Origin of the sequence: Prevotella heparinolytica (assembly GCF_004342845.1) — a bacterium.
In the GTDB taxonomy this organism is placed as follows: Bacteria; Bacteroidota; Bacteroidia; order Bacteroidales; family Bacteroidaceae; genus Bacteroides; species Bacteroides heparinolyticus.
The window spans coordinates 1-57,671 of sequence record NZ_SLXB01000021.1; the positions used below are offsets into that span (position 1 = coordinate 1).

At 47.2% G+C, this 57,671-nt stretch carries 43 protein-coding genes, 1 rRNA gene and 2 pseudogenes (1 of these 46 running past the window's edge); 15 read left to right on the forward strand and 31 right to left on the reverse strand.

Features of this window, described 5'->3' with window-relative positions; translation table 11 throughout:
* A 5S ribosomal RNA gene (gene rrf, locus EV202_RS10645) occupies positions 1-90 on the forward strand; the annotation flags it as partial.
* Positions 91-225: 135 nt separating this feature from the next.
* A complete protein-coding gene (locus tag EV202_RS10650; RefSeq protein WP_106070493.1) occupies positions 226-471 on the forward strand; it encodes a hypothetical protein in 246 nt (81 codons plus the stop codon).
* 947 nt (positions 472-1,418) lie between these two features.
* On the opposite strand, the pseudogene EV202_RS10655 reads toward EV202_RS10650, so the two are convergent.
* Positions 1,419-2,385: pseudogene (locus tag EV202_RS10655) on the reverse strand (IS110 family RNA-guided transposase).
* A gap of 216 nt (positions 2,386-2,601) precedes the next feature.
* Here EV202_RS10655 and EV202_RS10660 point away from each other — a divergent pair.
* The 5 genes from EV202_RS10660 (at position 2,602) to leuB (ending at position 9,329) form a co-directional block, all read left to right on the forward strand.
* Positions 2,602-4,098 (forward strand): 2-isopropylmalate synthase, encoded by a 1,497-nt coding sequence (locus EV202_RS10660; RefSeq protein WP_131927089.1) that lies wholly within the window; start codon positions 2,602-2,604, stop codon positions 4,096-4,098.
* 156 nt (positions 4,099-4,254) lie between these two features.
* Positions 4,255-5,649 carry a 3-isopropylmalate dehydratase large subunit gene (gene leuC / locus EV202_RS10665; protein WP_131927050.1) on the forward strand — a complete coding sequence of 465 codons (1,395 nt, stop codon included), beginning with the start codon at positions 4,255-4,257 and terminating at the stop codon, positions 5,647-5,649.
* Positions 5,650-6,058: 409 nt separating this feature from the next.
* On the forward strand, positions 6,059-6,658 hold the full coding sequence (gene leuD / locus EV202_RS10670) for a 3-isopropylmalate dehydratase small subunit (protein WP_131751503.1): 600 nt from the start codon (positions 6,059-6,061) through the stop codon (positions 6,656-6,658).
* Positions 6,648-8,195 carry an alpha-isopropylmalate synthase regulatory domain-containing protein gene (locus EV202_RS10675; RefSeq protein WP_125239506.1) on the forward strand — a complete coding sequence of 516 codons (1,548 nt, stop codon included), beginning with the start codon at positions 6,648-6,650 and terminating at the stop codon, positions 8,193-8,195. Before leuD ends, EV202_RS10675 begins: the two co-directional genes overlap by 11 nt.
* Before the next feature lie 72 nt (positions 8,196-8,267).
* Positions 8,268-9,329, forward strand: coding sequence for a 3-isopropylmalate dehydrogenase (gene leuB / locus EV202_RS10680; protein ID WP_131927051.1), 1,062 nt, complete (start codon positions 8,268-8,270; stop codon positions 9,327-9,329).
* Positions 9,330-9,471: 142 nt separating this feature from the next.
* On the opposite strand, the gene EV202_RS10685 is transcribed toward leuB, so the two are convergent.
* A complete protein-coding gene (locus EV202_RS10685; protein ID WP_125239507.1) occupies positions 9,472-9,891 on the reverse strand; it encodes a SlyB protein in 420 nt (139 codons plus the stop codon).
* A gap of 557 nt (positions 9,892-10,448) precedes the next feature.
* Here EV202_RS10685 and EV202_RS10690 point away from each other — a divergent pair.
* A complete protein-coding gene (locus EV202_RS10690; protein ID WP_131927052.1) occupies positions 10,449-11,156 on the forward strand; it encodes a TIGR02757 family protein in 708 nt (235 codons plus the stop codon).
* Positions 11,157-11,208: 52 nt separating this feature from the next.
* Here the strand turns inward: EV202_RS10690 and EV202_RS10695 are convergent, their stop codons facing one another.
* Together EV202_RS10695 and EV202_RS10700 are read right to left on the reverse strand one after the other, a co-directional pair.
* Positions 11,209-11,826, reverse strand: coding sequence for a glutathione peroxidase (locus EV202_RS10695; protein WP_106069157.1), 618 nt, complete (start codon positions 11,824-11,826; stop codon positions 11,209-11,211).
* 226 nt (positions 11,827-12,052) lie between these two features.
* Positions 12,053-12,364 carry a hypothetical protein gene (locus EV202_RS10700; RefSeq protein WP_106069156.1) on the reverse strand — a complete coding sequence of 104 codons (312 nt, stop codon included), beginning with the start codon at positions 12,362-12,364 and terminating at the stop codon, positions 12,053-12,055.
* Between the two features lie 281 nt (positions 12,365-12,645).
* On the opposite strand from EV202_RS10700, the gene EV202_RS10705 reads away from it, so the two are divergent.
* The gene (locus EV202_RS10705; RefSeq protein WP_131927053.1) at positions 12,646-14,505 is read left to right on the forward strand and encodes an SLC13 family permease; all 1,860 of its coding nucleotides are present in this window, start codon (positions 12,646-12,648) and stop codon (positions 14,503-14,505) included.
* A 28-nt stretch (positions 14,506-14,533) separates the two neighbouring features.
* Here the strand turns inward: EV202_RS10705 and EV202_RS10710 are convergent, their stop codons facing one another.
* From EV202_RS10710 to EV202_RS10760, 11 genes are all read right to left on the reverse strand, one after another.
* Positions 14,534-15,748: an ABC transporter permease gene (locus EV202_RS10710; protein WP_131927054.1), complete on the reverse strand. Its 1,215-nt coding sequence runs from the start codon at positions 15,746-15,748 to the stop codon at positions 14,534-14,536.
* Positions 15,749-15,780: 32 nt separating this feature from the next.
* Positions 15,781-16,425 carry an ATP-binding cassette domain-containing protein gene (locus tag EV202_RS10715; RefSeq protein WP_131927055.1) on the reverse strand — a complete coding sequence of 215 codons (645 nt, stop codon included), beginning with the start codon at positions 16,423-16,425 and terminating at the stop codon, positions 15,781-15,783.
* 30 nt (positions 16,426-16,455) lie between these two features.
* Complete coding sequence (locus EV202_RS10720; protein WP_131927056.1) at positions 16,456-17,556, reverse strand: DUF4836 family protein; 1,101 nt, start codon at positions 17,554-17,556, stop codon at positions 16,456-16,458.
* A gap of 8 nt (positions 17,557-17,564) precedes the next feature.
* A complete protein-coding gene (locus EV202_RS10725) occupies positions 17,565-18,263 on the reverse strand; it encodes a 16S rRNA (uracil(1498)-N(3))-methyltransferase (protein ID WP_131927057.1) in 699 nt (232 codons plus the stop codon).
* Positions 18,264-18,274: 11 nt separating this feature from the next.
* The gene (locus EV202_RS10730) at positions 18,275-18,856 is read right to left on the reverse strand and encodes a bifunctional nuclease family protein (protein WP_131927058.1); all 582 of its coding nucleotides are present in this window, start codon (positions 18,854-18,856) and stop codon (positions 18,275-18,277) included.
* Positions 18,857-18,877: 21 nt separating this feature from the next.
* Positions 18,878-20,143, reverse strand: coding sequence for an MFS transporter (locus EV202_RS10735; protein WP_131927059.1), 1,266 nt, complete (start codon positions 20,141-20,143; stop codon positions 18,878-18,880).
* Positions 20,144-20,766: 623 nt separating this feature from the next.
* Entirely contained in the window at positions 20,767-21,948 is a 1,182-nt protein-coding gene (locus tag EV202_RS10740) for a class I SAM-dependent rRNA methyltransferase (RefSeq protein ID WP_131927060.1), read from the reverse strand.
* A gap of 140 nt (positions 21,949-22,088) precedes the next feature.
* A complete protein-coding gene (locus tag EV202_RS10745) occupies positions 22,089-22,709 on the reverse strand; it encodes a 3'-5' exonuclease (RefSeq protein WP_131927061.1) in 621 nt (206 codons plus the stop codon).
* A gap of 7 nt (positions 22,710-22,716) precedes the next feature.
* Positions 22,717-23,280: a DUF5063 domain-containing protein gene (locus EV202_RS10750; protein ID WP_106069147.1), complete on the reverse strand. Its 564-nt coding sequence runs from the start codon at positions 23,278-23,280 to the stop codon at positions 22,717-22,719.
* 237 nt (positions 23,281-23,517) lie between these two features.
* Positions 23,518-24,132, reverse strand: a complete 615-nt coding sequence (locus EV202_RS10755; RefSeq protein ID WP_106069146.1) for a response regulator transcription factor — start codon at positions 24,130-24,132, stop codon at positions 23,518-23,520.
* Entirely contained in the window at positions 24,122-24,826 is a 705-nt protein-coding gene (locus tag EV202_RS10760; protein WP_106069145.1) for a hemerythrin domain-containing protein, read from the reverse strand. The genes EV202_RS10755 and EV202_RS10760 overlap by 11 nt, the downstream gene beginning before the upstream one ends.
* Positions 24,827-25,042: 216 nt before the next feature.
* Between EV202_RS10760 and EV202_RS10765 the strand changes: the two genes are divergently transcribed.
* The 4 genes from EV202_RS10765 to EV202_RS15420 all read left to right on the forward strand — a co-directional run bounded on the left by EV202_RS10765 (position 25,043) and on the right by EV202_RS15420 (position 28,958).
* On the forward strand, positions 25,043-25,405 hold the full coding sequence (locus EV202_RS10765; RefSeq protein WP_131927090.1) for a BlaI/MecI/CopY family transcriptional regulator: 363 nt from the start codon (positions 25,043-25,045) through the stop codon (positions 25,403-25,405).
* A gap of 110 nt (positions 25,406-25,515) precedes the next feature.
* Entirely contained in the window at positions 25,516-26,436 is a 921-nt protein-coding gene (locus EV202_RS10770; RefSeq protein ID WP_165899421.1) for a TlpA family protein disulfide reductase, read from the forward strand.
* 39 nt (positions 26,437-26,475) lie between these two features.
* Positions 26,476-28,548: a M56 family metallopeptidase gene (locus EV202_RS10775; RefSeq protein ID WP_131927063.1), complete on the forward strand. Its 2,073-nt coding sequence runs from the start codon at positions 26,476-26,478 to the stop codon at positions 28,546-28,548.
* Positions 28,549-28,826: 278 nt separating this feature from the next.
* Positions 28,827-28,958 carry a hypothetical protein gene (locus EV202_RS15420; protein ID WP_262709396.1) on the forward strand — a complete coding sequence of 44 codons (132 nt, stop codon included), beginning with the start codon at positions 28,827-28,829 and terminating at the stop codon, positions 28,956-28,958.
* A gap of 313 nt (positions 28,959-29,271) precedes the next feature.
* On the opposite strand, the gene EV202_RS10780 is transcribed toward EV202_RS15420, so the two are convergent.
* The 11 genes from EV202_RS10780 to EV202_RS10830 form a co-directional block, all read right to left on the reverse strand.
* Positions 29,272-30,855 carry a sulfatase family protein gene (locus EV202_RS10780; protein ID WP_131927064.1) on the reverse strand — a complete coding sequence of 528 codons (1,584 nt, stop codon included), beginning with the start codon at positions 30,853-30,855 and terminating at the stop codon, positions 29,272-29,274.
* A gap of 39 nt (positions 30,856-30,894) precedes the next feature.
* A complete protein-coding gene (locus EV202_RS10785) occupies positions 30,895-32,739 on the reverse strand; it encodes a RagB/SusD family nutrient uptake outer membrane protein (RefSeq protein WP_131927065.1) in 1,845 nt (614 codons plus the stop codon).
* 12 nt (positions 32,740-32,751) lie between these two features.
* A complete protein-coding gene (locus tag EV202_RS10790) occupies positions 32,752-35,904 on the reverse strand; it encodes a SusC/RagA family TonB-linked outer membrane protein (RefSeq protein WP_394364522.1) in 3,153 nt (1,050 codons plus the stop codon).
* A 257-nt stretch (positions 35,905-36,161) separates the two neighbouring features.
* Entirely contained in the window at positions 36,162-37,757 is a 1,596-nt protein-coding gene (locus EV202_RS10795; RefSeq protein WP_131927067.1) for a DUF4957 domain-containing protein, read from the reverse strand.
* A gap of 31 nt (positions 37,758-37,788) precedes the next feature.
* A complete protein-coding gene (locus EV202_RS10800; RefSeq protein WP_131927068.1) occupies positions 37,789-39,555 on the reverse strand; it encodes a RagB/SusD family nutrient uptake outer membrane protein in 1,767 nt (588 codons plus the stop codon).
* A 21-nt stretch (positions 39,556-39,576) separates the two neighbouring features.
* Complete coding sequence (locus EV202_RS10805) at positions 39,577-42,801, reverse strand: SusC/RagA family TonB-linked outer membrane protein (RefSeq protein WP_165899422.1); 3,225 nt, start codon at positions 42,799-42,801, stop codon at positions 39,577-39,579.
* Between the two features lie 192 nt (positions 42,802-42,993).
* Positions 42,994-43,221, reverse strand: coding sequence for a hypothetical protein (locus tag EV202_RS10810; RefSeq protein ID WP_131927070.1), 228 nt, complete (start codon positions 43,219-43,221; stop codon positions 42,994-42,996).
* A gap of 84 nt (positions 43,222-43,305) precedes the next feature.
* Positions 43,306-43,962 (reverse strand): HAD family hydrolase, encoded by a 657-nt coding sequence (locus tag EV202_RS10815; protein ID WP_106069134.1) that lies wholly within the window; start codon positions 43,960-43,962, stop codon positions 43,306-43,308.
* A gap of 133 nt (positions 43,963-44,095) precedes the next feature.
* A complete protein-coding gene (locus EV202_RS10820; RefSeq protein ID WP_131927071.1) occupies positions 44,096-45,772 on the reverse strand; it encodes a glycoside hydrolase family 43 protein in 1,677 nt (558 codons plus the stop codon).
* Positions 45,773-45,840: 68 nt separating this feature from the next.
* Positions 45,841-47,097, reverse strand: a complete 1,257-nt coding sequence (locus tag EV202_RS10825) for a DUF4861 domain-containing protein (RefSeq protein WP_131927072.1) — start codon at positions 47,095-47,097, stop codon at positions 45,841-45,843.
* The gene (locus tag EV202_RS10830) at positions 47,098-48,696 is read right to left on the reverse strand and encodes a glycoside hydrolase family 28 protein (RefSeq protein ID WP_131927073.1); all 1,599 of its coding nucleotides are present in this window, start codon (positions 48,694-48,696) and stop codon (positions 47,098-47,100) included.
* Positions 48,697-49,042: 346 nt separating this feature from the next.
* On the opposite strand from EV202_RS10830, the gene EV202_RS10835 reads away from it, so the two are divergent.
* Positions 49,043-49,900: an enoyl-ACP reductase FabI gene (locus EV202_RS10835; protein WP_106043424.1), complete on the forward strand. Its 858-nt coding sequence runs from the start codon at positions 49,043-49,045 to the stop codon at positions 49,898-49,900.
* Between the two features lie 94 nt (positions 49,901-49,994).
* On the forward strand, positions 49,995-50,699 hold the full coding sequence (locus EV202_RS10840) for an SAM-dependent methyltransferase (RefSeq protein WP_131927074.1): 705 nt from the start codon (positions 49,995-49,997) through the stop codon (positions 50,697-50,699).
* Here EV202_RS10840 and EV202_RS10845 read toward each other — a convergent pair.
* From EV202_RS10845 to EV202_RS10865, 5 genes and pseudogenes are all read right to left on the reverse strand, one after another.
* Entirely contained in the window at positions 50,665-51,783 is a 1,119-nt protein-coding gene (locus tag EV202_RS10845; RefSeq protein ID WP_131927075.1) for a hypothetical protein, read from the reverse strand. The genes EV202_RS10840 and EV202_RS10845 overlap by 35 nt on opposite strands.
* A 48-nt stretch (positions 51,784-51,831) precedes the next feature.
* Positions 51,832-52,716: pseudogene (gene lipA, locus EV202_RS10850) on the reverse strand (lipoyl synthase); the annotation flags it as partial.
* A 16-nt stretch (positions 52,717-52,732) separates the two neighbouring features.
* Positions 52,733-54,943, reverse strand: coding sequence for a S9 family peptidase (locus EV202_RS10855; RefSeq protein ID WP_131927091.1), 2,211 nt, complete (start codon positions 54,941-54,943; stop codon positions 52,733-52,735).
* Between the two features lie 197 nt (positions 54,944-55,140).
* Positions 55,141-56,541 (reverse strand): ATP-binding protein, encoded by a 1,401-nt coding sequence (locus EV202_RS10860; protein WP_131927076.1) that lies wholly within the window; start codon positions 56,539-56,541, stop codon positions 55,141-55,143.
* An 839-nt stretch (positions 56,542-57,380) separates the two neighbouring features.
* Positions 57,381-57,671 carry the end of a hypothetical protein gene (locus EV202_RS10865; RefSeq protein WP_165899423.1) on the reverse strand. Its footprint extends 729 nt past the window's final position, so the window shows 291 of its 1,020 coding nt (coding positions 730-1,020); its start codon lies beyond the right edge, outside the window — the gene reads right to left on this strand; it ends in the stop codon at positions 57,381-57,383.

Consider the following 57,671-nt stretch of genomic DNA (forward strand, 5'->3'; position numbering starts at 1 on the left):
GTTCCACCTCTTTCCATTCCGAACAGAGAAGTTAAGCCCGGTCACGCCGATGGTACTGCGTAACAGTGGGAGAGTAGGTAGCCGCCGTCTTTTTTTGAAGTGGCCCCTCCATCCGGGAACGGATGGAGGGGCTTTCTGCTTTTGTGCCTTTTGGATAGTTCGGGAAATTTATTTATATTTGCCGCCGAACTTTTTATTATTAATATTTTAAAGCAAATTGAGAGTATGAAAACTAAAATTTTATTGGCTGCTGCGGCAGTGGCATTTTCTTTTGTTGTGACATCTTGTGGGAATAAAAAGGCTGAATCTAATGCCTCTGATACTGACTCTTGTTGCGCGGCAAAAACAGAACAAGTATGTGATTCTACCAAGGCTTGTTGTAAAACAGAAGGTGACAGTGCAAAATGTGAAAAGGCTTGTGATAAGCCATGCGACAAGAAAGAATGCGATAAAGCATGTGATAAGAAGTAAATGTGAATTTGCATCGAATAGATAAATCACGGGAGAGATGCGGTAAAGTATTTCTCTTGTGATTTCTTTCTGAAGGTACGGATTTTATGGAACTTACCGTTTTAATGATAAACAGGTTAGTCCGTGAAATCCGTGCTTGATGTTAATACTTGTGCTATTCCCATTGTGATTAATTTTTATTGCTAATAAAAACGATATCAAAAAAGGAATCTCATCCACTTTTTAAAGCACTATTTTTGCCCTCTTTAATAGATAATTCAAAGTACCTCTATGGGGAGTTTACAAGTGTCCCACTATGCTATAGCAGGTATTCTTTTTCACTTATATTTTTAATCTTACTTTGTACAAGAACACTGAAGAGAAGTTCATGCTGCATTTGAAGGGAGATGACTTTGCATTTAAGGAAGTATGAGTCACACTTTTGAGATGCATTATGTCTCATTCTTGGATACAAAGTTTTGAAAGAGTCGTTTGATTAGGTTGGAGGAATTGTAAATAGCCGGTTGGAACGTTTTAGATTCTTTTATTGTGATATATTTGATTAATTATCATTTTATGAGTTATAAAATGATACTTTTAAAAGAAAAAGAAAGAGAATTGTTTGCATGCTTCGAAATAATATATACCTTTGTGGCATTAAAATAAAAAAGAACGGAATGAATCAGAACTTTATATATATTCTACTGTGTGGTATTATTATTCTGCTAGCTATGTTTAGTGGAAGTGGGTACTGTGCATGAATATATAGAAGATTTAATGAAATACGAAAGCCTTTCTCACTTCCATGTGTGAAAGGCTTTTTTATATATAGAATATGAACTATAATAAGAAAATTGAATACGGTTAACGATAATTAGCATGTTTATACAGGTTATCGTGCATGGAAAGCTCGTCGGGGCTGCCTGCTCAGCCCCTTGCCGCATGGCGTTTCCTCCGCAGATGAGTATTTATGGTCTTTCGGACTTGAACCCATCGACATACGGTTTCCCTTGCGTGACCACTGCAAAGGCTTGCCTTAGAAGTTTGTTGGCGACCGCAACGACCGCCACCTTACCGGGCTTGCCGTTAGACCGCAAACGGTCGAAACACGCCTTGCACTCGGAATTGCACCTGAGTGATGAGAATGCCGCCACATAGAGTTGGCTTCTGAGGTTTGAATCCCCGTTTCGGTTGATGTGACCTTTGACATTGACTGACGTACCGGATTGTTGGTAAGTAGGCGATAAGCCCAGATAACGGGAAAGTTGCTTGGCGTTATCAAAGTAGGTAAAACCCACCGGTGGCTACAATGAGTGCCGCTGCCAATGTGGCACCGATACCCTTGATGGAGGTGAGCAGGTCCATCTGCTTCTTGTACTCACCTTGTGCCAAGGAAGCAATCGTCTCTTCCATTGCCTTGATCTGCTTCTCCAGGAAAGTAATCGTCTTTTCGATGGTTTTCTTGCATTCAGGGTCGAAAGAAGGAAGGATTTCAAGTGAGCCTCTTAGGTTACGTGTTGCCACGAGTTGCTTCTTGAGTTGCCGCAGTACCGTGCGCTTCTGCTTCAGGATGAGTATTGAATCGCTGCTCAGCTTGTAAGGAGTCGGTTGCATCCGCTCCCCGTACAGGGCTGTCAGACGAGCATCAATCTCGTCCGTCTTGGTGACGGAGAGCATGGCTCGGGCGAAATTCTTTATCTTCAGCGGATTCTCAAGGCTGACGGTTATCCCGGCTTCGGAAAGCAGATAGACGAGCAACGCACTATAATTGCCTGTTGCTTCCAAAACGCAATGGTGTTCTGCCGCTGAAACGGCCTGTATAAACTCATGTACACCTTTTACTGTGTTTTTAAATGTTTTTGTCCTGCCTGTCTTGGCGGACGAATAAGCGACAACGAAAGTCGCCTTGCTGACATCGATTCCAACGTAGGTCATAGTCTAAAACTTTAAATAAAACAACATCATTACATCGTGAGCCATCATTACAGCCCATTGAACTATCCGGTTTCTGATGTAAGAGTGTGGAGGTGAAACATATTCTACAGTCTTTATGACTAATGAAACATCGGCCTTATTCCACACTCTGATGTTGAAACTTTATGCAAAAGTATAACGAAAAATAATATATAATGAATCAAATACAATTAAATGATGAGTGACAGATTGTTTATTTTCGACACAACGCTTCGCGATGGTGAGCAGGTTCCCGGTTGTCAATTGAACACTGTAGAAAAGATACAAGTGGCAAAGCAATTGGAACTGCTGGGAGTGGATGTGATTGAAGCGGGATTTCCTGTTTCGAGCCCGGGGGATTTCAATTCGGTGATTGAAATATCAAAGGCTGTGACATGGCCCGCTATTTGTGCCTTGACACGTGCCGTTCAAAGAGATATTGACGTAGCGGCAGAGGCTTTGCAGTTTGCTAAGCGTAAGCGTATTCATACGGGGATTGGTACATCCGATTCGCATATCAAGTATAAATTCAATTCTAATCGTGAGGAAATTATAGAACGTGCGGTAGCTGCCGTGAAGTATGCTCGCAAATATGTGGATGATGTGGAGTTTTATGCCGAAGATGCCGGGCGCACGGATAACGAATATTTGGCACGTGTGGTAGAAGCTGTAATCAAGGCGGGTGCTACGGTAGTGAATATCCCTGATACAACGGGCTATTGTTTGCCTTCTGAGTATGGTGCAAAAATAAAATATCTGATGGAACATGTTGACGGTATACATAATGCCATCCTCTCTACCCATTGTCATAACGATTTGGGTATGGCTACGGCAAATACGATGGCCGGTGTGCAGAATGGTGCTCGTCAGGTGGAAGTGACCGTTAACGGTATAGGAGAGCGTGCAGGGAACACTTCTCTTGAAGAGGTTGCGATGATAATCAAGTGTCATAACGATATTGATATTGAAACCAATATCAATACCCAGAAAATTTATCCGACCAGCCGGATGGTATCCAGCTTGATGAATATGCCTGTACAACCTAATAAAGCGATTGTAGGTCGTAACGCTTTTGCCCATTCTTCGGGCATTCATCAGGATGGTGTGTTGAAAAATGTACAGACCTATGAAATTATCAACCCGCGTGATGTGGGGATTGATGATAATTCCATCGTACTGACTGCACGTAGTGGCCGCGCCGCATTGAAAAATCGTTTGTCTGCATTGGGAGTGAATCCTACGCAGGATAAACTGAACGAAATATATGATGAGTTCTTGAAGCTTGCAGATAAAAAGAAAGATATCAATGACGATGATATTTTGGTATTGGCAGGAGCAGACCGTTCGCAACACCACCGCATTAAGTTGGAGTATTTGCAAGTGACCAGTGGGGTAGGGGTACGTTCGGTTGCCAGCTTGGGATTGAGTATATCCGGTGAAAAGTTCGAAGCTGCAGCCAGTGGGAATGGTCCGGTAGATGCTGCCATCAAGGCTCTGAAGAAAATAATCAACCGCCACATGACATTGAAAGAATTTACGATTCAGGCCATCAGTAAGGGTAGCGATGATATGGGTAAGGTGCACATGCAGGTGGAATATGATAATCATGTTTATTATGGATTCGGTGCCAATACCGATATTATAGCCGCTTCTGTTGAAGCTTATATTGATTGTATCAATAAGTTTAAGATGTAAAACGACCTTATGGTTGAAAGATTTATTGAGTAAGAATGGAGGGATGATTTCACGAAGATTCAGAAAATATCCGGCAAAGGTTAAACGTTCTTTTAGAAGCAGAGATAAATTCAAAATCGATTTTGAGAAGAAAATAGCTAAATAGTAAATGAACAGATGAATACATTATTTGATAAGATTTGGGATGCACACATTGTGCAGGAAGTGAAAGACGGTCCCACACAACTTTATATAGATAGGCTTTACTGTCACGAAGTCACCAGCCCGCAGGCCTTTTCAGGCTTGCGCGAACGCGGCATTAAATGTTTTCGTCCGGAGAAGATATTCTGCATGCCTGATCACAATACTCCGACGCACGATCAGGACAAACCTATTGAGGATGCCATCTCAAGGACTCAGGTGGACACATTGGCCAAGAATGCGAAAGACTTCGGCCTCACTTATTTTGGCATGATGGACGAGAAAAACGGTATCATCCATGTGGTAGGTCCGGAACGAGGACTGACTTTGCCGGGTATGACCATTGTCTGCGGTGACTCGCATACATCGACTCACGGCGCAATGGGCGCAGTGGCATTTGGCATCGGAACGAGTGAGGTGGAAATGGTGATGGCTTCGCAGTGCATTCTCCAAACACGCCCAAAGACGATGCGTATCACGATTGATGGTAAGCTTGGAAAAGGAGTGATGGCAAAAGATATGGCTTTGTACATGATGTCGAAAATGACAACCAGCGGTGCCACAGGATATTTTGTAGAGTATGCCGGAGAAGCCGTGCGCAGTCTGACAATGGAAGGCCGGTTGACTTTGTGTAACCTGAGCATAGAGATGGGGGCACGCGGTGGTATGATTGCTCCGGATGAAACCACTTTTGAGTATATCAAAGGAAGAGAGTATGCGCCGATAGGTGAAGCATGGAATACGTCGCTGGCTTATTGGAAAACATTGAAGAGTGACGAAAATGCAGTGTTCGATAAGGAAGTACGCTTTGCTGCCGAGGACATTGAACCGATGATTACCTACGGCACTAATCCGGGTATGGGCATGGGTATTACAAATTCCATCCCTACCACCGAGGGCATGGATGAAGCCTCCCGGACTTCGTTTGAGAAGTCATTGGATTATATGGGATTTCAACCGGGAGAGCCTTTGCTGGGTAAGAAGATTGACTATGTGTTTTTGGGCGCTTGTACCAACGGCCGCATTGAAGATTTCCGTGCATTCGCTTCCATTGTGAGGGGGCGTAAGAAAGCCGACGGTGTGGTGGCATGGTTGGTGCCCGGTTCATGGATGGTAGACGCGCAGATTCGTGAAGAAGGGTTGGACAAGATTCTGAAAGAAGCCGGGTTTGCCATCCGACAACCGGGGTGTTCCGCTTGTCTGGCTATGAATGACGACAAAGTTCCTGCCGGCAAATATGCGGTATCTACCAGCAATCGTAATTTTGAAGGACGTCAAGGCCCGGGTTCCAGAACGTTGCTTGCCAGCCCGATGGTGGCTGCCGCTGCTGCGGTGACAGGGGTTATTACCGACCCGAGAGAACTCTTTTGATTGCTGAGTAGTAATCTGAATTCGATATAACGTGTTGGATATGGACTGCATCCGTACAAGAAAAAGCCTTTCATCGGCGTATAAAAACCTGTCTTTGCCTTATCTAAGACGGAAAGAGATTAGGGAGAAAACTTCATATAAGGGCTTTATATTTACATATAAAGGCGCGATAATTATATATAAGTGCTTTATAAGTAGATTTCTTCCGTTAGGGGAGAATGTTTTCAAGCAGGTCTCATCATCTTTCGGACGATGTCCCGTCTGCTTCTTTTCTTATATCGAACTCCTGTTAAGCAGACGATTCGCACGTATGGCTGAAGCCGGATCGCGGATGCGGAGTTGTCATGAAAACAAAATGATTGAAACATAAAAATTGATTTGTACATTTACTTAAATTGCAGATAGAGAGATGAAACAGAAATTCAATATCATCACCAGTACTTGCGTGCCCCTTCCATTAGAGAATGTCGATACGGATCAGATAATCCCGGCGCGTTTTCTGAAAGCCACTACCCGCGAGGAGAAATTCTTCGGAGACAATCTGTTCCGTGATTGGCGTTATAATCCGGACGGTTCTCTGAATAAAGATTTTGTGTTGAACAATCCTGCTTATGGCGGGCAGATTCTGGTGGCAGGAAAAAACTTCGGTTCAGGCTCCAGTCGTGAGCATGCGGCTTGGGCCATTGCCGGTTACGGTTTCCGTGTGGTGGTGTCCAGCTTCTTTGCGGATATCCATAAAAACAACGAGTTGAACAATTTCGTGCTTCCGGTGGTAGTGAGCGAGCCGTTCTTGAAAGAACTGTTCGACTCCATATTCGCCAATCCTAAAGTGCAGGTCGAAGTGAACTTGCCCGAACAAACCATCACCAATAAGGCAACAGGCAAGAGCGAACGTTTTGAGATTAACGCTTACAAGAAGCATTGTCTGATGCATGGATTGGACGACATAGATTTTTTAGTGGGAAATAAAGATAAGATAGAAGCTTGGGAGAATAAAAATGAAGCATGATTATCCGAAGATAGAAATCATGGACACCACACTTCGTGACGGCGAACAGACCAGCGGAGTATCTTTTGTGCCCCATGAGAAGTTGATGATTGCCCGTCTGCTGCTGGAAGAGTTGAAGGTGGACAGGGTAGAGGTAGCTTCTGCAAGAGTGTCCGATGGAGAGTTCCAGGCGGTGAAGATGATTTGCGACTGGGCAGCTCGTCGCAATCTGTTGCCGAAGGTAGAAGTACTTGGCTTTGTGGATGGGCACACCTCGGTAGACTGGATACATGCTACCGGTTGCCGTGTCATTAATCTGTTATGCAAGGGTTCGTTGAAGCATTGCATGTGTCAGTTGAAGAAAAGTCCGGAGGAACATATTGAAGACATTCTGGCCGTGGTGAGCTATGCGAACAAGCGGGACATGGAAGTGAATGTATATCTGGAAGATTGGAGCAATGGCATGAAAGACTCTCCCGAATATGTTTTCCAATTGATGGAAGCTTTGATTCAGACCAATATAAAACGCTATATGTTGCCCGATACACTCGGTATACTGAATCCGTTGCAGGTCATTGAGTTTATGCGCAAGATGGTGAAGCGTTATCCGTATGCTCATTTCGATTTCCATGCGCACAATGATTACGATCTTGCCGTGAGTAATGTACTTGCCGCCGTGTTGAGCGGCTGCAAGGGGCTGCATACCACCATCAACGGTCTGGGCGAACGGGCCGGGAATGCTCCGCTTGCCAGTGTGCAGGCCATCCTGAAGGACCATTTCAGTGCGGTGACCAACATTGACGAGAACCGTCTGAACGATGTGAGCCGTGTGGTGGAATCCTATTCGGGCATCGTTATTCCGGCCAATAAGCCGATTGTGGGTGAGAACGTGTTTACGCAGGTGGCGGGAGTTCATGCCGACGGTGACAACAAAAGCAACCTTTATTGCAACGACCTGTTGCCCGAACGTTTCGGCCGTAAGCGTGAATATGCTCTGGGCAAGAACAGCGGTAAAGCCAATATACGGAAGAATCTGGAAGACTTGGGCTTGCAACTGGACGAGGAGGCCATGCGCAAAGTCACTGAACGCATCATTGAACTGGGCGACAAGAAAGAATTAGTGACACAGGAAGACTTGCCTTACATCGTCTCGGATGTTTTGAAGCATGGAGTGGTGGAAGAACGTGTCAGCCTGAAGAGCTATATCGTGAATCTGGCCTATGGATTGAAGCCGATGGCCACGCTGAAAATAGAAATCAACGGCAAGGAATACGAAGAAAGCTCCAGTGGAGACGGACAATACGACGCTTTTGTGCGTGCGTTGCGCAAGATATATAAGGTGACGTTGGGACGTAAATTTCCGATGCTGACGAACTATGCCGTAACCATTCCTCCCGGCGGGCGCACCGATGCCTTTGTGCAGACGGTCATCACATGGAGTTTTGAAGACAAGATGTTTCGCACGCGCGGTCTTGATGCCGACCAGACGGAAGCTGCCATCAAAGCAACGGTGAAGATGCTGAACATTATAGAGGGCGAGTATGAAAAGAAGGGGTAGGGGGCTGTAATGTATCTGTCTCCAAAACACGAGTTATTATAAGGAATAAAAACGATTTAGATAGAAGAAACAATGGAGTTTAAAATTGCCGTATTGGCCGGTGATGGTATCGGCCCTGAGATTTCCGCCGTAGGTGTGGATGTAATGACTGCCGTGTGCGAGAAATTCGGACACAAAGTGAGTTATGAATATGCCATCTGTGGTGCAGATGCCATAGACAAAGTAGGTGACCCTTTTCCCGAAGCTACTTATGAGGCTTGTAAGAATGCGGATGCCGTACTTTTTTCGGCTGTGGGCGACCCGAAGTTCGACAATGACCCTACGGCAAAAGTACGTCCCGAACAGGGGCTGCTGGCTATGCGCAAGAAACTGGGCTTGTTTGCCAACATCCGTCCGGTGCAGACCTTCAAGTGCCTGCTTCATAAATCCCCGCTTCGTGCGGAACTGGTGGACAGGGCAGATTTCCTGTGCATCCGTGAGCTGACGGGCGGTATGTATTTCGGCGAAAAGTATCAGGACAACGACAAGGCGTATGACACGAACATGTACACCCGTTCTGAAATTGAGCGTATTTTGAAGGTAGGGTTTGAGTATGCCATGAAGCGCCGCAAGCACCTCACGGTGGTGGATAAGGCCAACGTGCTGGCTTCTTCCCGGTTGTGGCGACAGATTGCCCAGGAAATGGCCCCCCTTTATCCCGAAGTGACTACCGATTATATGTATGTGGACAATGCTGCCATGCGTATGATTCAGGAACCTAAGTTTTTTGACGTGATGGTAACGGAGAATACTTTTGGCGATATCCTGACGGACGAAGGTTCTTGTATCAGCGGTTCCATGGGGTTGCTCCCTTCCGCCTCTACCGGCGAAAGCACACCGGTGTTCGAACCGATTCATGGCTCTTGGCCGCAAGCCAAGGGGCTGAACATCGCCAATCCGTTGGCGCAGATTCTTTCGGTAGCCATGTTGTTCGAGTACTTCGACTTGAAAGAAGAAGGAGCATTGATTCGTAAGGTTGTCGATGCTTCTCTTGAGGCTGATGTCCGCACTCCGGAGATTCAGGTGGAGGGTGGTGCGAAATACGGCACGAAGGAAGTAGGGGCATGGATTGTTGATGCCATCAATGCTTGCTGATAAAAATCACATCAGGCACGAACTTCGCAATTCTTCACGGTTTCTTTGAACTGAAATCCGTAAAAGTCTGCGATGTTCGTGCCTGAAAAATACAACGGTGCTCAGGGCTTCTTCCTCTCTTCTAAAAAAGGAGACTTGCCGTTTATTGGTTCACAAATTCTATTTTCTTGCTCAGCTTGTCCAGACGGCTTTGTACTTTCTGCATTTTTTTTTCCAGATTGGCAATCTCTTTTTGGTTTTTCGCCAGCTTATCGTTGGCGGCTTTCACTTTTTTCAAGGCTTTGGCCCGTGCTTTTGCATCTTTTGCGGTTGCGGCAGCATCGGCTGTCGAGAGTTTAGGGGTAGATGTGTCGACATTCGAGTTGGCTTTCATTGCCTTTTTCTTCAGTTCACTTGTTTCTGAGGTGGCTTTCTCGTAGGCTATTTTCAGCTTAGTTAGTTGCTCATTCAGCTTCAATACCTCTTGTTGTGCCTTTAAACGCTCCACTTCGGGGTCGTTGCCTGCAATGCACACTGTGCTCAATGAAAAGAGCAGCATTACTGCCAATAATAAATTCTTCATACGTGTATTGTTCTTTATTTACGCTATCTTTCTGATATTTAGTTATTTCTCCGCAAAGATATTGTTTTGCCGGCTCCCATACAAGATTGTTATCCGATAAAATGCAAACAAGGAGTATTTATTGATTTGAATCAAGCGGATCGCCGATATGCATGGTGCGGATATAGGGGGGCAGTGGCTTGCCGGATTCATCCGATATATGTGTAGTTGTGTTCTTTTTATTTTACAATTTTTCCAGAATTCCAATCGCTCCTCGGCGCAGATTGTTTCAGTCGCCGATTGAACGACAATCAGTCGCCGACTGAAACGGTTTCACTCAGTGACTGAAATGGTTTCAGTCACTGACTGATTATACCCCCTCTCAGAAGTACTTCTGGCAGGGGTAGACAGTGAAGTCGAAACGAAGGAAAAGACTAATGGTTAATGGTAAAAAATGGTTATTAATAGGCTTTTGGGGAGATGTGGAAAACAAAAAGTTTCTTATCCTTGATTTATCCGATGTTGCTATAATTACAATATCTTTGCAATCCGAATGAAGAAGATAATTGTTTTGAAAGATGGTTGAAGATACTAAAAGACAACTTTTGGAGTGGGCGGAAACTTATCATTGTGCCGGTTTTATCCCGCACGACCCGGTACAGTTTCCGCACCGCTACTTGCAGAAGCAGGATATTGAAATCAGCGGTCTGCTGACGGCCGTCATGAGTTTCGGAAACCGCAGGCAGATATTGAAGAAAGCCGACGAGCTTCATGGGCTGATCGGAGCATCTCCTTACGGGTACGTGTTGGCCCGTCAATGGGAAGTCGATTTTCCCGCTTCAGACAGGAGGAGTTTTTATCGCATGCTTTCTTACTCGGATTTTCATGCTTATTTCAGTCGGCTGCACAAGGCATATTCTGCTTTTGAGAGTTTGGAAGATGCGTTGCACGCGTATTCGGGCACTCCGATGGAGCGGTTGTGCGCTTTTCTGAATGTCTCCGCCAAAAGTCCGCAGAAGAAGCTGAACATGTTTTTACGCTGGATGATACGGAAAAATTCCGAGGTGGATTTCGGTCTTTGGAAGAGTTTTGATTGCAAGGATTTAATCGTTCCTTTGGATACGCATGTTTGCCGGGTGGCTTGTGCCTTGGGGCTGACCGAGACCGATACTTTCTCTTTGAGAAACGCCCGTCGCATTACGGCGGCTTTGGCGGAGGTTTTTCCCGATGATCCTTGCCTCGGTGATTTTGCGCTGTTCGGTTACGGGGTAAACAATCAGTCGTAGCCCCTCGCCGGACGTTCTGCCGTCCTCCGGCAAGGGGTATGATGGGGAGGCGTCAACGCTTATTCGGAAGGAGCGCCGCAATCGCTTTCTCTACCTCTTCCATGCTTGCTGTGGGTTCAAAACGTGCCACGACTTTCCCTTCGGCATCGACCAAGAATTTGGTGAAGTTCCATTTGATGTCCGATTTTTCGGCATATCGGGCATCTTTTTTCTTCAGCATCTCGTCCATGAACTTTCCTCTCTTGTCATTTAAGTCGAAACCTTTGAACGGTTGCATTTTCTTTAAATAAGTATATAAGGGGATTTCCGCGTCTCCGTTGACTTCTATCTTGTCGAACTGCTCAAATTGAATGTTGAAGTTCAACGTGCAAAACTCGTGTATCTCTTCGTTGCTGCCCGGTGCCTGCTCTCCGAATTGGTTACAGGGAAAATCGAGAATGTCGAATCCCTGCTCCCGATATTTGGCATAGATGGCTTGAAGTTCGTTGTACTGCGGGGTGAATCCGCAACGGGTGGCCGTATTGACAATCAGCAAGACCTTGCCTTTGTAAGCATCTAAAGAGATTTCCTTCTCCTCGGCGTTTTTCACTTTAAATCCATAAATGTTTTCTTGTGCAGATGCGGTTAGAGACAAAAGTGCCGCAAACATAAATAACCATTTCTTTTTCATATTCGTTGCTTTTTAAAATTAGTAAAAACAGAGAATGCTCAAAGCGCTTTCTCTCTCTGTCATGATATGCAGAAGATTGCATGAACGGGGACAAAGATAAGTCCGGAGCGGTAATATCACAATAGCATTATTCTTTTTTGGCAAACAGGGAAACAAAAAAGAGACTGCCTACGCATTGTGAACAGCCCCTCTTGCGTACTATTGATGTACTTTACCACTAAGCCTGTTATTCTTTTACGGCTTCACCTTTTTCATCCAGCATGATAGTTGTTTCCGTCTCATCCTTGGCAACAACAACTATTTTGTAGATTTTCACTCCATCTTTTTCTTTCACGTATGCTTCTTTTATCGAAGCTCCTTCATAGTCTTTGGCCAACGTCTGCATCACGGCTTGCGGCAAGTCGGCAGGGTCCATCTTTACAAATTCGTCTTGTGCAACTTGGCTTTCTGCTACAACAGAGTTGTCAACTTCCTGTGCAAATGCCACAGAACTACTTATTCCCAGAATCATTGCTAATGCTACTAATACCTTTTTCATAATGGTAATTTTTTTAAGTGAATATATTAGGTTAATGTCTCTGGCATTTATAATGCAAAGGCGATGCCGAAAAATAAGTGAATCAGTTATTTTGTTGTTTTTCAGTGTGATAGATGGCCTATGGTAGATGCCGGATAGTTGGAAAAGTGTGGAAATATGTGGAATAGGGGGCACAGGATTGAGGAATAATTGCCCAAATATGATTTATTCTGTTTAAATTTGCGGCGCGCTTATCTTTTACTGTTAGGTTGCATATTTTTATACCGTAAGAACTATTGCTTATGCTGGTAACACTGATTATTCTGATTCTCTCTGCCGCTTTCTTTGTTGGCGGCAAAGTCCGTTCGGACATTGTGGCACTCTGTGCACTGCTCGGTTTGTTGGTTTTTCAAATCCTGACTCCGGAGGAGGCTTTATCGGGGTTCTCAAATTCGGTCGTTATCATGATGGTAGGACTGTTTGTGGTGGGCGGAGCCATTTTTCAGACCGGACTGGCAAAGATGATTAGTTCGCATATACTGAAGCTGGCAGGCAAAAGCGAATTAAGACTGTTTCTGCTGGTTATGATGGTCACTTCGGCCATCGGAGCTTTTGTCAGCAATACGGGGACGGTGGCGCTGATGCTTCCCATTGTGGTCAGTCTGGCTGTAAGCGCAGAGATGAACCCCGGCAGGCTGTTGATGCCTTTGGCTTTCGCCAGCAGCATGGGAGGCATGATGACGCTTATCGGTACTCCTCCGAACTTGGTTATTCAGAATACGCTGACCGGAGCCGGATACGAACCGTTGTCTTTCTTTTCTTTCATGCCGGTGGGCATTGTATGTGTAGCGGTGGGTACATTGGTATTGCTGCCTCTGACCAAATGGTTTCTTTCCAAGAAAGGTAAGAAGAGTGACAGCTTGCTGTCGGGAAAATCACTCAACCAGTTGGTAAAGGAATACGGATTGTCCAGCAATTTGTTCCGGTTGCGTGTCAACAGCGAATCCCGTCTGATAGGACAGACGATTATCGATTTGGACGTGCGTCGCAAGTATGATTTAAACATCATAGAAGTGCGGTGTGCTGATTCTTCCCAGCACCGTTTTCTGAAGACCGTGACTCAGAAACTGGCGTCACCCGATACAACCCTGAGTGTGGGAGATGTGCTATACATCACGGGCGACATTGCCAATGTGAACCGCTTTACCGAAGTCTTTCTGCTTGAAATGCTCGACGGGCATACGACGGAAGAAGCAGCCAAAGCCGACAAATCACTCGATTTCTATGATATAGGCATTGCAGAAATAGTCTTGATGCCTTCGTCCAATATCGTGAACCAGACCGTGAAGGACGCCGGATTTCGCGATAAGTTCAATGTGAACGTACTGGGCATACGTCGTAAGCAAGAGTACATCTTGCATGATTTGGGGCGCGAGCGTATGCATAGCGGCGACGTATTGCTGGTGCAGGGTGCTTGGCACGACATTGCCCGTTTAAGCAAGGAAGACTCTGAATGGGTGGTATTGGGGCAGCCTTTGGCTGAAGCGGCTAAGGTGACTTTGGATTATAAAGCGCCGGTAGCAGCCGTTATCATGCTGTTGATGGTTGCGATGATGGTGTTCGATTTCATTCCCGTAGCCCCGGTGACTGCCGTAATGATAGCCGGGCTGTTGATGGTATTGACAGGATGTTTCCGAAACGTGGAAGCCGCCTATAAGACGATAAACTGGGAAACGATTGTGCTCTTTGCCGCCATGCTTCCCATGTCGCTTGCCCTTGAGAAGACCGGCGCTTCGGCTTATATATCCAATGCGCTGGTGAGCGGGTTGGGAAGTTATGGTCCTATTGTGCTGTTGGCAGGCATTTATTTTACCACCTCTTTGATGACCATGTTTATCAGTAATACGGTGACGGCCGTGCTCATGGCGCCTATTGCCCTTCAAAGTGCCGTGCAGATTGGTGTGAGTCCCGTTCCTTTTCTGTTTGCGGTGACGGTTGCCGCAAGCATGTGTTTTGCTTCTCCGTTCTCCACACCGCCCAATGCTTTGGTGATGCCGGCAGGACAATACACGTTTATGGACTACATAAAAGTGGGACTCCCGTTGCAGATTATCATGGGAGTGGTAATGATATTGGTGCTGCCGTTGTTGTTTCCTTTCTGAGCTTGAATGGACTGAGAGGGATAGTGTGCTAAGCTTCCCTCTTCTCGCCTTTCCATATTCCGGAAATCTTTCTCCGTATGGCGAGAATATTCAGCAGCGACACGGCAAGGAATAAGAGAAAGCCTGTCAGGAGACAGGGAAGCAACGAACTTTCTTCCAACTGTGGAAAGAAAGATTGAATCTTTTCGATATAATATGTGCGTATCCACATTACGCCACCTGTGGCAAGGAACAGGACAGCGACATTCAACCCTATCGTCAGAACGTGGTAAGGAAGGGCCACTTGCGTGGGGCTGTATCCTATCAGCAGAAGGTTTTCCAGTTTCACGGTATTCTTTTGCAACAGCAAGAAAATGCTCAACATCAGGATATAGAATGACAGTATGCTGATAAACAGCCCGACTGCCATGACAATGCCTGTGACGAGACGCAGGAAGTAGGTGGTTTTTCCGGCATCGAGGTTGTCACCTTCGGTTTCATAGCCGTTGGCGGAGAAGTATTCGTTGATGGCTGTGTCCGTGGGGTTCTTCACTTCTACGATGAGGCGCGACGGCTTGGCTTCTTTGCCGGGAGCGAAGCTGTTGTTGGCCCAATCCATGAACGACTGTGGCACGAGAATGGTATTCAGCCGGTTGGAGAACCCGACGATATTCCCCTTGTACTGCTCTGTCTGTTCATTGCCCCGCAACACGATGTCCATTTGTATCATGCTTATCAGGCCTTCGGATAGTTTCGGCAAACTCCGGCTTTGGGCGAAACCGAAATTATACAGGTTCAGGTAGTTGCGGGGGATAATGATGGGGATTGTATGGCTTCCCTCATCGAAGTGCCATTTGTCCAGACTGACGTCGACATATTCATCGGGTACGGATTCGAAGAACATTTCCGTGGAGAGGTGTATGCCGGCTTCTTGCATACCTACTCCGGCAGAGACCTTGAACAGGGAGGGAGTGAAAGCGCCTACGCTGCGTGTGAAAGATTGTTCTTTCATCGCTTCGATGTCGTCCTTGCTGAAGGTATTGTCTTTCCCGGTGATACCACCTAAAGCGCTGATTCTCCTTGTGGCTATGATATAGTCTTTCTTCATGAAGCTGTCTCCGGAGGTAAAGACGGGGAGTACATCGGAGTAAAACTGTAGGCTCATCAGCACAATCGTCATACCCAAAAGATTGGCAAGGAAAAAGCCGGTCAGTTGACCTATGCTGATATGCCGGCGGAGAAGTTTCCAAACAAGTTTGTTCATACCCTTTTTATTAAGTTGAAAGTGGGGGGATATTATAATTTGAAGATGCTGTCGTATTCCATCACTAAGTGCTTTCCGATGGAAGTTATCAGGATGCCCGCTCCCTGCTTTTCTGCCTCGTCCGAAAGGATACGGCTCATGATGGTCCCGTTCTCATCGTCCAGATGGCTGACAGGCTCGTCTAAAAAGATGAAGTCGAAAGGTTGGCAGAGGCAACGGATGAAGGCGACTCTTTGTTGCTGGCCGAAAGAGAGTTTTCCGGCTTTCTCGTTTATCTTGTCTGTAATTCCGAGAAGTTCGAAGAGGACAAGAATGTCTTTTTTCTTTTTGTATCCGGTGAGTCGGTTCTTCAGTTGAACGTTTTCAAAGGCCGTGAGTTCCGGAAAGAGACGTAACTCCTGAAAGAGGATGCTGAGCGATTGTCTGCGGCTATTTACCCATTCGTTGACGGAAAGGGAGCGTATGTTCCGTCCGTCAAAGTTGATGATGCCTTGATAGTCGTGACGATAGCCGTAGATGTAGCTGCAAAGCGAGGACTTACCGGTGCCGGAAGCGGCTTCTATCAGATATCGCTTTCCTTTGTAGAACGTGATGTCCTGATGCCATATATCCGAGGTGATGGTGTTACGGTCGGCAAATACCGTGGGAAGCGTCTTTTGTAGTCGAATGCTATTCATTTCTTTTATATTGTTCGTTGGTTCTTTGAATCACCATCCGATAAATTGTCTGGCAAAGTCGGCGAGCTGTTTCAAGGAATTCTGTTCTTTATCCTGCAGAATGACGGTGAAGGTGGTGCGGTTGCTGTCTCCCCGTACGTTCAGGACATCAATCCGGGTAATAAGTTGATAGAGGGTCTGAACTTCAGGCTCGTCGGCGCCGAATGCCATGAGAGCCCGCAGGTTGGTCACAGTCAGTAGTTCCTCGCTGGTCAGTTCTATGTTGAAAGGTACGCCGTGCATCATTTGTGCCATGGCCAATTGCAGGTCTTTCGTGCTTTGGGGATGGAAGGGTTGGTTGCTTTCTTTGGTTTCTCCATTGGAGTCGGCTCGTTGCAGGCGGGCATATATTCTTCCGTTCTCAAACAGGACATAGCCGTAAAGTTGTGTGCCTTGCGGCCAGTTCAGAACGCCGCGCACGTCGAAAGGCAGTATGTCGGGAGTGGCAAACAGGCGTATGTCTCCTTTTTGCTTCATCATGGGCTCATAGAAAGGGTTGGCATGTATGCTTTTATCGGCAGGTTGTTTTATCAGGGCAGTGACGGCAGCCGACAACTTCTTTAGCTGCGTGGCGCTCCCGCCATAAACGACAAGCAATGTCCCATCATTGAAAGCCAGTTGTATGCCTGCCTCTGCCATGTTGGAAATATAATATCCGTCGGCCTTGACGGGAGCAGTGCAGAACTTCTCTTCGGCAAGTGTTTTGAGCAGCGTTTCCAGTTTCTTCAGGTTGCTGACTTTGAACGTGGCAGCCATGCTGTGCAGTGAAGGTGCTTTGAAGGCGTATACCGGTGAGTCCCAGTCTATCCCCGTTTCTTCGGGATGTTCCATCATGTTGTCCAATTGCTTGAAAAGGGCAGGAGTGCTTCCATTGAGCAACAGGCCGGATACTTTCTGCCGCATTTCCCTGCTGTCGGGGGTATTCAATCCGGCTTTCTCGACGATGGCTTTCATATCGATGGCAGCCACTTCGGTAGCATTGGCAGGGATGACATGGGTATATTCTGTTTTTTCGGTCTTACTGCATGACCCACCAAGGAGCAATATCAGTGTCCAAACGGGGAACAACCGGAATAATAAATTCTTTTTCATACGCAATATTATTGGTTTTGTAGGTTTAGCAAGTGGCATGCCACAAGGGCTGCCGTCTCTGTGCGCAGGCGCGATTTCCCCAAACTGACGGGGCGGAAGCCATGTACCTCGGCTGTTTTTACCTCCTCTTCGCTGAAGTCACCCTCCGGCCCGATGAGGATTACGGCGTCGAGTCCGGGTGTCAGTACGTCTTTCAGTAACGGTTTTTCGCCTTCGTAGCAATGGGCTATGAACTTCTGTCCCTCGAAAGGCTGTGCAACGAATTGCTTGAAGTCGGTCATTTCGTTCAGTCGGGGCATACGTGCTTTGAGTGACTGCTTGATGGCAGATACAAGTATTTTTGAAATGCGCTCTGTCTTGACGACCTTTCGTTCGGAGAAACGGCAGTTCAGGAATGTCAGTTCGTCGAAGCCTATCTCGGTGGCCTTCTCGGCAAACCACTCTGTGCGGTCCATGTTTTTGGTGGGAGCCAGGGCTATATGGAGATGCCCTGTCCATAAGGGGGCTTGCGGGATGGTTTCCAGAATGCGGACAAGGCAACGCTTGTTGGTGGCGGTACTGATTTCGGCACGATAGAAGTTTCCTTTTCCGTCCGTCAATGTCACTTCGTCTCCCGTTTGCAGGCGCAATACGCGTACGGCATGTGCGGCCTCTTCTTCAGGAAGTTCTGCGCAAGTTTGTATGTCAGGTGTATAGAAGACATGCATGGCTGTTCGTTTTATTCTTTTTCCATACTTCTAATCCGGTCTCTCAAGCGGGCGGCCCGCTCATAATCCTCGTCTTCGATGGCCTTTTGCAAAGCCGCTTTCAGCATTTCCAGCGAGTCTTCTTGCAAAAACTCATCTTGGGAGGGACTGCCGTCTCCCATAGGAGCGGTAGATTGCTCTCCCGTTTTCAGGCGCTCTGCTTCCAGAATATCCTCGTAGATAAAGATAGGGGCATCCATCCGTAGGGCCAAAGTTACGGCATCGCTGGTACGGGCGTCGATGCGTAGAATGGTTTCTTCGGCTTTCATGTAAAGGAAGGAGTAAAAAATGCCGTTCTCTGCCTTGTAGATGAGGATGCGCAGCAGTTTGACGCCTAATATCTCGAGCACCGAGGCAAACAGGTTGTGTGTCATCGGGCGGGGCGGGATGATTTTTTTCAGTTCGATGAGCATGGCTTGGGCTTCGTAAGCGCCGATAATGACCGGAAGCTGCCTGTTTCCTCCTACTTCGGCCAAAACCAAGGCGTAGGCGCCTGCCTGCGCTTGGCTGTTTGAAATATTCTGTACTTGTAATTCTATCTTTTTCTTATTCATAGGGCTATAAATCCTTCTTTCTTATTTTCTCTCCTCCGGTCGGTGTTTGTATTTAAAGACGATTGAAAAGACCACCGCCACCACCAGTGCATAAATGGCAAATGTGTACCATGCTGATTGCCACTGCGCGATTTGCGGTGCCGTACTGTTGAAATCGACAAAATAATTGACTACCGCCTGTGCTCCCAGCGTGCCGATGGTGGCTCCGAAACCGTTTGTCATGATGACAAACAGTCCTTGTGCACTGGAGCGGATTTCTTTATCGGTCTCCCTGTCTACAAACAAGGAACCGGAAATGTTGAAGAAATCGAATGCAACTCCATAAACAATCATGGAGAGCACGAACATCCATACACCGCCGCCGGGATTTCCGCTACCGAAGAGGGCAAAACGGAGCACCCATGCCAGCATGGCAATCAGCATCACCTGTTTGATGCCGAAACGTTTCAGGAAGAATGGTATCAGCAGGATGCAGAGCGTCTCGGATATTTGCGATAGAGAAATCAAGATGTTGGCATGCTGCACGCCGAAAGTGTCGGCATATTCGGGGATGTTTCCGAAGCTGCTGATGTATGGATTGGCAAAGCCGTTGGTTATTTGTAGCGACACGCCCAACAGCATGGAGAAAATGAAGAAAAGAGCCATCTTCTTCTGTTTGAACAATGTAAATGCACGTAATCCCAAGGCCTCCACCAGAGACTTGGTCTGTCCGCCCTTGCTGGTGGGGCAAGCCGGAAGCGACAGGGCATAAACGCCATATACCAGTCCGATGAGGGCGCAGGCGAAGAATTGCCCATAGGTGTTTTGCAGTCCCAGTAAATCGACCATCCACATGGAGCAGATAAAACCGATGGTGCCGAAAATGCGGATAGGGGGAAAGGTCTTGATAGTGTCCAGTCCTGCCTTATCCAATGCGGTATAGGCCACGGAATTGGAGAGGGCGAGGGTGGGCATATAGAAAGCGACACTTAACGAATAGAAAGTAAACAGAATGCCGAACTCTGCATTTGCGCCTGCGGCCATGCCGTAATAATCGGTGAGCCCCATGAAGACGGCGGCAATGAAATGACTGAGGCTAAGCAGCTTCTGTGCCGGTATCCAACGGTCGGCAATGATGCCCAGAATGGCAGGCATGAAGAGCGACACGATGCCTTGCATGGCGTAGAACATGCCGATATGACCGGCCAGCCCTACATTAACCAGATAGCTGCCCATAGATGTGAGATAGGCTCCCCACACGGCAAATTGCAGGAAGTTCATGATAATCAAGCGGATTTTGATGCTCATAATTTCTTTCTTTTTTATGTGTTTTTCTTATTTATACATTGCCGCAAATGTAGGTATTTTCTCGGAAAGGAAGAAAGGAAGGAGGGGATAATAAAAAAAGAAGGCCATCTATCCCAGACAGCCAATCTTTATTAACCTTAAATCTAATACCATGAAAAACACAGTGCAAAGGTATATGGTTTATGTTATATAACATAATATTCCTGTCTGTTTCTTCTATCTGTTAACCTTATTTAAGGTTTTTGGTTTGGATGAAGAAAGCTGCGTACGAGATTAGCCGGTGTTTGGCATGAAACTTAAAAGTCGGTTGTATCGCCGAGGCGCGGTACTCATCGTTTCTGAAAAATCTTATCAAAATCTCTGTCAGTAGAGTAAGAGAAAAAGAAGAGACAGGATTACTACCGTACTGAAGGTACATCAGTCGTATACTGATGTGGCTTCAGTCGTATACTGATCTACCCCCTCGCCAGAAGGTGTTCTGGCAAGGGTCTCCGGCTCTTTGGATTCTTTGCCGGAAATGAAATGACCATAGTAAATAGTTAATACATAACAGGCGTTTTTCCTGTCTGTTTATGGAATCAGTCTTGTGTTTTGAGAAAGCCTCAGATGGTTGAGGCTCTTCTTTATTCCACATACAGCACCAACCCTTTCAGGTATTCCCCTTCGGGATGATAGATGCTTACCGGATGGTCGGCAGGTTGTGTCAGTTGATGCAAGATGCGCACGCAGCGTCCCGACATGGCGGCGGCAGTAAACACGGCTGTGCGGAAATTTTCTTTGCTCACCGCCTGCGAGCAGGAGAAAGTGAAAAGAATGCCACCCGGCTTAATCTTCTCGAAAGCCTTGACATTCAGTTTGCGATAGCCTTGCAGGGCATTGCGCAGGGCGTCGCGGTGTTTGGCAAAGGCAGGCGGGTCGAGGATGATGAGGTCGTATTGGTCGCCCATGCGGTCCAGATACTTGAAAGCATCTTCGGCATAGGCTGCATGGCGGTTGTCGCCGGGGAAGTTCAACTCAATGTTCTTGTTTGTCAAATCGATGGCTTTGGCCGAACTGTCAACGGAGTGCACCAATTGGGCATTACCTCGCATGGCATAGACGGAGAATCCGCCGGTGTAGCAGAACATGTTCAAAACACTGCGCCCCGGAGCGTAGCGTTCCAGCAGGGCACGGTTCTCACGCTGGTCGACGAAGAAACCCGTTTTTTGCCCTTTCAACCAGTCTATATGAAACTTCAACCCATACTCCGTGGTAATATTGTCGGTGCCTCCGCCTTTCAGAAAACCGTTTTCGGGATAGAGGTCGGCCTTAAAGGGAAGGGTTGTCTCCGATTTATAATAGATGTTGTCTATTTTATCGCCCATCACTTCGGCCAATGCGCGGGCTATGGTCATACGGTCGAGGTGCATGCCGGCAGAATGGGCTTGCATGACGGCTGTGCGGGCATACACATCGATGACGAGCCCCGGAAGGTTGTCGCCTTCTCCGTGCACCAGACGATAGGTGTTGTTTGTTGCGCTTTCGGCAATACCGATGCTGCGCCGCATGTTATAGGCTACGCTGAGTTTGCGTTTCCAGAAATCGGTATCGATTGCTTCGTCTTGTCGGAAAGTCAATACACGTACGGCGATGCTGCCGATTTGAAAATGTCCTTTGGCTATAAATTCTTTTCGGGAAGTGTAAATCTCTACTACTTCTCCTTCTTCGGGTTCGCCGTCAAAATGTGCGATGGCACCGGAAAACACCCATGGGTGGAAACGCTTCAATGATTCTTCTTTACCGGGTTTGAGATATACTTTATACATAAACGAACGGTTATTTATATTATCACTCATTCTGTCATTCTGCGCAAAGAACACGCTTTCTTTATGATATGAATGGTGAAAGAGATGGTTACTATCGTCAATTTAATCAGAAACTTGGCAGTATGGGATATGATATTATATTATTCTGTCTCTTCTTCTGCGGCAATTATAAAATCGCCGGATTTCTTTAGTTCCTGCAATCTGTTGTAGATGTTGAGGCACGCCCACGCATCGGTGGCGGCATATAGCTGCTGGGATTGCGTCAGTATTTCGGCCTCCCAATTGGAGAGCTGTTGGTTCTTTGAGATTTTCTCTCCGAATAGAATGGCGTAAATCTTTTGCAGGCTCTTGTCCTGAATACCAAAGGGGCGGACAAACTCTTGCAGCTCGACGACGGAGCGAGGCTCGAACGGAGCACGTTTGTGAAGCATCATGAAATCGTCTTTCAACGAGAGGCCTATTTTCGTGATGGAAGGGTTTTCCAGCAGTGTGATTATGGGGAGGGTCAGTCCGGTGAGGTTCAGGCGAAACAGGAAACAATGTTCTTCCGAAGCAATTTGCAGCAGTGCGACTTTGTACGACTGTCCTTTGTTGAACGAGGGACGCGTTTCGCTGTCGATACCCAGTTGCGGACAAGTTTTCAGATAGTTTACGGCTTTTTCGGCTTCCCAAGGAGTTTGTACGACATGTATCTGTCCTGTGAAAGCAGCTTTCGGCAGCTCCTTCAGTATCTCTTTGTTGATTGTTCTATGTATGACCATGTGCTGTTTACTTTAAGTCAACCTCTTCAGTTGTCTCTTCCTCTTCCTCGTTTTCGTCTTGCGCATATCTCACACTATGCAGGGCACGCAAGGTATTGACGAGCTTTTGTCCCCAATACAGGCGGAAATTCTCCTGACAGATGGCAAGAGCGTCGTTCATGGTTTCGTTCAGTCCCAGTTGAAAAACGAAAATGAAGTCCTTGATGTCCTGATAGATATCGGCTAAATCCTCGGATATGTATTTGGTGATGGGTTGGTCGCTATATTTCATGTCCGAAACGAACACCTCCAGATAATCGTCCTTGCCGGCAAGGATATTGGAGAGGTTCATGCGGAGTACCTCATAAGTTTCTTCGGTGACGAAGGTTTCCGGTGCTTCATCCCCTATGGGTTTGCAGTCGGGCAGCATGGAGGTCTTGAGGTAAAGCAGTGGAAGAATTTTCAGGGATGTGTCGATGAAAATGGAGGGTTTCATCCCTTCCGCCTGTTCCAGAAATTTACAGAACTCGGCGGCTACTGTAACAAACTCTACGACATTGCGATCGAATATCACTTGGCTTTCTTTTTTCATATATGATGGCACTTTGAGATGCAAAGATAGCGTAAACCGGAAGTAGAAGCAAATTAATCAGGGGATTATTCTTTTTTTCACTATTGCGATGTATTGCTTTTCCCCGATATGCCGTGGGGCTGATGTCAGGTTTGTGGGAGTGTGCATCCGGAAAGTGTAGGTTCTGGGACGGACGGGCGTTCGTTGATTTTAGGCTTGCAGAATATATTATATAATAATGTATGATTATTACATTATTTATAATGTGTCTTTTATGTCACTTAGCTCTACCAGCTTATTCACAATGGCATAAATGGTGAGGCCGGCCGGAGAATGAATCTGTAATTTACGAGCTATGTTCCGGCGATGGGTGATGACGGTGTGAATGGAAAGATAGAGCTTGTCGGCAATGGCTTTATTGGTCATGCCTTTCACTACGCACGTAATAATTTCTTTTTCGCGTTGGCTCAGGGTCTCCTGCTCGCTATCTTTCTCTTCTTCCTCTTCGGTGTGCAGCAACCGGTTGATTTTGGAAGAAATGACATCTACATCATCGCAGATGGCAAAATTCTCGTCGTACTCTTTCAACGTGTTGTTGTCTATGACGGAACATATCATAGCGACATATTTGATTCTGCTTCGTCCGTGTTCTGCTTTGAAAGAAGCTAAGTCGAACCATCCGCCGAAAGTGGGGTTGATGATTACTATGTCAGCCGGATGCATGTGGATGTAGTTCTGCAACGATTCCGGCGAAGCAACCTCAATGGGGTGGACATTCAGGTTGGGAATACGTTTGAGTACAGCCGTAAGGCCACTTCGGATGATAATCGAAGTTTCTGCGACAACAATCTTCAAAGAGGCATTATTGTTCATCTTTCAGCTCCTTTTCTATTTGTGCTACGGCGGGAACAAACATATAATCCTCTACCTGACAGTGGGTTGCAAGGTCTTGCTCGCAGTTGAATATGTCGAACAAAACAGCATTCAGCAGATTGTTGTTCTCTTTTTCCGGGTAGTATTTGATAATGATGTTTTTCAACTCTTTCAGCTTGGTCTCTATCTGATTGTGCTTACAAGCAAAAGTGGCGATATTATAATTATCCGACAGCCTGCCCTGCATCAGTTGTTCTACGTAGGTGAATACGGCTGTATTCTCGTATTCCATGTGGCGTCGTACTTCCTTGGCATATTCATCGAAAAACTTTAAAATGAGGGACGCCACATCATTTGTACCGGAACTGTCGATGGCTTCGATCAGCTTGCTGCGGATGGCCGGCAGGTTGAAATCCAGAAAGTAAGTATGGGCGCGTTTCAGATAATCCATAAGGGCAAGGATGGAGAATTCGTTCCCGTTTCCGTTATAGGAGTATTGCTCTTCGCTGATGAAATTGGCGACAGCGAGGAATGTCGGGCAATCAACGCCTTGCGCTTTACAGACATCTTTAACGCTTTTGTCTCCGAACCCTAATGAGAGCCCGAAACGACTCATCACCATCAATAGGGAGTAATTATCGCAGATGAGATCGCTCATTTTATCTGTTGCACGGTACTTATGTTGCTCGTTCATTGTGTGGTATCGTTTTTTATGCTCTGAATTAATATGCAAAGTAACGACTTTTCTTTGAAAGGAGCAATCGCTATTAGTAGGTATTTTGGAATCGGTTGGTATTGAGTGCTCTGTGGATGTCGGAAAGAATGAACTATAAGCTTTAGTTTTATTTAACGAGATAAATTAGTTTGTAAACTATAAATTTTAGTTCTTTGCAAAAAATATAAGAAAATGATGAAAGGATTGACTGTAAAAGAAGAGGAGATTATGGGCTTTTTCTGGGAAAAAGGTCCATTGTTTGTAAAGGAGATGCTGGGGTTCTATGCAGAACCGAAACCGCATTTCAATACTTTGTCCACCATTGTCAGAGGACTCGAAGATAAAGGCTTTTTGAGTCATCACACTTATGGAAACACTTATCAGTATTATGCGGTGGTGAGTGAGGAAGATTTCCGTAAACGGACATTGAAAGATGTTATCCGTAAATATTTCGACAATTCCTATCTCAGTGCAGTGTCGTCGCTGGTGAAAGAAGAGGAACTTTCGCTGGAGGAGTTGAAACAACTGATACTGGAAGTGGAGAAAGGGAAGAGATAAGAAATGACAGGAACAAAAGAGTATTTATGAAACGTAAATTATTGTTTTTATTTATGCTGTGCGGTTTGTGTGTACCGGTCTTAGCACAGTTTTCCCAAGGGGTGATTTTTATGATAGACGGAAAGTTTTATGACAAGATGCCTGCTTCATTCAACATGGATTGGATTACCGGAATGGATAAAACGGTGGATGAAGACGGTAATGTATTCTGCAAACTATACTTGAGAGAAGGAGCCCGACTTGATTCAGTTGATGTGTACAAAGCTATTCCGGAGGATAAAATCCCACATCTGCAAGAGATTAGAAAGCGCTTGGAAACTAAGGTGGTGGTAGTTTCGAAGCCTAAGAATGCGATAGTGTTGCTCAATGGTGTTTTTTTCTTTGAGATGCCGCCGCGCATTCAGTATGAAATAATGGATGTTCATTTTTATAGAGACACGAGTGGATGCACCATCCCTTTTTATTATTGGAATGGAAAACTGGAGGAAGAGGATATGAAATATGCTTTGCCCTCTGTCAGAGTGGAAGGTGCCGAAGAGATGCTGGCTCTTTATCGCACTCCCGATTTGAGGAAGATGAGGATACAGATGCGGAAACCTAAGGAGTTGCTTCTGAAAGTAGGAGATGAACTGGGACTTTTTAATGTGCAAGATGTGTCGGGCAGACAGTGGACACAACAGGAGACCTTGGGCAGGCCGTTGGTACTTAACTTCTGGTACACGGGGTGCGGTCCTTGTATCATGGAGATGCCCGAACTGAGCACATGGTTGGATATTTGTCCTGAAGCAAATTACTTTGCTGTTACTTGGAACACTGCTGAGCAAATAAGAAAAATTGTCGCTAACAAACATTTTCTTTTCACACAGATAGCCGATGATAAGGTTTTATGGAAGCGGTTTGGGGTAGAACAGACCCCTACAACTGTACTGATTGACAAGAAGGGGGTTGTACGTAAAATAGAAATCGGTACAAACGAGCGCAAACGTAAAGAATTACTGGAATGCTTGAAGAATCTGGAAAAAGAAAAGTAGATCTGTTCGGGAATTTAAAACAATAAAAAACAGAAAAGGATGGGACTCTTCTTTGTATATATACTGAAATCATCCGTTTGCTTGGCGGCATTTTATTTGTTTTACCGTTTGTTGATGGCTCGCGAAACATTTCATCGTTTCAATCGGTTTGCTTTGCTGGGTATCTTGCTGTTGTCTTGCCTCCTGCCGTTGATCGAAGTGAACGTAAAGCAAGAGACTGAAGTGCGTCAGACAATGCTGACACTGGAGCAGCTGTTGATGATGGCGGATGCGGAGAGTTCGGCAACGGTCGGAGCGGTTGAAGAAGCAACGGTTACGTGGGTGCAGATGGCTCTACTGGCTTATCTGTCGGGAATCCTTTTTTTTGCTTTCCGTAATGCTTGTTCGTTGATGCGGTTGCTGATGTTGTTGAAATCGGGAAGCAGACAACATGTTGATTGCTATTTGCCGGGTAGGAGAGAGCATGTCACTTTGATTGTCCATAATAAGGAGGTATCTCCCTTCAGTTGGATGAAGTACATCGTTATTTCCCGTAAAGACTTGGAAGAGAATGGACGCGAAATCCTTATCCATGAACTTGCCCATATCCGTAACAGGCATTCCTTGGATTTGCTGGTGGCCGATGTTTGTGTTTTCTTTCAGTGGTTCAATCCGGCTTCGTGGCTGATGAAACAGGAGTTACAGAATATACACGAGTATGAAGCGGATGAGGCGGTCATTGAGGAAGGTGTGGATGCGAAACAATACCAATTATTATTAATAAAAAAAGCTGTCGGCACAAGGCTCTACTCTATGGCCAACAGCTTTAATCACAGTAAACTTAAAAAACGTATCACTATGATGTTAAAAGAAAAATCAAGTCCGTGGGCATGTTTGAAGTATCTTTATGTACTTCCCGTAGCGGCTGTTGCTGTTACAGCTTTTGCCCGTCCCGAAGTCTCCGAGAAAGTTGAAGAGATTTCTGCCGTCAAAGTTAATGATTTGGCTGCAATTGTAGAAACAAAAGTGGCAGAAAGTGTGGGAGACACCACGAAACCTGCCGGAGTGACGTATGTGCCTGTCGAGGTGAATGAAAAGTTGAAAGGAACTCCGGTTTTGACAGTCGTTGAACAAATGCCCGCATATCCCGGAGGTATGGCTGCTCTGATGGAGTATTTCAAGGAGAACATGCGCTATCCTGCATCTGCCAAGGAGCGAGGGCTGCAAGGACGTGTCATGGTTCAGTTTGTGGTAGATAAGGATGGAAGTATTAAGGAGCCGAAAGTCATTCGTTCGATAGATCAGGAGCTGGATGAGGAGGCATTGCGCTTGGTAAAGAGCATGTCGAAGTGGGAGTCGGGCAGACAGAACGGGGAACCCGTTGCGGTGAAATTTGCAGTTCCGGTGCCCTTTAAGCTGGATGCTGACGTAAGAATGAGCGAGCAGCTTGTCATTCAAGAAGTGCGTACGTCGATGGACGGAGGTAAAGGAATACCGCTCTATATCGTAGATGGCAAAGAGGTCTCCGCTTCTGTGATGCGTGCGCTGAAACCTGAAAGCATTGCAAGCGTGTCCGTCTTGAAGGATAAGCCGGTCACGGCAATCTATGGAGAAAGAGCGAAACATGGCGTAGTTGTGATAACCTTGAAGGAAGGCGATTCTGCGATAGACATGCCGGAGAAGAAACCGGAGGGAGCCGGTAAGGACGGCAAAGATATCGATCTATCCAAAGTGGAGGTCTTTATTGATGGTGTAAAGGTAGATTTGCAAGAAAAGAAGTTGGACGAACTTGTGCCGTCCGATAAGATAGAGAACATAAAGGTTGATAAAGCTTCTGATGGAAAAGGCAAGATTTATATTACAATTAAAAAAGGAGAAAAAGTACACAATTTATATGCGGTTCAGGGCAATATGAAGGTGGAAGGCAAAGTGGTGGATGAGAAAGGCGAACCGATTATCGGTGCTACTGTTCTGATAGAAGGCACCAATCGTGGTTCGGTTACAGATATTGATGGAAAATTTGTCCTTTCCGTACCCGATAAGAATGCCGTTTTAGTAATCTCCTATATAGGTATGGCAACGGTAAAAGTAACGGCGCAGCCGGAAGTTACTGTTGCATTGAAGAAGGAATGATTCTGTTTCTTTACCAGATTAAGAAAGAACTACCTCTATGGAAAAAGGAATCTTATTGTTAATTTCTCTTTATATTCAGAGGAAATGTGATTAATTTTGGCGGCATTATAAAATATTTTGTGTAAATGGAAAATACGGGATTCAAAGTGAGTTCCGTATTTTTTTCATTGCTGTCCGCTAAAACATTTTCTAGTGTATAAAATTTAGGGCTGATACTTCGTGAATGAATTATCAGCCCTTTTGGTTATCTTTGAGTTGCAAAACAAAAAAGTATAACCATGGGTATGGTAAGAATCGTCCTGATGTACTACATCAATATGGATACGTTCTTCGAACGACCTGACGAAGACTTGAAATTACTCCTAAAACAAACATCGGAAGAACCTCCGGAAGAAGAGAATTTGACATAAGGAGGCTTTTCCAAAAGCAGAAATACTCCCAACACGTAATATTTAATGGGTTGGGAGTAGATAATTATGGTTTAGTGGATAGTAATAAATTTGAATAGGAATCCTAACATCTGTATTATGATTTATGTGATTAGCATGCAAAAATACGGATTATAGGTGAAGGCGGGAAAGAGATATCCCCTCGCTTCCGTCTGTCCTCCCTGAATGGGAGAGCTGATGAACACAAGGGGATTATCGGAAAAACAGTGTCGGTGTGAGCACTGTTGTGAACGCTTGGGGGAGCGTCCTGCGTGTTAAGCTAAACTCTGTTTCTTTATTCTTTATACACTTCGCGTATCGGGTCGTTGTACTGCACTTGAAGCTTCAGCAACTCCTCCTTCAGGTTGGCGGTGATGGTCTCCGTGCCCGGCTGTCCGTAGATGTTGTGCATCTCCGAAGGATCTTCTTTCAGGTCGTACAGTTCCCAACAATCAATGTCGTTGTAGAAGTGTATGAGTTTGTAGCGTTCGGTGCGCACACCGTAGTGGCGTCGTACGGCATGTTCGGCGGGATACTCGTAGAAATGGTAGTAGAGCGACTTGCGCCAGTCCGCCGGCTGCTCGCCCCGGAGCAACGGCAAGAACGACACACCGTGCATGTCGGCCGGAACGGGCACACCCGCCAAATCGAGGATGGTAGGACCGTAGTCGATGTTCTGCACCATCTGTTCCACATCTCCCCGCTTTCCGCCCGGCAAGCGGATGAGCAACGGTGTGCGGAAAGATTCCTCGTACATGAACCGCTTGTCGAACCAGCCATGTTCGCCCATGTAGAAACCTTGGTCGGAGGTGTAGACAATCATGGTGTTCTCCAGCAGGTTATGCTTCTCCAAATAGTCGAGCACACGGCCCACGTTACGGTCTACTGAATGAATCACGCGCAGGTAATCGCGCATGTATTGCTGGTATTTCCATTCGGCCAGCGCCTTGCCCGTCAGTTTGGCTTCCTTGAAACGGCGGATGACAGGGTCATAATGCTTGTCCCATGCAGCCTTCTGGGCAGGATTCATGGCGTTGTATATCCTGCGTCCGGCTTGCTCCAGCCCGGCGTTGCCGGTATGTATCTCGTTTTCTTTGTCAGCCATCTTCAAATCATACACCAAGTCCATGTCCTCGATGATGCTCATCTCCTGCTTCGATGCGGAGATGCGTCCTTCGTACTTGTCGTAGAAGTTCTCCGGCAAGGAGTACGCCACGTCGTTATAGAGGTCGAGGTCGCAAGTGTCGGGCATCCAAGTGCGGTGGGGCGCTTTGTGGTGGATGAAGAGGCAGAAAGGCTTCTCCGGGTTGCGGATGCTGTCCATCCAGTTCAGGGCCACGTCGGTCACGATGTTGGTGGCATAGCCTTCGCGTTGCAGTTTCTCACCGTTGCGGATAAAGGTGGGATTGTAATAATCCCCTTGTCCGGTAAGTATATCCCAATGGTCGAATCCCGTGGGTTCGGATACAAGATGCCATTTGCCTATCATGGCGGTCTGATAGCCGTTTTCGCGCAGCAGCTTGGGGAACGTCTGCTGGCTGCCGTCGAAAACGGTGGTGTTATCGGTAAATCCGTTGGCATGGCTGTGTTTGCCCGTCAGCATGCAGGCACGGCTCGGCCCGCTGAGCGAATTGGCCACGAAGCTGTTGGTGAAACGCACGCCTTCGCGGGCAATCCGGTCGATATTCGGAGTTTGCGTATAACGTTGGTCGTAGGCGCTGATGGTTTGGAACGAATGGTCGTCGCACATGATGTAGACGATGTTCATCGGCTTCTTCGCCTCGGAGACCGGCTTCTTCGGTGTGCCGTAGGTGGCAAGCGAAGACAATGCAGCCGTCCCGGCAAGCGAGTAGATTAAGGTTGAGCTGTAATTCTTCATTTTAACTCGATATTTTATTTGCAAATTGACATATCCCGCTTACCATCCCGGATTCTGTTTCCACTGATTGGCGGTTCTGTTGAGCATCTCCTGATGGATGGGCAACAGATAGTCGCGGTCGGTATTGAACTTCCATCCGTCGGCATATCCGGCAGGATTGGTGGGGATGATGTAGCGCAAGGCATCGCCGGGCTTACCTGTCAGGAAGAGATTGTTCTTTGAAGGTTGGTCGTACACTAACTTGCCTCCGTATTGCGGATGGTTCTCTAAATTGCTGCCTGTATAGAGTGCGCCTTTGGGCCATTGGCCTACAATCAGCTCGTCGGCGGCTGCCCAGCGCAGGATGTCTTCCAGACGGCTGCCTTCGCAAGCCTTCTCGATGCGGCGCTCACGGCGCACGGCTTGGATGTATTTGTCGAGCTTGCGGAAAGGATAATCGGCCTCTTGGTTATACTCGCGGTCGAAGTCGACGGCAGGCATACCCACGCGGTCGCGCAAAGGTTGCAGTGCGTCGATGATTCGTTGTGCGTTTCCTGCACCATCCAGTTCGGCAAGGGCTTCGGCATAGTTCAGCAATACATCGGCATAGCGGAATTGGATGCCGGGAGTAGCGCCTTTAAACTCTGCGTCGAGGTTGCCGGTGTAGTCAATCTGCACATGTTTCAACAATGAATAGCCCGTCATGTTCTGGTTGTAGGAAGAAGAACCGATGAGCGGCGGAACCACGTAATAGGGTGCCGTGTCGTCCGGACGCAATTGCTGTCCGGGGGCACATACGGTCTGTACCAGACGCGGGTCGCGCAGGGTGGGTTGCAGTTCGTCGCCAAACACTTTCTTGGCCACGATGCGTGCTTCGCCGGTAAAAGGTTTTCCGTCGCGTGTCAGGTAATCGTCCACCAATGAGGCGGTGACACCTACTCCGCCTCCGCCTTGATTAAGGTAACGGTTCACGTTGTTGCCTATCTTGTCGCCGTCGTACATCTTAAACCAAAGCACTTCGGGGTTTGAAGAAAGGTCGGCGGTCTGGAACATCCGGCGGTAGTCGTTCAACGGATTGCCGGTGGTATATATGCGCCATACGTTGCGGTCCATCACAGCTTTGGCTGCATCGGCGGCCTGAGTGAAGTAGCTGCGTATTTTTTCGTCCGTCACGGTGGGGTCGTAGAACTTGTCGTTCTTCGCTTTGTGATACTTCTCCCACGTACCCTCAAACAGAGCCACTTCGCTCTTCAGGGTGCGTGCCACGTCTTTGTGCACACGCATGGAAGCACTGTTGTTCTTTTCGTTCAACAGGGAGATGGCTTTGTCCAGATCGCTCAGGATATTGTCGGCTATCACCGTGCGGTTGTCACGGGGCAGTTTCATTTCCTCGATGTTGGGGTCGAGCGGTTTGTCAATCCATGTCAACTGTCCGTAGCTGACGAACAGGCGGTAGTAGTACCATGCGCGGAAATAATAGGCTTCGCCCACGCATTGATTGTAAGCAGCCGTTCCCTTCTCGGAGGTATTCTCCAGATTGTTGAGCAGGAAGTTCACGTTGCGGATTTGGGTATATGCTCCTAACTTGGAAGCATTGCTTAATGAAAGCTCTCCTGCCAATCGGGAGCTGACCGCACTGGATGCCATATTGTCGCTGTGAGTGTCGGAACCGGCAATGCCGCTTCCTCCACCGGCGGCAAAATCTTGTGCGCGCAGACCGCTTTCGTATATTTTATTATTATCGTTTCTTGTTTCGTAGAACTGATCCAAGTAGTTTCTTATTTCACCCGTGCTTGAGAAAGGAGTGGCTGTGGAAAGTACGCCTTCGGGCGTTTTGTCCAAGTCGTAGCAGCCGGCCAGACCGATTATCAGGGCTAAGCCCGGCAATATATTTCTTTTCTTCATGATCGTATAGAATTATAAGTTAACAACTAAACCGAAAGATACCACCTTGTTCATCGGATAGTTCTTTCCACCTTCGCCGGTATAACTATTGCTTGTGAATACAGCTTCGGGGTCGAACATGCCCATCAGCGGCGTAAAGGTCAGCAGATTCTCGCCGGAGAAAAATACCTGCACCTTCTGCATGCCGATTTTCTGTGTCCACCGTTGGGGAATATCGTAGCTCAAAGTGAGGTTTTTCAGGCGGCAATAGGCGGCGCTCTGTATGTAGCGGTCGCTCACGGTCTTTGTTTTTTGCTGGAACGGATCTACACCTCCGGCCGAATGGATATACGGTTTTGGGAAATAAGCATCCTTATTATCCTCGCGCCAATAGTCCATGTGTTCTTTGAAGACCGTTACTTGTGCATACGGGCCGCTCCCCCAGAAGTAGACACCGCCTCCGGCATTGTAGTCGCGCTTGCCTACGCCTTGGAACATGGCGCTCAGCGTAAGGCCTTTGTAGCTGATTGAGCCGTTGATGGTATATTGGTAGCGAGGAGTTGTGTTACCGATGATGGTCATATCTCCCATACCTCCTTCTAAGCTGTTTGTACCCCTGTCTATTTTATTGTCCCCGTTCAGGTCTCTGTATTTCACATCGCCCGGCGTCCACGGTTTACCGCTGATATATTTCAAGTCGTATTTCTGGTTATATTCGTCCGCTTCAGCTTGTGTTTGTATCAATCCGTCGGCACGGTAACCCCAGATTTCGCCTACTTTGCGTCCTTTATACCAGCTTCCTGCAGGGTCGCTTCCTTTGGGGTTGACGTATTCCGTTACTTCTGCCGTGGCGTCGGACAGCATACCGCCGATGCTGTAGTCGATGTCCTTGCCAATCTTGCCGCGATAGTTCAGGGTGAGTTCCCATCCCCGGTTACGCATGCGGGCATTGTTGGTTTTGGGTGCATCTGCTCCGAAGAAATCGGGAAAATCTTCGCCCGGTCCTAACATGTCTTTCGTGTCGCGTTGGAAGAGGTCGAACGAACCGGTCAGGGAGTTACCGAAGAACCCGAAGTCCAGACCAATGTTCTTGCTTTCTACCTTCTCCCATGTGGTAGCGGGGTTCACTACCAATGGCGCTTTGGTGTAAATGTGGCGTCCGTCGTTGAATATATAACCTCCCAAGCCGCCGTTCAGCTCCATGGTGGCAGCAAACGTATAGAGAGCCGCACCGGCCTGATTGCCCAGCAAACCGTAAGAAGCACGCAATTTCAGGTTGCTCACTACATCGGTGAGTGATTCCATGAAGCGTTCCCGGTTGATGTTCCATCCCAACGAGGCCGAAGGGAAGAATCCCCAGCGGTGGTCCGGAGCAAAGCGGGATGAGCCGTCGTAGCGTCCGTTCACCTCTACCAAGTAGCGTCCGTCATAATCATAGTTGATGCGGCCGAAGAATCCTCGGGTGGCCCATCCGTTGCGGGTATCTACCACCACTTTGTCGCCCGTACCCATACCCACGTTCGGAGTGGCTGTGGAGTAAAGTCCCGTAATAGCGTTCTTCATGTAGCTGTAGCTGTTGTCTTCTTCCTGATAACCGCCCATCAGCGTAAAATTATGCTTATCGGCTAATGAGAAAAGGTAATTGGTATAGAAGTTGATTGTTTGATAACGTGTGCGTGCGTAGCTGCGGGTAAACTTGCCGTCGGGCGACATTCCCAATTCACTGCGTTGACCTTTCGAGGTGCTCACACCGTCGGCTGCGTAGATAAGCGGACTTACGTTGAGAGCCTCGTATTCCATGTTCATCTGTTTATATGTATAGTCGAAAAAGATAAACCAGTTCTTCAGAGGTTGTACTTCAAAACCGGTGGTCAGGCTCAGCCGATCGCGTGCGGTGGTAGTGTACGTACCGCTTTGCAGGTAAGGAATCATACTCAATTCGGTGAAATGACCGTTGGGATCGATTACCGACACCGTAGGGCGGAAACGTGCCAATGAATGGTAAAAACCTTCGCTGATACCACCGTCGCCGAATGGAGTATCGGTATCGGAGTGCATAAATTTGGTATTTACTTTCAGCTTCAGCCAGTCGGTGATCTGTGAATTGACGTTGGCGGTGAGGTTATAGCGGCTGAAATCCATCTTGGCATAGCGCAAGATACCGTCTTCCGAGTAGTAACCGCCCGAAACGTAGTACTGTGCTTTTTTTCCGCCACCGCTCAGACTGACGTTGTGGTTTTGTTTGAAAGCCCAGTCTTTATAGTGCAGATCGAAGTAATCTACATTGCCTACACCCAGTTCGGAGTTTTCGAAAGCCGGGTTCATGTTGGAGTTGGCTGGTAATTCGGCCCAAGGGTTCACGCTGCTTGGGTCTTTAATGTATTGTTGCAGCAAAGCCATTTTTTCTTCGCTGTAAAGACGGGGAGAGCCGGCATTGGTACATCCGTCGTTCCAATATTTGGCAAAAGAGTAGGAGTCTACCATATCGGGCAACACGGTAGGCGCACTCCATCCCACTGTGCCTTGATAGTTGATGCGTGCTTTCCCGTCTTCGCCTTTCTTGGTTGTCACCAAGATAACGCCGTAAGCCGCTCGTGCCCCGTAGATAGCGGATGCTGCTGCGTCTTTCAATACCGAAATACTTTCGATGTCGTTCGGGTTCACATCAGAGAGGTTCATTTCCACCCCATCTACTAATATATAAGGATTGGCTGTGTTGTCTAAGTTTCCTTGTCCGCGCAAGGTCAATGTTCCCGATGATCCCGGGCGACCGGTTCCTGAATTGCTTACCATCAAACCGGGTACCAATCCTTGCAGACTTTGTGTGGCATCGGCTACCGGACGGCGTTCCAACGCATCGCCCTTTACGGCCGAAACAGAACCCGTGAGGTTCACTTTCTTCTGTACACCGTAACCTACCACAACTACTTCGTCCAGCATTTCGGTATCTTCTGCCAAAGCGATAGTTAAACGTGTTTTTCCATTCACAGCAATTCGTTGCGTGGTATATCCGATGTATGACACCACGATGGTTCCTCCGGAAGGAACGCCGGAGAGCGTAAACTCACCATCCGCATTGGTAATTGTACCGTTGGTAGTTCCTTCCACCAATACACTTGCGCCTATGATAGGCTCCTGATTGTTTTTGTCCGTTACACTACCTGTTACAGATAAAGACTGCGACATGGCTGCCGGTGAAAGCAGAAGCATGATCGTTACAATCCATCCGAACAAGCATGAAACTGTTCTTCTTTTTTGCATACTCTTAGATTATTTTAAAAGTTAACTTGAGCAAAATGCTCGTTGCAAAAGTAAGGGATCGCAGGTGCGCTAAAGTCGTAAATCGTCTATATTAAGTCTGAATATATCTAAAAAAGCCGTTCAGGAGGGTTTCCTGAACGGCTTTCTATGAAATAAGTGAATAAAATAATATGAACCGTCTGTTACAACCATCGGGGTGCACCGACTTTGTTTATCTTGACATTTTCGTTGGTTACAGTGAAGTCGCCTTTATCGGCATCTTTAAACTTCGGGTCGAGTGTCTTGCCTCCGTCTTTTGCCACAATTTGAGTAACGCCTTCAACCGTCAGTTCAATGGTGCCTGCATTTGCCGCATTATAATAGTTGTTGTTGCTAAATGTGGGGGCAGAGTTCGTTTGCGATTGTTTGGAGAAGTAACCTGCTGTATTCGCTACAATATTATTGGTGAATTTGATGCTATGCTTGAAAGTCGTTTTCACACCGTTTTCTTCTTTTTCCTCTAATGCGAATCTTACGTACATAATGCGTTTGCTTGCATTGTTCGATATGCCGACTAAGGTGTTGTTACTTACGTTAATCTTACTCATGACATCAGGAAACGCTTTGGCAGTATTGTCATAACGCACGAAGTCACGCTCTGCACAGCTGTTGTAAACGGTGTTGTTGATGAAGTTCAGTGCATTGTATGCCCCCTTACGGCTATCCATGAAGTCAGCTCCGTTGCATTTTACATCGTGTATGATACAATTGTCGAAAGTGATTGATTCTACCAAAGAGGCGGTATTGATGTAGAATAAACCTTTGTCGAAGTTCTTTATTTCGCAATTTTCTACATGCAGGGCTGTGTATGTTGCTTCTTTTTTGTAGTCGAACGCATGGTTTTTGCTACCGTCTCCGTCAAGGATAACGTTTCTCATTTCTACGCTACCCCCATTCAAATTAAAGTTACCTCCTTTAATGACGGGTCTGTTGTTGATTCGTTCGCCCACAATACGCACATCCTTGTCGACATCTATGCCGGTGAGTTCGTAAGTACCTGCACGAACTAAGATAAGGTTGAAGTCTGCTGTGGCTTCATTGATGGCATCTTGCAGAGACTTTCCGCCTTCCGATACTAAAATAGCCGTAGCCGGATCTATTAAGGTTGTGAAGGACTGTTCGCCGCAATTCTTGTCTCCATTGACTAAACGGGCTGTGTACTTGGTGTTTCCTTGCAGTTTGCCGACAGTCGCGGTGCAAGCCTTTAATTCTTCCGGTGTGAAGATGTGCCGGATATCTCCGGGAGTAAGCACAATGCCGGTTACTTGTTTATTTGTTTTCCACGTAAATGTGGCGCTTGAGTAAGTCAAATCGTCTTCCGTCACTTTGCTTAGCAATTGTTCCGGGTCGGTTTTGAAGTACACTCCGTTCCATTTAGACTCCGGTCTGCCTTCACCATGAGCCTTGAATCTGGCAGAATATTTGGTATCGCCCACTAAGTCTTTAACATCATAAGGAATATCCTTATTTGTCAGGCCTGTGTAGGTGCGTACCGCTGTTCCGGCAAAAGTCAGACTATCATCTTGAAAGATTTCGATGTCATAGCTTGTTGCACCTTCTATCGGAGTCCAGCTTAAACGGACATTGATGTTATTGTTTACTTTTGCCTCTAACCCGAAGGGAGCAAAGAAGCGCGCATATTCAACACCGGTCAACTCGTCGTCTTGTTTGCTGCAAGCCGTGGTCAGGGCAGCCAAAGCCAACCCCAACCCGATTGTATATTTAGAAAACTTCTTCATAATCTTATCTGTTGTATGTATCTCTCATTAATTAGTCATTAGAAAGCATGCCGTTGCTGTTATCGATAAATGTTTGCCAAATTGGCCAAAACTGGTTCTCATCAGGATTCTTCTGATAAAGACTGTTGATTAGTTCATCGGTCAGTTTTTCGGTATTGATCCATGTGACGCTTTCATAACCTGCGGGTGCATTGCCTGTTTCGCCGTGGTTCAAACCGTAGAAGAGCAGTGTTTCTTCGTCTTTGTCTATCTTATAGTACAGTTTTTCGGGAAGGTCGGCGTATGCTCCTTCGCGATGTGCCAGTTGCTTCATCTTCTCTTTTGCCTCGTCCATCTTGGTTTTCAGAAGATTCCAACGGATAAGATCGGCTTTTCTGAGAGATTCTCCGGCAAACTCAAAACCACGTTGCTCTACGATGGCGTTGAAGAACGCTTCTTTGTTTGCGGTGGCTTTTGTCATATATGCCGATACTTTGGCTGCTGGCAATGCGCGCTCCAGTATCGGTTTCAAGTAAGGAGCTGCGGCAGCAGGCGATTCCAACTCGTTGATAACTTCTGCTGCCATCAGATATACATCGGCCAGACGCATGTACTGCCAGTTGACGCCGTCGTCGTTGGTAGAAGTTACAATGCGGTTCATCCATTCATAACGGAGCTTCCCGAAGCACCAGCTTTTCAGGCTACGCACCTCTTGTTTGGCTTTTCCATTTACCAAATTGGACGACCACTCGTAAGGAACACAGGTAATGTCACGGCGCACATCCTCTACATCATAGTCATAGAAAAGATAAGGCAGGGGGCCGTTTATGCCGCCTTGTGCTTGCTCCGTATATTGGTCTTTTGCCTTGTGCTTCACGCCGAAGGTATAAAGTACACGACCGCGGCCGGCAGAAAAAGGAACTTCCCAAAGGGATTCACCGCCTGCGGTGGTGTTGTCTTGGCAAAGTTTCTTAAAGTTATCTATAAAGTTCCCCAGCACACAGCCACTGTTATTAATGATATCTATACACTCTTCTTTTGCAATGGCGTACATCTTGTCAACCGTCAGTTCCGGACTATTGCTGCGGCGTATTCCGTCTGCGCGTTGACTGTATCCTGCGGCATAAAGAGCGGTACGTGCGCGCAACCCTTTGACGAATGCTTTGTTGATGCGTTCCGTGCTTTTGGTGACAGTAGAACCGTTCGGCCAAGACACCATGTCCGAAGCTTCTTTCAAGTCGTTGAGCAGACGTATATAAATGGAGTCTCTGTCCATTCTTGGCAGGTAAACCGTTTCCGAAGAATTAGGCTCGAAGCGGCCGGGAACATCTCCCCAACCTTTTACCAAGTCGAGGTAGAGTACGGCTCTCAAGGTGATAGCCTCGCCTAATAGTTGACTGAAATCCGGGTTCGTGAGGTCGGCATAGGTGCGCAAGCCTCGTATGCATAGGTTGGCACGTTCGATGCCTTCATAGAATTTTGCCCAAGCATTGTTGTCGGTATTCATTTGTGAGTTGGTAGGACGCGTTGCGTATGTACATAACTCGTACTTCCCGTCATCGGCAATCTTTGCAGGGTCTATGTTGTTTATCCATTCAAGGTCGGTGTTTATACCGTAATAAGGGAGGAAACGGCCTCGATAGGAGTTGGTTTCTCCAAAGGATTGATGAATGCCCATCACGGCGCCTTCAGCCAAGTCTCTTACGGAAAACAGGTTGGGCTCTTCCATTGCAGAAACGGAGGGAGCTTCCAAGTCGCAAGAGGTCATTGCGCCTGCCAGCGACAACATTAAAAGGGATTTATATATTATATTTTTCATTTCTTTAATTGTTTTGCTTGGTTAGAAGTTCAAGTTAAGACCTACTACAAACTGACGGCTCTTTGGATAAGCGGAGTAGTCAACACCCGGAGTTAAGTTGGTTCTGCGGATGGTAGATACTTCCGGGTCATATCCTGAGTAGTTCGTAAGACAGAATACGTTGTAAGCCGTTACATAGAGACGTAAGTTCTGTATGTGCGCTTTAGAGAGCAAGCTCTTGGGCAACGTATATCCTAAGGTCAGCGTATTCAGACGCAGGAAAGAAGCGTCTTCTACGGCCCAGTCGCTGAAAATCATTTTTTCGCTATTGACATAGGGCGACCACATAGTGGTGTTGGCATTCATTGCAGCTAATTGGGCGGGATCATTACAGATGGTTCCGTCTGCATTCAGGTTGTTCCAGCGTTTGCCGGCAGCCATTTCGCCAATCATATTGCGGTATTGGTATTTTCCGGGATTGGTGAATTCCATTTTGTTGGCGTTGTAGACATCGTTTCCGTAACTCCAGTTAAAGTTTGCGCTCAGGTCGAAACCGTAGGCACGAGCGTTGATGCTGAAGCCACCTGTATGTACCGGATTGGCATCACCAATGATTTCACGGTCGGCCAATGTTACTTTATTGTCCGCACTGCCGTCAACATTGGCCAGTTTCATGGTACCCGGACGCAACTTACCGAGAACGGCTGTCCCATCCACTACACCGTCTTTCAGCTTCCATGACTTGGTAGTTTCGTCATAGCCTGTGAAATCGCTTACTTCGTAACGGCCTGCCGAGCGATAGCCGTACATCCGTCCTACGGAACTTCCTTTGGCAATCCAGAAGTCGTAACCAATTTCGGAAGATGCCCAATAGGTTTCTTCACCGAAGTCGTTCATGATGCCGAGATCCTTGATTTCATTCTTGTTGAATCCTATATTCGCGCTGAAGCTCAAACCGAAGTTCTTTTTATCGAGAATGGTCCAGTTGATGCTGGCCTCAATACCTTTATTCTGTGTTTTACCCATGTTACGGTATTGATAGTCGTAGCCGGTTCCTGCAACCGGAAACTGAATCAACAAATCCTTTGTCGTGTTCAGGTATACTTCGACAGTACCGTTCAGTTTGCCGCCCAATACGGTGAAATCCATACCCACATTGCGGGTGATTGTGGTTTCCCACTTCAAATCCGAGTTAGGCATTATCTTGGATGCAGACCAATAACTGTCAAATCCGTTGATCCAACTGGTTGCGGATGACTTATAGTTTAAGTTCATCTGGCCGGGAGGAATGTTATTGTTGCCGGCCGTACCGTAGCTGACACGCAGTTTCAGGTCGTCCAACCAGTTTTTTGCGCTTTCCATAAAAGGTTCGGAAGAAACACGCCATGCAACGGCGGCAGACGGGAAGTACCCCCATTGATTGCCGGATGAGAATTTAGAAGAACCGTCGGCACGGAATGTGGCACTCAGCAGATATTTGCTTTCAAAGTCGTAGTTGACACGACCGAAGTAAGACAACAGCTTCTCGTCGGGATTGATGTAGTTGTCAATAGTAAAAGGTTTGCCTTGCGAGGAATACTTCCATGCGTCGGATGCTGTGAACGATTCGGGAAATCCATGAATGACATTGGTCTGAACCGTTGATTTACTGATGACCCACTCGTGTCCTATCATGGCATTCAGGTGATGACTGTCGCCCTTAAACAGTTTTGAGAAGTCGTAGCTGACGGTATTCGTACTGCGGAACTTATGACGATTGGTATTGGCGAGTTGAGCTGCCGGTTTTTTCTGATTGTCTTTGGAAGGCACATTCTTTATATAATAGGTGGTCAATCCCCAAAAGCGCTGATCGTTGTTGCGATAATCATCGTATCCGACTTCGGCCTTGATTTTGAAGTTCTTGAAGATTTCCCATCCGAAACCGCCTGCAATATTCAATGTTTTGCGTTCCTGCATTCGATCGTTGTCTGAGATGGAAGTCAGAGGGTGATACAGGTTCCCCAAGTCATCGTCGGCACTACCAGAAGAAGAATCTAAATTGGCAAGGGGTATCGGAGTATAGATGACGGAGTATTTCAGGCGTTTGTCCGAATCGTAAGTAGAGCTGACATCATTTGCACCGCCGCCGTTGATGTCAGTGTCTGAATAACGTGCCTGAAAGTCTAATGTCACATTCTTGGCGGGTTTGGTGTTCAGTTTTAGGCTGAAGTTATCACGTTTATATGATGAGCCTTCCATAATGGCTTTATCATTCATGTGATTGTAGCTGAAAGCATATTTTATTTTGTCGCTACCTCCGTTGATGTTCAGGCTATGATTGAAAGTATGACCGGTGCGGCCGAAAGTCAGATTTTGCCAATCATTGGTTGCAATATTGTCATATAAATCCAAATCAGTGTATGAGCCGAAGAACTTTTCGTAAGCTGCAACATAACTGCTGCCTTTCAATTGGGCCAGCTCGTATTGCCAAGTCGCATAATCGGCGGCACTAAGCACGTCCAATGTCTTGGCAATCTTTTTCCATGAATAGTAGGTGTTGTAATTTACTGAGATTTTGCCTTCTTTACCGGATTTTGTCGTCACCAAGATTACGCCGTTTGCACCGCGCGAACCATAGATGGCGGTAGAAGAGGCATCTTTCAATACAGTCATATCTTCAATATCCGTAGCCGGAATGTCGGATATTGATTCTACGGGAAAACCGTCGACGATAAACAAAGGCTCGTTACTTTGGGAGATAGAACCGCCTCCACGCACACGAATCTTTAATTCCGCATCGGGAGAACCTTCGGTTGTGGTGATTTGTACACCGGCCATTTTCCCGGTCAATGCTTCTGTTGCCGAAGCTACCGGAACGGCTGCTAAAGTTTCGGAGTTAACGGTAGCCACAGATCCGGTCAGGTCTTTGCGCTTTACCGCACCATAACCGATGACAACAACCTCTTCCAGAGCTTGTGCATCATCCGACAAAACCACATTGAGTGTTTTCTGCCCTTTGACGGCAACTTCTTGTGTGGTCATACCCACGTAAGAAAATACCAATGTGGCATTAGCGGGAACGGTTAGGCTGAAATTACCGTCTATGTCGGTAATCGTGCCATTGCCGCTATTCCCTTTCTGAACTACGGATGCGCCGATTACGGTTTCTCCGGTTTTGTCTGTCACAGTACCTTTTACGGTTACATTTTGCGCTGATATGCCGAGTGATATCGTGGCTACTAATATAAATAGTAGCGCATTGCGCATGTTCTTCATTTTGTTAGACATCCTTTGCATGTTTATAATTTAAAAAAGTTTCCATCTTTTGCTATGTGTTCGCACACACTGTTAAATCATTGATGCAAATGTATAGAGATGTAAAACCTCGGATGTGTAAATTCTGTTTTTAGGTTGGTACTTTTTGTTATCTATGGCATGCCGATATGTTAATGCTCTGCTCGATAGTGTCATGGCAGAAGCTTATTGCATTCCGGTTGCCGGTATGTATCGGTTGCCGGCAATAGTCTCGATATCATACATTATTTCTGTCGGCAGAAAAAGTTTGCGATGTCCGCAGAAAAAGTTCTCTTTGTCGGCAGAAAAAGTTTGCGAATACGGGAAGTATTCTCTATCCCAAACCTCGGGATATGTATCCCAAGTCCTGAAATATATATTCCAAGGCTTGGAATAGAGTTTTTCTGCGGACATCGCAAAGTTTTTCCGCGGATATCGAATAGCTTTGAAAGGAACGTCTTCTTGCAAAAGAAAAGGAAGTGACCTGCTGTTTTCAGGTCAACGAGACATGGCTATTGTGAAGATTTCGCCTGCTTCGTTCACAATGTATTCGGGACGGAAAGCCTCCAGTTCCGTGCGTGGTCTGAATCCCCACGTCACTCCGCATGCGGTTATTCCTGCATTGGCGGCCGTCTGCATATCCACTCCCGAGTCTCCTACATAAAGGACATCTTCTTTGTCCGTCCGGGCTATTGCAAGAATATCATGCACGATGGTCGGATCGGGCTTTACGTTGATGCCTTCGCGCTGCCCGAATACGGCAGCAAAGCGGATGCCGGGGAAGTAATGGGCAATCAGCTTTTCCGTGGCAGCCTGATATTTGTTGGATGCTACGGCCGGTTGCAATCCTGCCTCCTGCAATTGCAGCAGAAGTTCGGGTATGCCGGGATAAGGACGGCTTTTATCGGCATTATGTATGTCGTAATAAGGGATAAATTCTTTGCGTACGCGCAGTACGTTTTCTTCGTTCTTTTCTCCTTCCGGCAGGGCGCGCTCAAACAGTTTGTCGATTCCGTTGCCCACCATGAAGTTATAGGCTGTTTCCGGATGTATGGGGTAGCCAAGTGCCTGCAAGGCGTGGTTGGTGCTCTGTGCCAGGTCGGCGATGGTGTTCAGCAGAGTGCCGTCCAAATCGAATATTATCAGCTTTTTCATTCGTTTTCTTTTTTTTCGATGGCAAAGATAGCATTTTTATGGAGATGGAAAAAGGGAATTTGAGCGAGGCAGATGACGGAACGGGACAGGTTTCAGCGTGTGTCTTTTATGCCGCACCCGACGTGTGCGTTTTTCATTTGGTGATTCTGAACCAGTCTACATCTGCCCAACCGCCGTCGTTGGCTATGATGGCGGGACGGGTGCAGAACATGCCGATTTTCGTTCCGATCCATTTTCCCTCTTTGGCCTGAAAAGGTTTTCCAAGCTTATGATATTCCTTGCCGTTCAGGCTGTAGCCGAAGTTGCACATTACCACCAAGTCGTGTCCGCCTTCACTCTCGGTTATTTTCTTTCCCTTGCAACCGAATTCAACACGCAGATAAACGGTGTTTTCCTTCAGCTTTGTTGTTCCGTTCACTTCTTCGTGACTGCCTTTGTCTGCTTTCAGGCAGGATACTTGCGAAAGCATCAGACCGTGACCGGTGTTTTCCAGAATCAGCCCGGCATAATCCAATCCCATGACAACCAATCCTGTACGTTCGCCTTTGTATTTCTCCGAAGGCTTGAACGTAAGTTTCATGGTGGTGGTGAAATTGTCCGAAGGAGTTTTTTGCAATAGCAGGTTGGCAACATCCCATAGGTTCTTGTATTCGTCGACTACCGGGTATGAGTAGAGGCGCACCAGGCTTTGGTCGCCGGCATAATAAGCCCATTTCTCGTTGATGTTGGCCTGCCATTGCCATTGCGGAGAGAGGGTGTAACCGTCGAATTCATCGCTCTCTTGCGGGTTGCAGATTGGATAAACCTTGCCTACATTGGGCTTATTGTAGGTCGATACGGGTTCTCCGCATCCGTCACCGTCTTTATCGATGCCGATAACAGGCCAACCATCTATCCATTTCATGGGTTGCAGATGCACCGGACGTCCGTAGGCACCCACGTCCTGGAAGTGCAGGAACCAATCTTCTCCGGCAGGAGTATCTACCCATGCACCCTGATGGGGACCATTGACAGATGTGTTCCCTTGCTCCAATACCTTTCGCCATTCGTATGGCCCATATATATGCTTGGAACGTTGCACAACCTGCCATCCCGTAGGAACTCCGCCTGCTGGATGGAAGATATAATAGTATCCGCCTCGTTTGTAAAGCTTCGGACCTTCGCAGGTCTGATGTTCCTCATGACCGTCGAAGACAATGCGCGACTGTGTGACGGCCTTGGTGGCATCGGCATTCAACTCGCAGATGGCGATGACGCTTTTCAGTTGTGCACGGCTTCCTGCATAGGCGTGCACCATGTATACTTTGCCGTCCTCGTCCCAAAAGGGGCAGGCATCGATAATGCCTTTTCCGGGCTTCACCGGTATGGGGTCTGTCCACGGTCCTTTCGGGTCTTTGGCTTTCACCATGAAAACCCCTTGATCGGGGTCTCCCCAAAAAATGTAGAATTCATTGTTATGATGGCGGATGGCCGGTGCCCATATGCGGTTGCCGTGTTGCGGGCGTTCGGGCATTTCAATCGGAGGGAGTGCATAGGGTATGGCAGCACCGATAATGCTCCAGTTCACCAAATCTTTGGAGTGTAATATTTGTAATCCCGGCAGGCAGTTGAAACTGGAAGAGGTCATGTAGAAGTCATCTCCTACCCGGCAGGCATCCGGATCGGAATAGTCCGCGTATAAAACAGGGTTTTTATACTTTCCGTTTCCCAAGTCCGGACACCAGACTTCCGAGACGTGATTCTGTCGTTGTGCCTCCAGCGGTAAAGCAAGTAATAAGCCAAGGGCTAAATACAGGTTTCTTGTTTTCATGGTTAAAAAGATTTCAAAGCTTGATATTTAATTATTGTCGCGGTTGAAGGTGGCGCTCTGATTAGTGGTTACTTCTCCTCTTTGCGAGGCAGAGGAATGAGGGGAGAAATACTTACGGGGTGCTCCAGCGCTTCTTTCCACTCTTGCATATAGGCGAACCATGCTTCCGGGGTGGAATAGCCGAAGGTCTCTTTGCAGGAGGCAAACATGGTGTAATGGTGGAAGCGGTTGCTGCCGGGGGCTGAAAGCGTATAGAGAAAGTTGTCCTTGTCAGTCACTTCCTCGCGGATGTATTTTTGTGGAACATAGGTAGCAATGCCTATCGTCTCTTTGGCGTATTTCGCCGTGTCGGTCATGGGCCAGTATCTTCCCCAACTTCCAATCAGCCCCTTATGGTCGGAATAAGAGAGGGTTTCGCCGCCCATGATGTTCTGAACGCCGGTACAGAAAGTCTCTTCTTCCAGAGGTTGGTCGAAGAAAGTCTCCACGAGCAAGTCCCGGTGTCCTGCATAGAGAATGTAGCGGTTGGTCATTGTCAGCTCTTTGCCTTGATATTGCCAGCCTTTCACCTCCACGTCGGTAATGGTGCGTACCGGACCGTATGCAAGGATACGTTCCGTGCGGAAGGTTACCGGCTCGATGTGGGTGGCCTTAGTGCCGTCCCAACCTTTCAGCGTGCCGATGCCGCAACTGTTTCCTACCATCAGCACATCGTTGCCGAAACCGTGCGCAAGCTGCTCGTCGGTAGGGTAAAACCGGCTCTCTTCGAGTTCCAATCCTTTCTTGAATTTACCGTACGGGTCTACTGTCTGTTTCGGGTTGAAGTAGATACGATAGGCTGCCAATTCGGACTCGAACATCGGCCCGTGCCCATACAGCATGTTATAGAAGTCAGTCGTTCCGGGTGCTGTGACTGATTGTACCGGTGCATGTTTCTGCTTCCCTGCATCGCGCACCAGCATGGTGGCAAATACGCGTGCAGGATAAACCTTGGCGGTTTTATCGGCCGAGAATGTCACGGAAAGTACTTTCCTGCCATTGGCGGGCATGTCGATGACGAAGACCAGCTCGTCGGCTTTCGAGTCACCGTTCAGGTCGTCCAATTGCGACGGTATTTCCACATCTCCATCTTTTACTACGGCCGATTGTATGCGAAACCTGCTGTTCAGTTCGGACAGTTTGATGACTATGGGGGCATCCGTTCTGGCCTTGTCCCAAGAATTGACCACTTCCATGGAGTATGCGGCGGTTTGCGGGGCAGTCTGTGCATACATATAGCCGTTGCACAACAGCCGGACAAAGATGATGAGTAAAGCTGTTTTCATTTAAAAGTTCAATCTGATTCCTTTGACGTCGATGTTTCTGTAGCTTTTGCCATCTACCTTCAGGTCTTTTGCACTCTTCACGTTCAGCGTTTTCCCGTTTGTCTCGATGCGGATATTCTCGAAGATTATTCCTTCCGCCTGACTGACAACTATTCCTTCCTTAGCTTCGCTGATAGTGACATTCTTCACAGTGACATTCTTGATAGGCATTTCCGGCAGTCCGTTGAAGAACATGGCACGCCCGGTCCCTTTGCAGATGATATTGGAAATATGGATGTCACGGAAGGCGGGTGTCTCCACCGTCACGGGCGGAACGCTTGCCCGCATGCGTCCGGCCAGCTCCTCCTCCGTTTCCTCGCCGGCACCTTTGCCGCCATAGAACAAGTCGAACAGCAACGGTTCGTGAGGAATATCAATCATGTGAATGTTATTGATATAAATTCCTTCCACCACACCGCCCCTACCACGGGTACTCTTGAATCGAAGCCCTACATCCGTTCCGAGGAAAGTACAATCGGACACATAGATATTCTTCACCCCGCCGGACATCTCGCTGCCCACCACGAAACCGCCATGCCCGTGCAGCACTGTGTTGTTTTTTACGATTACGTTTTGGCAAGGCTCTCCGCGTTTGCGTCCGTCCTCATCTTTTCCTGATTTAATGCAAATGGCATCGTCGCCGGCATCAAAAATATTGTTGATGATAAGGGCGTTTTTACACGATTCCAAGTCCAGCGCATCACCGTTTTGCGAGTACCACGGATTGAACACCTTCACTTTATTGATGGTGATGTGTTCGCACGACAGCGGGTGCAGGCACCAGCTGGGAGAGTTCTTGAATGTTACTCCTTCTAACAGCACCTTTCTGCTCTTGACGATATTCAGTAGCACCGGACGCAGCCACGGGCGTATCTCGTTCCATTCCTCATCGGTTTCGATGCCTTCGGGATTGTTGAAGTCCTTGCAAGCTAATGCGCCTTTCAATGAGCCGGCAGTGGGATACCATATCAATTTGTCTACCACGCCGCCCGATTTTACCAGCGCATTCCATTGGGAAGCCGTGAGCTTGCTTTGCTTCACAGGGCGCCAACTGTCGCCCGAACCGTCGAATACACCATGACCGGTGATAGCTATGTTTTCAGCATTCCATGCCGAGATGGGCGATTGGCAACGGCGTGTTTCCAGCCCTTCGAAAGAGGTCTTTATGATGGGATAAGCATCGAAGTCGTCTGTAAATACCACCAATGCATTCTTTTCCGTGTAAAGGTTTACATTACTCAACAGTTCGATAGGACCGGTCAGCCACAGCCCTTCGGGAATGATAACCCTTCCTCCTCCGTGCATGTTTACCTCTTTTATGGCATCGTTGATTGCTTTCGTGTTGAGGGTAATGCCATCGCTTTTTGCGCCGAATTGCAGGATATTTACCGAATAATCCGGAAATACGGGTTGTTCCACTTTAGGCATATCGAATGGCAGATTCTCATAGATAGCTTCGTCTATATGATTTCCGCATTGTGCCGATGCGATGTTCTGTGCAGGCTGCAACGGGAGCGATAAGGCAGTAATCACTAACCATTTTTTGATAAGTGTGTTCATTCGCGATACTATATTATTAAATTATAAAATTACCGAGATTGCGGGAGGCGTAACCGAAGAGGGGTTTTATCATTTCTCCGCAAGCGGCCCTCACGGGTGGCCTGCGGAAGAAATAATAAGTTGATTCATGTTAACCTAATTCTAACCTTAAATAAATATTATGAAAAAACCTCTTTAATTACCGGTTGCAAATGTATCGGGCTTCGGCGGAAACGATGTGCACTATTTGTTGGTTTTGGTGTATTTTTTGTCGTTTGCCTCTTTCTTTTGCACACTTTTGAGGTTTTTATGCAGAAATATGCGGAAACTTCCTATCTTTGCAACCGAATTTTTAGTAAATATAGGTATGAGTTATAATTTATTGAAGGGAAAAAGAGGCATTATTTTCGGTGCTCTGAACGAGCAGTCCATTGCCTGGAAAGTAGCAGAAAAAGCAGTAGAAGAAGGTGCAACCATCACCTTGTCAAATACCCCCGTTGCCGTGCGCATGGGCGAAGTATCCGCACTGGCCGAGAAACTGAATTGCGAGGTCATTGCTGCGGATGCAACGAGTGTAGAAGATTTGGAGAATGTATTCAAACGCTCCATGGAAGTGCTGGGCGGACAAATCGACTTTGTGTTGCATTCCATCGGCATGTCGCCCAATGTGCGCAAGAAACGCACTTATGACGATTTGGATTATGATATGCTGGACAAGACGCTGGATATCTCTGCCATCTCTTTCCATAAGATGATACAGGCAGCCAAGAAGCTGAACGCCATTGCCGAGTACGGCTCTATCCTTGCACTGAGCTACGTGGCTGCACAACGTACATTCTACGGTTACAACGACATGGCAGATGCCAAAGCGTTGTTGGAGTCCATTGCCCGCAGTTTCGGCTACATCTACGGACGCGAGCACCATGTGCGTGTCAATACCATTTCACAGTCGCCTACCATGACAACGGCCGGTGCCGGCGTAAAAGGTATGGACAAACTGTTCGACTTTGCCAACCGTATGTCTCCGCTCGGCAATGCTTCTGCCGATGAATGTGCCGACTATTGCATCGTCATGTTCTCCGACCTTACCCGTAAGGTGACCATGCAGAACCTGTTCCACGACGGCGGTTTCTCCAGTGTAGGCATGAGCCTTCGCGCCATGGCCACTTATGAGAAAGGTCTGGATGAGTATAAGGACGAAAACGGAAACATCATTTACGGATGATTTTTTATTAGACGTTAGAAGATAGACGTTAGACTTTGGATATTTCTATTCTCTATTTTCTAACGTCTGAATTTATTCTCTAATTTCTACCCAAATGGAACCCGCACTTTATCTTTTGCCCGTCACTCTGGGCGATACGTCCATAGACACGGTATTGCCGTCTTATAATAGAGAGGTGATATCGGGAATCCGTCATTTTATAGTGGAGGATGTGCGTTCTGCGCGCCGCTTTCTGAAAAAAGCGGATAAGGAAACGGATATTGATGCATTGAAGTTCTATACGCTGAACAAGCACACATCTCCCGAAGAGATATCCGGTTATCTGAAACCGTTGATAGAAGGGCAGCCGATGGGAGTAATTTCTGAAGCCGGTTGTCCGGCTGTGGCCGATCCCGGTGCCGATGTAGTAGCCATTGCCCAACGCAAAAACCTGAGAGTGGTTCCGTTGGTAGGGCCTTCTTCCATTATCCTGTCTGTCATGGCTTCCGGATTCAACGGACAAAGTTTTGCCTTTCACGGCTATCTTCCCATAGAGCCGGCGGAGCGCGCCAAAAAAATAAAGGCGTTGGAACATAGAATATACAATGAACATCAGACGCAACTCTTCATCGAAACGCCCTACCGTAACAACAAGATGATAGAGGACATCCTTCATAATTGCCGCCCGCAAACCAAACTCTGTATTGCGGCAAACATTACTTGCGAGGGGGAATATATCAAAACCAAAACCGTGAAGGAATGGCAGGGCCGCACTCCCGACCTGTCTAAGATTCCTTGTATTTTTCTCTTGTATAGATAATATCTTTCAGGTTTTCGTATTCATGTTCCAAGCAACTGCCGAAGAAGTTCTGTCCCATATTATCTTCCATTTGCCGGAGTGTCCATAATTTCCCGCCTTTGAAGTTGTCATTGCATAGGATGGAATCGTCTTTCAAATCGAGTGTAAAGAGATAGACCAGCCGGTTGGTCGTTTCGTTTTCAAAGTGATATACGAAGTTGAAACGCAACTCTTCCGCCGGGGCAGAGGGTAATGTTTCCTTCAGTATCCTCTTTGCCCCTTCCTCCAAGGTTTCTTTGTAAATCAGATAACCTTCCAGCAATAAATCTGTTTTACCTCTTTCGAAAGCGCAGCATTGATGGCGAGGCAGGAGAAACAGCATGCCGTTTGACATGACGGCAATCCGGACGACCGGGTTGATATAATTGTTTTTCCGGCTTACGGCATCCGAAGCCAATGCTTTCCCGATGACATCTCCCCGCATGTTGACTATCGGGAAAAAGACCTCATTCCTCATAAGTGAGTTAAAATAGAGAATGCCGAACTGGTTGAACAGGATACCCAGAATAAATACGAGAAGCGGAGCCACGTTGAACAGCAAATGCCGGGTGGCATTTCCCAAAGGACGACTTACCAGCATGGCGCACAGAATAATCAGGAAATGCAGAAGAGCGATGAGGAGAATGACCCGTGCAGACACGACGGTAGCCTCCGCTCCCTGCATAAAAACCGGTTTGCAGCACTTCTGTGCTTGCTCCGTTTGATGCCGCAGAAAGCGTTTCCGGTTGAAGTATATGATGAGCGGCGGTATGACGACGCAAATCTCCAATGTGAGGGGGAACATGGAGCGGGGGCAATAATGGGGGATGAGCAGTGTGGTTATTGCCAGCAATAGGAGCATTGCGGTGCTGCTGTACAGTATGATTTGCGGAATCTTATAGTCTTTTTTCCGCAAGGCAAGCATGCTGAGAACGACACCTATCCCCGCACCTATATAGATGGCACCCTCTTGTGTCATAATTTCGCATAACACAAAGGTTATTATGACAGGTATGAATCCCAGCGACAGGTTGAATTTGTATGATAGAATTTTTTGACTCCTCATTCGTTGTATGATTTCTTTCTCTTCTTTACATCATAACAACCGAGCGTATCAAATGTTTCTTCCTTCATTCTTTTTTTGTGCGGGGCAGATGTGCTTCTCCGCATGATAGGAAGAACGCACTAAAGGCGCGCTTTCCACCTGACGGAATCCTTTCTTCAGTCCGATTTCTTTGTAAAGGGCAAATTGTTCGGGCGTGATATATGCCGCTACCGGATAATGCTTGTGCGTGGGTTGCAGGTATTGCCCTATGGTCAGTATGTGGCAACCCGCTCCTATCAGGTCGTCCATCAGTTCCTCCACCTCTTCCGGGGTCTCGCCCAAACCTACCATGATGCCCGATTTGGTTGTGGTGCCGCTTCCGGCTATTTGCCGCAGCACTTCAAGACTGGTTTCGTATTTGGCTGCGCTGCGCACCAACGGACTGATGCGGCGCACGGTTTCCATGTTGTGCGAAATGATTTCCGGACGTTCGTTGATGACTTGCTCAACAAGTTCCTTTCGTCCCTGAAAGTCCGGAATCAATACTTCCACGGTTGTCTTGGGGTTGAGGCGTTTGATTTCCCTGATGGTGCGTGCCCAATGCGATGCCCCCAGATCGGGGAGGTCGTCACGGTCTACGGAAGTGACTACCGCATGCGCGAGTTTCATCAAGGCAATGGATTCTGCCACATGCGTAGGCTCTTCGGCATCCGGCGGCAGGGGCTTTCCGGTTTGTGTGTTGCAGAACTTGCAACTGCGCGTGCATATATTCCCTCCGATCATGAAAGTGGCAGTGCCTTTTCCCCAGCATTCGCCCATGTTGGGGCAACGGCCGCTGCTGCAAATCGTATGCAGGCAGTGCGATTCGACGATGCGTTTGGTCTCGGCATATCGCTCGTTGGCGGCGATGCTTATTTTGAGCCATTCAGGCTTGCGTACTCTTTCCGGCATATCCTTATTCGTATCGGTATCAGAGGTTGTTTTTGAAAAAGTCGGTCAGCCGCGTGTACAGGTGAAGCCGTGTGTTTCCTCCGTAAATGCCGTGATTGCGGTTGGTGTAGATCTGCATGTCGAATTGCTTGCCCAGTTGCACCAACTCTTCGGCATATTCCGCACAGTTCTGGAAGTGTACGTTGTCGTCGGCCATGCCATGCACCAGCAACAGCCGGCCGTGCAGCTTGTCGGCGCGGGTAAAGGCCGAGCCGGCTTTGTAGCCTTCGGCGTTCTCTTTCGGAGTGCGCATGAAACGTTCGCCGTAGATGGTGTCGTAATAGTTCCAGTCGGTCACGGCGGCCACGGCTGCTCCGGCTTTGAACACCGGTGTTCCTTCGCTCATGCTCATAATGGTCATGTATCCTCCATAACTCCATCCCCAAATGCCGATGCGGTTTTTGTCCACATAGGGTTGGCTGCCCATGTAGAGGGCCGTTTCCACTTGGTCTTTGGCTTCCTTGACTCCCAAGTTCAAGTAGGTGCACTTGGTGAAGTCGGCACCCCGTCCGTCGGTGCCCCGTCCGTCTACACACACCACGATATAGCCTTGCGATGCCATGTAGGTTTCCCAACTGACGCTGAACCTGTCTGTTACTTGTTGCGAACCGGGACCGCTATACTGGTACATCAGTACCGGATATTTCTTCCCGGCAGAGAAGCCGGTCGGTTTCATCATCCAGCCGTTCAGTGCGGTGCCGTCGGTGGTCCGGAAGGTAAAGAACTCTTTCCGTGGCATGTCATAATTGGCAATCTCCTGTTTCAAGGCGGCGTTGTCCATGAGGGTGGCGAGTGTCTTGCCCGTGTTGTCGTTCAGGGTGATGACGGTAGGTGTGTCCAGTGCGGAGTAACGGTTCATGTAGTACTTCATGTTGGCGCTGAACTGAGCGCTGTTTGTTCCGCTTTGTGCCGATAACTTTATTTTTTTCCCTTTCCGGTCTGTTTTATAGATTGCAGTGCGCATCGGGCTTTCTTCGTTGCTGCTGAAGTAGAAGCTGCCCTCTTCGGCATCGTAGCCCAGAAACTTGCGTACCTCATACTCTCCGGAGGTTACTTGCTTCAGCAGGTTGCCGCCTATGCTGTACCAGTATAGGTGCTTGTAGCCGCTTTTTTCGCTTACGAAGCTGAAGTTCTCCGGATAGAAAACGATGTTGTCGAATACGTCTTCGCTGATGTACGTATCGCTTTCGTCTCGCAGGGCTAATTTGGCTACGGTGCTGCGCGGGTTGGCAAAGTACATGTCGAACCGGTTCTGATGGCGGTTCAGGGTCATGATGGCAAGTTTGTCAGGATCTTTCGTGAAGCGTATGCGCGGAATATATCCGTCGGCCTCTACGGGTACGTTTATTTTGCGGGTCACCTTCGATTTGATGTCGAAGGTATGTACCGATACTTTGGAGTTGGCCTCACCTGTTTTGGGATATTTATACGCATATTCTCCCGGATACTTTGCGAACGGGGCGAGGCGGGGCCACTGTCCGGCAAAGAGCTGCATGGAGTAGGAGGGCACTTCCCTCTCGTCCCAGCGGATAAAGGCCAGCATCTGATTGTCGGCGCTGAACTCCAAGGCACGGTCGAAGGCGAACTCCTCTTCATACACCCAGTCGGGAATGCCGTTCAGAACTTCGTTCTGCTTGCCGTCCTCCGTCACTTGGCTTTCGCTGTTGCCGTAAAGCAGTTTCACGAGGAAGATGTTGTTGTTGCGCACAAAAGCCACTTGGTTACCGTCCGGCGAGAACACCGGCACTTGTTGCGGGCCTCCGTCCGAAAGCCTTTCCACTATGTTGTTTATCCGTCCGTCGAGGTTGCGCTTCAGGCTGTAGATGTAGTGCACTGCCGTATAGGAATGGCGATAGATGGGGGTTTTTTCCGTAGCGATAAGCAGTTTGCTGCCGTCGGGAGCAAAGCTGTAGCTGTCGAAGCTTTTGAAAGGGCATTCGCGTGCGGTGGCGGCGTCGAACAACACTTCCACCTGCTTTCCCGTTTTGAAAGAGTATTTTATGATTTGCGTTCTGTCGGCATTCATCTGCGAGTAATGTTCGCCGTCGCCCGGAATGGGGATGACGCCTGAAATGTTCTTGGGCGTGAATTTGCCCGATACGATTTCTTTCAGGTCAAGCGCTTTGCCGTTTTGGGCAAGGCTTGCCAATGTGCAGAGGCAGAAAAGGAGGAGACAGCAGATTTTTTTCATATCCATCAATATAACGTAAATTCGGTATAATAAAATTATTTTTCTGAATATTAGCGACATAGCGATACCATTCGCAGGCTTATGGCATTGAACCATGCCATTTAAGCGATTACCGCAATGTTTTCAGCGGCTAAAGTTACGAAGATTTATTGTATGGCGAATGACTTTTTACCTGAAAAACTAACTAATAGCCATCTTCAACGTTGCTCTTGAATGATTACCCAATGTCCTGCACTTGTATTTCCCTCGCGAATCAATACACCCACCTTTTGCATGGCTGCAAGGTCTCTCTTAACTGTCCTCTCGGATAGTGAGAGAACCAGTGACAATTCTTTCACGGAGATACGTGGATTGTTTTCAATCATTTTGCTGATTTCTCTTTGTCTGTCAGATAGTTGCTCTCGTGACAAACTGGTGACGTCACTCGTGACATTGCTGGTGACGTCACTACCGATAATTTTCTTTCCGCTTGCGACGTCATAGCCACGCTTAAATGTTACAAGTGTACCACCGCAATCAGATTTGACCGTGGGTATAGGCAGCCCTACTTTCTTGAATCCGTCACGGATTTTGGAATAGCCACGTCCCCATGTGTCGATAAAACCTGCCTTGAACATCGTATCGGCAATGTTCCGATTGCGAGGCTTGGATGAATGCTTGCCGTAAAGCACACTCTCGTCATATCCTTCCGGCAGTGTGCCCTCGTTCCATATCTCCACATGGTCATCATATACACGCATCTGTATGTCAGGCCCTGTGTAATCCTTATGGGCGATGCTATTATATAGTATTTCTCGCAAAGCCTCTATCGGGACTTCCAATTCCTCGATACGAAGCATGCCCTCAAAGCGTATAGGCGAAGCCAGATATTTTGCTTTCAACACTTCTACTACGCGGTCAGCCATTTGGATTATGTTGCCTTCTATCACATCCTGTATCAACAAATCTGCTTCGTCAACACCAAAACGGCCAATTTTGAATCTTACACCGGTGAAGAATTTCAATGGATCTTTGCCAAAAAGCAAAAGTGTAGCATTCTTTAGATGCCCATCTTCATCCATCAGATGCAGGCTTGTCAATATATCTTCAGTTGAAGCATTGCGCTGGTCTTCAGGTATGCGGTCTGCTTCAATACCTCTGCGCAAGAAATATTCTATAGCCTTTCGGTCAATGTCATTCAGTGTTGCACGGTCATTCGTGATGTCATCCCATGAACGTCCCATCTTCTTTAAGATGAATTGCTGCAAGGCTGCGCCATTCAATTCCTGCAAAGTACTGCCGGAGCGATAGTAATACTTACCTTTGTAACTGATAGGCACGTTACTCGGGTCAATTGTTATCTCTATGTATTCTAATCCGTCCTGCTCATAGAGGTTTACATCTACCACCAGCCCCATGCTGTTAACAATCTTGTTGGGAATGTCTTCCATCAGTTTCGTGATGTTCTTCAGACCATATATTTCGAGATCATCATCCACTCCAAAATACATAACAGCTCCTTGTGCATTCGCAAAGCCGCAAATCCACTTTAGATATTCGTCTTGCCAGCTACGCTTGTATTCGACGTTCTGACATTCTTTTGCTGTTATCTTGCTCATATATATATTACGTGAAATCCGATATAATAATAAAATTATTCTTCTGAATATTAGCGACATAGCGATACCATTCGCAGGCTTATGGCATTGAACCATGCCATTTAAGCGATTACCGCAATGTTTTCAGCGGCTAAAGTTACGAAGATTTATTGTATGGCGAATGGTTTTCGGAAAGTTTCTCCACACTTCACCGTCCGTAAGCCCACACCTTAGCCTCGCTCCGCCCTCATGTTACGGTGCATAAAGTGTGGGCGCAGGCCTGCCTCCACCTTCTCCACCTCCAACTTTTTTGGGATGCACTTCACAATGAGGGGGGGATATGGGGGAGGTCTTTTCTATTCTTTTCTTCTCTTCTCTCGCGCGCGCGAGGGAAAAAGGACTGATAATTTGTTGATATATTGAGCGTTATGGTCTTTTGGGGTAGCTCATCGACTGCTTGCCAACTCCGAGCCGGCTCGGAGTTGGCAAGCAGTCGGCAGGCAGTCGCTCGTCGGTTCGTGCCGAGTTGTCGCACAAGGTCCGTACTATTTCGCTCCCCATAAAAACCGATTATGTGAAAGATACGCCATGCATTTCCAATCCCGAAGTCTTTCAAGAAAAGAAAAACATTTACCTCTTAGAGAGTTTTTCTCCTTGCTCCGGCTCGCTATATAGATGCCCTCATCCGGAACTATAGATGCAGCCTGCCGGAAATATAGATGTAGCACGGTAGATATATATACCAAACCCCGCCTACAGATATCTCTCGCAAGGAATGCTTTTTGATAATCACTCGGTATTAATTCTCAATAATGTGGTCTGTTTACCCTCTATTCTTAGCATCCTTCTACGATTCTGAATTATTTTCTTTTAAACAGCGATGCAAAGAAAGAAAACACGCCTTTTCGCTTTTTCTTTGGCTGTGCCTGACTTCTTATAGAGCTGAACCTATTTTTCGTATCGTCAAATCCGAAAATGACGCCGGCTTCTTTTTCTATTTTAGGAATAGCAACGAATTGCAGCTCTTTGTAATTCTCGATATTCTCGATTGGAACCCAGTCTTCTTGCTCGAAATCCCAATAAGTGACGTCGTCCAGCGTTTCTTCTTCGATATCCAGATCTGCCGATACGTCATACTGCCCGTCGGTACT

What these genes read in the sequence shown, in the direction of transcription:
- EV202_RS10650 (WP_106070493.1), top strand. Translation starts at nt 226, where the DNA reads ATGAAAACTAAAATTTTATTGGCTGCTGCGGCAGTGGCATTTTCTTTT.
- EV202_RS10660 (WP_131927089.1), top strand. Translation starts at nt 2,602, where the DNA reads ATGAGTGACAGATTGTTTATTTTCGACACAACGCTTCGCGATGGTGAG.
- leuC (WP_131927050.1), top strand. Translation starts at nt 4,255, where the DNA reads ATGAATACATTATTTGATAAGATTTGGGATGCACACATTGTGCAGGAA.
- leuD (WP_131751503.1), top strand. Translation starts at nt 6,059, where the DNA reads ATGAAACAGAAATTCAATATCATCACCAGTACTTGCGTGCCCCTTCCA.
- EV202_RS10675 (WP_125239506.1), top strand. Translation starts at nt 6,648, where the DNA reads ATGAAGCATGATTATCCGAAGATAGAAATCATGGACACCACACTTCGT.
- leuB (WP_131927051.1), top strand. Translation starts at nt 8,268, where the DNA reads ATGGAGTTTAAAATTGCCGTATTGGCCGGTGATGGTATCGGCCCTGAG.
- EV202_RS10685 (WP_125239507.1), bottom strand. Translation starts at nt 9,891, where the DNA reads ATGAAGAATTTATTATTGGCAGTAATGCTGCTCTTTTCATTGAGCACA.
- EV202_RS10690 (WP_131927052.1), top strand. Translation starts at nt 10,449, where the DNA reads ATGGTTGAAGATACTAAAAGACAACTTTTGGAGTGGGCGGAAACTTAT.
- EV202_RS10695 (WP_106069157.1), bottom strand. Translation starts at nt 11,826, where the DNA reads ATGAAAAAGAAATGGTTATTTATGTTTGCGGCACTTTTGTCTCTAACC.
- EV202_RS10700 (WP_106069156.1), bottom strand. Translation starts at nt 12,364, where the DNA reads ATGAAAAAGGTATTAGTAGCATTAGCAATGATTCTGGGAATAAGTAGT.
- EV202_RS10705 (WP_131927053.1), top strand. Translation starts at nt 12,646, where the DNA reads ATGCTGGTAACACTGATTATTCTGATTCTCTCTGCCGCTTTCTTTGTT.
- EV202_RS10710 (WP_131927054.1), bottom strand. Translation starts at nt 15,748, where the DNA reads ATGAACAAACTTGTTTGGAAACTTCTCCGCCGGCATATCAGCATAGGT.
- EV202_RS10715 (WP_131927055.1), bottom strand. Translation starts at nt 16,425, where the DNA reads ATGAATAGCATTCGACTACAAAAGACGCTTCCCACGGTATTTGCCGAC.
- EV202_RS10720 (WP_131927056.1), bottom strand. Translation starts at nt 17,556, where the DNA reads ATGAAAAAGAATTTATTATTCCGGTTGTTCCCCGTTTGGACACTGATA.
- EV202_RS10725 (WP_131927057.1), bottom strand. Translation starts at nt 18,263, where the DNA reads ATGCATGTCTTCTATACACCTGACATACAAACTTGCGCAGAACTTCCT.
- EV202_RS10730 (WP_131927058.1), bottom strand. Translation starts at nt 18,856, where the DNA reads ATGAATAAGAAAAAGATAGAATTACAAGTACAGAATATTTCAAACAGC.
- EV202_RS10735 (WP_131927059.1), bottom strand. Translation starts at nt 20,143, where the DNA reads ATGAGCATCAAAATCCGCTTGATTATCATGAACTTCCTGCAATTTGCC.
- EV202_RS10740 (WP_131927060.1), bottom strand. Translation starts at nt 21,948, where the DNA reads ATGTATAAAGTATATCTCAAACCCGGTAAAGAAGAATCATTGAAGCGT.
- EV202_RS10745 (WP_131927061.1), bottom strand. Translation starts at nt 22,709, where the DNA reads ATGGTCATACATAGAACAATCAACAAAGAGATACTGAAGGAGCTGCCG.
- EV202_RS10750 (WP_106069147.1), bottom strand. Translation starts at nt 23,280, where the DNA reads ATGAAAAAAGAAAGCCAAGTGATATTCGATCGCAATGTCGTAGAGTTT.
- EV202_RS10755 (WP_106069146.1), bottom strand. Translation starts at nt 24,132, where the DNA reads ATGAACAATAATGCCTCTTTGAAGATTGTTGTCGCAGAAACTTCGATT.
- EV202_RS10760 (WP_106069145.1), bottom strand. Translation starts at nt 24,826, where the DNA reads ATGAACGAGCAACATAAGTACCGTGCAACAGATAAAATGAGCGATCTC.
- EV202_RS10765 (WP_131927090.1), top strand. Translation starts at nt 25,043, where the DNA reads ATGAAAGGATTGACTGTAAAAGAAGAGGAGATTATGGGCTTTTTCTGG.
- EV202_RS10770 (WP_165899421.1), top strand. Translation starts at nt 25,516, where the DNA reads ATGATAGACGGAAAGTTTTATGACAAGATGCCTGCTTCATTCAACATG.
- EV202_RS10775 (WP_131927063.1), top strand. Translation starts at nt 26,476, where the DNA reads ATGGGACTCTTCTTTGTATATATACTGAAATCATCCGTTTGCTTGGCG.
- EV202_RS15420 (WP_262709396.1), top strand. Translation starts at nt 28,827, where the DNA reads ATGGGTATGGTAAGAATCGTCCTGATGTACTACATCAATATGGATACG.
- EV202_RS10780 (WP_131927064.1), bottom strand. Translation starts at nt 30,855, where the DNA reads ATGAAGAATTACAGCTCAACCTTAATCTACTCGCTTGCCGGGACGGCT.
- EV202_RS10785 (WP_131927065.1), bottom strand. Translation starts at nt 32,739, where the DNA reads ATGAAGAAAAGAAATATATTGCCGGGCTTAGCCCTGATAATCGGTCTG.
- EV202_RS10790 (WP_394364522.1), bottom strand. Translation starts at nt 35,904, where the DNA reads ATGTCGCAGTCTTTATCTGTAACAGGTAGTGTAACGGACAAAAACAAT.
- EV202_RS10795 (WP_131927067.1), bottom strand. Translation starts at nt 37,757, where the DNA reads ATGAAGAAGTTTTCTAAATATACAATCGGGTTGGGGTTGGCTTTGGCT.
- EV202_RS10800 (WP_131927068.1), bottom strand. Translation starts at nt 39,555, where the DNA reads ATGAAAAATATAATATATAAATCCCTTTTAATGTTGTCGCTGGCAGGC.
- EV202_RS10805 (WP_165899422.1), bottom strand. Translation starts at nt 42,801, where the DNA reads ATGTCTAACAAAATGAAGAACATGCGCAATGCGCTACTATTTATATTA.
- EV202_RS10810 (WP_131927070.1), bottom strand. Translation starts at nt 43,221, where the DNA reads ATGTCCGCAGAAAAACTCTATTCCAAGCCTTGGAATATATATTTCAGG.
- EV202_RS10815 (WP_106069134.1), bottom strand. Translation starts at nt 43,962, where the DNA reads ATGAAAAAGCTGATAATATTCGATTTGGACGGCACTCTGCTGAACACC.
- EV202_RS10820 (WP_131927071.1), bottom strand. Translation starts at nt 45,772, where the DNA reads ATGAAAACAAGAAACCTGTATTTAGCCCTTGGCTTATTACTTGCTTTA.
- EV202_RS10825 (WP_131927072.1), bottom strand. Translation starts at nt 47,097, where the DNA reads ATGAAAACAGCTTTACTCATCATCTTTGTCCGGCTGTTGTGCAACGGC.
- EV202_RS10830 (WP_131927073.1), bottom strand. Translation starts at nt 48,696, where the DNA reads ATGAACACACTTATCAAAAAATGGTTAGTGATTACTGCCTTATCGCTC.
- EV202_RS10835 (WP_106043424.1), top strand. Translation starts at nt 49,043, where the DNA reads ATGAGTTATAATTTATTGAAGGGAAAAAGAGGCATTATTTTCGGTGCT.
- EV202_RS10840 (WP_131927074.1), top strand. Translation starts at nt 49,995, where the DNA reads ATGGAACCCGCACTTTATCTTTTGCCCGTCACTCTGGGCGATACGTCC.
- EV202_RS10845 (WP_131927075.1), bottom strand. Translation starts at nt 51,783, where the DNA reads ATGAGGAGTCAAAAAATTCTATCATACAAATTCAACCTGTCGCTGGGA.
- EV202_RS10855 (WP_131927091.1), bottom strand. Translation starts at nt 54,943, where the DNA reads ATGAAAAAAATCTGCTGTCTCCTCCTTTTCTGCCTCTGCACATTGGCA.
- EV202_RS10860 (WP_131927076.1), bottom strand. Translation starts at nt 56,541, where the DNA reads ATGAGCAAGATAACAGCAAAAGAATGTCAGAACGTCGAATACAAGCGT.